The organism is Anaerococcus senegalensis JC48, assembly GCF_000321005.1.
Classification (GTDB): domain Bacteria; phylum Bacillota; class Clostridia; order Tissierellales; family Peptoniphilaceae; genus Anaerococcus; species Anaerococcus senegalensis.
In genome coordinates, this window is sequence record NZ_HE578907.1 from 1 (window position 1) to 57,388 (window position 57,388).

Annotated in this window: 58 protein-coding genes, 16 tRNA genes, 1 rRNA gene and 2 other annotated features (1 of these 77 cut by a window edge); of the genes, 63 read left to right on the plus strand and 12 right to left on the minus strand. The window is 27.9% G+C overall.

The genetic code is table 11. From position 1 onward, the window contains the following. Window positions 1-26: 26 nt before the first annotated feature. The 14 genes from rrf to ASHG_RS00110 all read left to right on the plus strand — a co-directional run bounded on the left by rrf (window position 27) and on the right by ASHG_RS00110 (window position 1,744). A 5S ribosomal RNA gene (gene rrf, locus ASHG_RS00045) occupies window positions 27-143 on the plus strand. Between the two features lie 77 nt (window positions 144-220). Continuing rightward, a tRNA-Asn gene (locus ASHG_RS00050) sits at window positions 221-295 on the plus strand. 59 nt (window positions 296-354) lie between these two features. After that, window positions 355-431, plus strand: a tRNA-Met gene (locus ASHG_RS00055). A gap of 3 nt (window positions 432-434) precedes the next feature. After that, a tRNA-Met gene (locus tag ASHG_RS00060) sits at window positions 435-511 on the plus strand. Between the two features lie 50 nt (window positions 512-561). After that, a tRNA-Glu gene (locus tag ASHG_RS00065) sits at window positions 562-636 on the plus strand. Between the two features lie 17 nt (window positions 637-653). Beyond that, window positions 654-728: transfer RNA gene (locus tag ASHG_RS00070), tRNA-Glu, on the plus strand. Between the two features lie 4 nt (window positions 729-732). Next, a tRNA-Val gene (locus ASHG_RS00075) sits at window positions 733-808 on the plus strand. An 11-nt stretch (window positions 809-819) separates the two neighbouring features. After that, window positions 820-896 (plus strand) — tRNA-Asp (locus ASHG_RS00080). Window positions 897-945: 49 nt separating this feature from the next. Then, window positions 946-1,021, plus strand: a tRNA-Thr gene (locus ASHG_RS00085). 97 nt (window positions 1,022-1,118) lie between these two features. Continuing rightward, a tRNA-Gly gene (locus ASHG_RS00090) sits at window positions 1,119-1,193 on the plus strand. 12 nt (window positions 1,194-1,205) lie between these two features. Beyond that, window positions 1,206-1,279 (plus strand) — tRNA-Gly (locus ASHG_RS00095). Window positions 1,280-1,472: 193 nt separating this feature from the next. After that, window positions 1,473-1,549: transfer RNA gene (locus ASHG_RS00100), tRNA-Arg, on the plus strand. Window positions 1,550-1,574: 25 nt separating this feature from the next. Beyond that, a tRNA-Arg gene (locus ASHG_RS00105) sits at window positions 1,575-1,651 on the plus strand. A gap of 16 nt (window positions 1,652-1,667) precedes the next feature. Continuing rightward, window positions 1,668-1,744: transfer RNA gene (locus tag ASHG_RS00110), tRNA-Arg, on the plus strand. A 104-nt stretch (window positions 1,745-1,848) separates the two neighbouring features. Here ASHG_RS00110 and ASHG_RS00115 read toward each other — a convergent pair. After that, complete coding sequence (locus ASHG_RS00115) at window positions 1,849-2,553, minus strand: B3/B4 domain-containing protein (protein WP_040396680.1); 705 nt, start codon at window positions 2,551-2,553, stop codon at window positions 1,849-1,851. A 23-nt stretch (window positions 2,554-2,576) separates the two neighbouring features. Further along, window positions 2,577-3,839: a helix-turn-helix transcriptional regulator gene (locus ASHG_RS00120; protein ID WP_040396681.1), complete on the minus strand. Its 1,263-nt coding sequence runs from the start codon at window positions 3,837-3,839 to the stop codon at window positions 2,577-2,579. A gap of 278 nt (window positions 3,840-4,117) precedes the next feature. On the opposite strand from ASHG_RS00120, the gene ASHG_RS00125 reads away from it, so the two are divergent. The 19 genes from ASHG_RS00125 (at window position 4,118) to topA (ending at window position 19,552) form a co-directional block, all read left to right on the plus strand. After that, entirely contained in the window at window positions 4,118-5,344 is a 1,227-nt protein-coding gene (locus tag ASHG_RS00125; RefSeq protein ID WP_040396683.1) for an arginine deiminase, read from the plus strand. A 58-nt stretch (window positions 5,345-5,402) separates the two neighbouring features. Next, window positions 5,403-6,407: an ornithine carbamoyltransferase gene (gene argF / locus ASHG_RS00130; RefSeq protein ID WP_040396684.1), complete on the plus strand. Its 1,005-nt coding sequence runs from the start codon at window positions 5,403-5,405 to the stop codon at window positions 6,405-6,407. Between the two features lie 30 nt (window positions 6,408-6,437). Next, window positions 6,438-7,373, plus strand: a complete 936-nt coding sequence (gene arcC / locus ASHG_RS00135) for a carbamate kinase (RefSeq protein WP_040396686.1) — start codon at window positions 6,438-6,440, stop codon at window positions 7,371-7,373. Between the two features lie 9 nt (window positions 7,374-7,382). After that, the gene (locus ASHG_RS00140) at window positions 7,383-8,888 is read left to right on the plus strand and encodes a YfcC family protein (protein ID WP_040396688.1); all 1,506 of its coding nucleotides are present in this window, start codon (window positions 7,383-7,385) and stop codon (window positions 8,886-8,888) included. A gap of 197 nt (window positions 8,889-9,085) precedes the next feature. Continuing rightward, a tRNA-Arg gene (locus ASHG_RS00145) sits at window positions 9,086-9,162 on the plus strand. A 7-nt stretch (window positions 9,163-9,169) separates the two neighbouring features. Continuing rightward, window positions 9,170-9,246 (plus strand) — tRNA-Arg (locus ASHG_RS00150). 212 nt (window positions 9,247-9,458) lie between these two features. Beyond that, the gene (locus tag ASHG_RS00155) at window positions 9,459-10,685 is read left to right on the plus strand and encodes a S1C family serine protease (RefSeq protein WP_040396689.1); all 1,227 of its coding nucleotides are present in this window, start codon (window positions 9,459-9,461) and stop codon (window positions 10,683-10,685) included. A 158-nt stretch (window positions 10,686-10,843) separates the two neighbouring features. Continuing rightward, a complete protein-coding gene (ylxM, locus tag ASHG_RS00160) occupies window positions 10,844-11,167 on the plus strand; it encodes a YlxM family DNA-binding protein (RefSeq protein WP_040396691.1) in 324 nt (107 codons plus the stop codon). An 11-nt stretch (window positions 11,168-11,178) separates the two neighbouring features. Beyond that, a complete protein-coding gene (ffh, locus tag ASHG_RS00165; RefSeq protein WP_040396693.1) occupies window positions 11,179-12,516 on the plus strand; it encodes a signal recognition particle protein in 1,338 nt (445 codons plus the stop codon). Window positions 12,517-12,534: 18 nt separating this feature from the next. Beyond that, window positions 12,535-12,780, plus strand: a complete 246-nt coding sequence (gene rpsP / locus ASHG_RS00170) for a 30S ribosomal protein S16 (protein WP_019117400.1) — start codon at window positions 12,535-12,537, stop codon at window positions 12,778-12,780. Window positions 12,781-12,784: 4 nt separating this feature from the next. Continuing rightward, window positions 12,785-13,009: a KH domain-containing protein gene (locus tag ASHG_RS00175; RefSeq protein ID WP_004812081.1), complete on the plus strand. Its 225-nt coding sequence runs from the start codon at window positions 12,785-12,787 to the stop codon at window positions 13,007-13,009. Beyond that, window positions 13,006-13,491, plus strand: a complete 486-nt coding sequence (gene rimM, locus ASHG_RS00180; protein WP_040396694.1) for a ribosome maturation factor RimM — start codon at window positions 13,006-13,008, stop codon at window positions 13,489-13,491. The genes ASHG_RS00175 and rimM overlap by 4 nt, the downstream gene beginning before the upstream one ends. Further along, a complete protein-coding gene (gene trmD, locus ASHG_RS00185; protein WP_040396695.1) occupies window positions 13,484-14,203 on the plus strand; it encodes a tRNA (guanosine(37)-N1)-methyltransferase TrmD in 720 nt (239 codons plus the stop codon). The genes rimM and trmD overlap by 8 nt, the downstream gene beginning before the upstream one ends. Next, window positions 14,175-14,522: a 50S ribosomal protein L19 gene (rplS, locus tag ASHG_RS00190; RefSeq protein WP_040396696.1), complete on the plus strand. Its 348-nt coding sequence runs from the start codon at window positions 14,175-14,177 to the stop codon at window positions 14,520-14,522. Before trmD ends, rplS begins: the two co-directional genes overlap by 29 nt. A gap of 83 nt (window positions 14,523-14,605) precedes the next feature. Further along, the gene (ylqF, locus tag ASHG_RS00195) at window positions 14,606-15,442 is read left to right on the plus strand and encodes a ribosome biogenesis GTPase YlqF (RefSeq protein WP_040396697.1); all 837 of its coding nucleotides are present in this window, start codon (window positions 14,606-14,608) and stop codon (window positions 15,440-15,442) included. Continuing rightward, window positions 15,429-16,061, plus strand: coding sequence for a ribonuclease HII (locus ASHG_RS00200; RefSeq protein ID WP_051145854.1), 633 nt, complete (start codon window positions 15,429-15,431; stop codon window positions 16,059-16,061). Before ylqF ends, ASHG_RS00200 begins: the two co-directional genes overlap by 14 nt. After that, window positions 16,058-16,414 (plus strand): YraN family protein, encoded by a 357-nt coding sequence (locus ASHG_RS00205; RefSeq protein ID WP_040396698.1) that lies wholly within the window; start codon window positions 16,058-16,060, stop codon window positions 16,412-16,414. Before ASHG_RS00200 ends, ASHG_RS00205 begins: the two co-directional genes overlap by 4 nt. Further along, window positions 16,415-17,494, plus strand: a complete 1,080-nt coding sequence (dprA, locus tag ASHG_RS00210) for a DNA-processing protein DprA (protein ID WP_040396700.1) — start codon at window positions 16,415-16,417, stop codon at window positions 17,492-17,494. Next, a complete protein-coding gene (gene topA, locus ASHG_RS00215; RefSeq protein ID WP_040396702.1) occupies window positions 17,495-19,552 on the plus strand; it encodes a type I DNA topoisomerase in 2,058 nt (685 codons plus the stop codon). Window positions 19,553-19,602: 50 nt separating this feature from the next. On the opposite strand, the gene mscL is transcribed toward topA, so the two are convergent. Beyond that, window positions 19,603-20,010 carry a large conductance mechanosensitive channel protein MscL gene (gene mscL / locus ASHG_RS00220; RefSeq protein WP_040396704.1) on the minus strand — a complete coding sequence of 136 codons (408 nt, stop codon included), beginning with the start codon at window positions 20,008-20,010 and terminating at the stop codon, window positions 19,603-19,605. A gap of 105 nt (window positions 20,011-20,115) precedes the next feature. Here mscL and ASHG_RS00225 point away from each other — a divergent pair, with 105 nt between their 5' ends. From ASHG_RS00225 to ASHG_RS00245, 5 genes are all read left to right on the plus strand, one after another. Next, on the plus strand, window positions 20,116-20,697 hold the full coding sequence (locus ASHG_RS00225) for an NUDIX hydrolase (protein WP_040396705.1): 582 nt from the start codon (window positions 20,116-20,118) through the stop codon (window positions 20,695-20,697). 76 nt (window positions 20,698-20,773) lie between these two features. After that, a complete protein-coding gene (locus ASHG_RS00230) occupies window positions 20,774-21,607 on the plus strand; it encodes an aminoglycoside 6-adenylyltransferase (protein WP_040396707.1) in 834 nt (277 codons plus the stop codon). Window positions 21,608-21,644: 37 nt separating this feature from the next. After that, window positions 21,645-22,841, plus strand: a complete 1,197-nt coding sequence (locus ASHG_RS00235; protein WP_244264209.1) for a D-alanyl-D-alanine carboxypeptidase family protein — start codon at window positions 21,645-21,647, stop codon at window positions 22,839-22,841. Window positions 22,842-22,910: 69 nt separating this feature from the next. After that, window positions 22,911-22,987 (plus strand) — tRNA-Arg (locus ASHG_RS00240). Window positions 22,988-23,061: 74 nt separating this feature from the next. Further along, a complete protein-coding gene (locus ASHG_RS00245) occupies window positions 23,062-23,544 on the plus strand; it encodes a nucleoside deaminase (RefSeq protein ID WP_040396710.1) in 483 nt (160 codons plus the stop codon). 20 nt (window positions 23,545-23,564) lie between these two features. On the opposite strand, the gene ASHG_RS00250 is transcribed toward ASHG_RS00245, so the two are convergent. From ASHG_RS00250 to ASHG_RS00260, 4 genes are all read right to left on the minus strand, one after another. Continuing rightward, window positions 23,565-23,963, minus strand: coding sequence for a VOC family protein (locus ASHG_RS00250; RefSeq protein WP_040396712.1), 399 nt, complete (start codon window positions 23,961-23,963; stop codon window positions 23,565-23,567). Between the two features lie 261 nt (window positions 23,964-24,224). Beyond that, window positions 24,225-24,356 (minus strand): hypothetical protein, encoded by a 132-nt coding sequence (locus ASHG_RS09450; RefSeq protein ID WP_262359281.1) that lies wholly within the window; start codon window positions 24,354-24,356, stop codon window positions 24,225-24,227. A gap of 171 nt (window positions 24,357-24,527) precedes the next feature. Then, window positions 24,528-25,031, minus strand: coding sequence for a hypothetical protein (locus ASHG_RS00255; RefSeq protein ID WP_040396714.1), 504 nt, complete (start codon window positions 25,029-25,031; stop codon window positions 24,528-24,530). Between the two features lie 60 nt (window positions 25,032-25,091). Next, on the minus strand, window positions 25,092-25,739 hold the full coding sequence (locus ASHG_RS00260; RefSeq protein ID WP_040396716.1) for a helix-turn-helix domain-containing protein: 648 nt from the start codon (window positions 25,737-25,739) through the stop codon (window positions 25,092-25,094). Between the two features lie 240 nt (window positions 25,740-25,979). On the opposite strand from ASHG_RS00260, the gene ASHG_RS00265 reads away from it, so the two are divergent. From ASHG_RS00265 to ASHG_RS00300, 8 genes are all read left to right on the plus strand, one after another. Next, window positions 25,980-26,924 (plus strand): NAD(P)-dependent oxidoreductase, encoded by a 945-nt coding sequence (locus tag ASHG_RS00265; protein WP_040396718.1) that lies wholly within the window; start codon window positions 25,980-25,982, stop codon window positions 26,922-26,924. 1 nt (window position 26,925) lies between these two features. Beyond that, window positions 26,926-27,552: a uridine kinase gene (gene udk, locus ASHG_RS00270; RefSeq protein WP_040396719.1), complete on the plus strand. Its 627-nt coding sequence runs from the start codon at window positions 26,926-26,928 to the stop codon at window positions 27,550-27,552. Continuing rightward, window positions 27,542-29,347 (plus strand): 1,4-alpha-glucan branching protein GlgB, encoded by a 1,806-nt coding sequence (glgB, locus tag ASHG_RS00275; RefSeq protein ID WP_040396721.1) that lies wholly within the window; start codon window positions 27,542-27,544, stop codon window positions 29,345-29,347. Before udk ends, glgB begins: the two co-directional genes overlap by 11 nt. Then, window positions 29,340-29,810, plus strand: a complete 471-nt coding sequence (locus ASHG_RS00280) for a hypothetical protein (protein ID WP_040396723.1) — start codon at window positions 29,340-29,342, stop codon at window positions 29,808-29,810. The genes glgB and ASHG_RS00280 overlap by 8 nt, the downstream gene beginning before the upstream one ends. A gap of 3 nt (window positions 29,811-29,813) precedes the next feature. Continuing rightward, window positions 29,814-30,935: an FAD:protein FMN transferase gene (locus ASHG_RS00285; protein WP_084689265.1), complete on the plus strand. Its 1,122-nt coding sequence runs from the start codon at window positions 29,814-29,816 to the stop codon at window positions 30,933-30,935. An 85-nt stretch (window positions 30,936-31,020) separates the two neighbouring features. After that, entirely contained in the window at window positions 31,021-32,499 is a 1,479-nt protein-coding gene (locus ASHG_RS00290) for a DUF1846 domain-containing protein (protein ID WP_040396725.1), read from the plus strand. Between the two features lie 143 nt (window positions 32,500-32,642). After that, the gene (locus tag ASHG_RS00295; protein WP_040396727.1) at window positions 32,643-33,419 is read left to right on the plus strand and encodes an enoyl-CoA hydratase-related protein; all 777 of its coding nucleotides are present in this window, start codon (window positions 32,643-32,645) and stop codon (window positions 33,417-33,419) included. A 51-nt stretch (window positions 33,420-33,470) separates the two neighbouring features. Then, on the plus strand, window positions 33,471-34,058 hold the full coding sequence (locus tag ASHG_RS00300; RefSeq protein ID WP_040396728.1) for a hypothetical protein: 588 nt from the start codon (window positions 33,471-33,473) through the stop codon (window positions 34,056-34,058). Window positions 34,059-34,082: 24 nt separating this feature from the next. On the opposite strand, the gene ASHG_RS00305 is transcribed toward ASHG_RS00300, so the two are convergent. Then, window positions 34,083-36,197, minus strand: coding sequence for a metallophosphoesterase family protein (locus ASHG_RS00305; RefSeq protein ID WP_040396729.1), 2,115 nt, complete (start codon window positions 36,195-36,197; stop codon window positions 34,083-34,085). 184 nt (window positions 36,198-36,381) lie between these two features. After that, window positions 36,382-36,604, plus strand: a binding site (T-box leader). A gap of 51 nt (window positions 36,605-36,655) precedes the next feature. On the opposite strand from ASHG_RS00305, the gene ASHG_RS00310 reads away from it, so the two are divergent. From ASHG_RS00310 to serS, 13 genes are all read left to right on the plus strand, one after another. Then, a complete protein-coding gene (locus tag ASHG_RS00310) occupies window positions 36,656-37,753 on the plus strand; it encodes an ABC transporter substrate-binding protein (RefSeq protein WP_040396730.1) in 1,098 nt (365 codons plus the stop codon). 28 nt (window positions 37,754-37,781) lie between these two features. Continuing rightward, the gene (locus ASHG_RS00315) at window positions 37,782-38,747 is read left to right on the plus strand and encodes an ABC transporter permease (protein WP_040396732.1); all 966 of its coding nucleotides are present in this window, start codon (window positions 37,782-37,784) and stop codon (window positions 38,745-38,747) included. Window position 38,748: 1 nt separating this feature from the next. Next, window positions 38,749-39,495: an ABC transporter ATP-binding protein gene (locus ASHG_RS00320; protein WP_040396733.1), complete on the plus strand. Its 747-nt coding sequence runs from the start codon at window positions 38,749-38,751 to the stop codon at window positions 39,493-39,495. A 90-nt stretch (window positions 39,496-39,585) separates the two neighbouring features. Further along, on the plus strand, window positions 39,586-40,476 hold the full coding sequence (locus ASHG_RS00325; RefSeq protein WP_040396734.1) for a DUF2232 domain-containing protein: 891 nt from the start codon (window positions 39,586-39,588) through the stop codon (window positions 40,474-40,476). Then, a complete protein-coding gene (locus ASHG_RS00330) occupies window positions 40,473-42,479 on the plus strand; it encodes a DHH family phosphoesterase (RefSeq protein WP_040396736.1) in 2,007 nt (668 codons plus the stop codon). The genes ASHG_RS00325 and ASHG_RS00330 overlap by 4 nt, the downstream gene beginning before the upstream one ends. After that, window positions 42,460-42,900 carry a 50S ribosomal protein L9 gene (gene rplI, locus ASHG_RS00335; RefSeq protein ID WP_040396737.1) on the plus strand — a complete coding sequence of 147 codons (441 nt, stop codon included), beginning with the start codon at window positions 42,460-42,462 and terminating at the stop codon, window positions 42,898-42,900. The genes ASHG_RS00330 and rplI overlap by 20 nt, the downstream gene beginning before the upstream one ends. After that, the gene (gene dnaB, locus ASHG_RS00340; protein WP_040396739.1) at window positions 42,900-44,225 is read left to right on the plus strand and encodes a replicative DNA helicase; all 1,326 of its coding nucleotides are present in this window, start codon (window positions 42,900-42,902) and stop codon (window positions 44,223-44,225) included. The genes rplI and dnaB overlap by 1 nt, the downstream gene beginning before the upstream one ends. Window position 44,226: 1 nt before the next feature. After that, window positions 44,227-44,790 (plus strand): GNAT family N-acetyltransferase, encoded by a 564-nt coding sequence (locus ASHG_RS00345; RefSeq protein ID WP_040396741.1) that lies wholly within the window; start codon window positions 44,227-44,229, stop codon window positions 44,788-44,790. Next, a complete protein-coding gene (locus ASHG_RS00350; RefSeq protein WP_040396743.1) occupies window positions 44,780-45,538 on the plus strand; it encodes a DnaD domain-containing protein in 759 nt (252 codons plus the stop codon). The genes ASHG_RS00345 and ASHG_RS00350 overlap by 11 nt, the downstream gene beginning before the upstream one ends. Beyond that, window positions 45,538-45,738, plus strand: coding sequence for a hypothetical protein (locus ASHG_RS09230; protein ID WP_244264210.1), 201 nt, complete (start codon window positions 45,538-45,540; stop codon window positions 45,736-45,738). Before ASHG_RS00350 ends, ASHG_RS09230 begins: the two co-directional genes overlap by 1 nt. A gap of 26 nt (window positions 45,739-45,764) precedes the next feature. Then, window positions 45,765-46,496 (plus strand): ATP-binding protein, encoded by a 732-nt coding sequence (locus tag ASHG_RS00355; protein WP_244264264.1) that lies wholly within the window; start codon window positions 45,765-45,767, stop codon window positions 46,494-46,496. 9 nt (window positions 46,497-46,505) lie between these two features. Next, window positions 46,506-47,168, plus strand: coding sequence for an NAD(P)H-hydrate epimerase (locus ASHG_RS00360; protein ID WP_040396744.1), 663 nt, complete (start codon window positions 46,506-46,508; stop codon window positions 47,166-47,168). Window positions 47,169-47,203: 35 nt separating this feature from the next. Beyond that, window positions 47,204-47,369 (plus strand) — a binding site (T-box leader). Between the two features lie 39 nt (window positions 47,370-47,408). After that, window positions 47,409-48,698, plus strand: a complete 1,290-nt coding sequence (serS, locus tag ASHG_RS00365; protein WP_040396745.1) for a serine--tRNA ligase — start codon at window positions 47,409-47,411, stop codon at window positions 48,696-48,698. A 403-nt stretch (window positions 48,699-49,101) separates the two neighbouring features. Here serS and ASHG_RS00370 read toward each other — a convergent pair whose 3' ends face one another. From ASHG_RS00370 to ASHG_RS00385, 4 genes are read right to left on the minus strand one after another with little or no spacing between them, the layout of a single operon-like run. After that, window positions 49,102-49,638 carry a 5-formyltetrahydrofolate cyclo-ligase gene (locus tag ASHG_RS00370; RefSeq protein ID WP_051145855.1) on the minus strand — a complete coding sequence of 179 codons (537 nt, stop codon included), beginning with the start codon at window positions 49,636-49,638 and terminating at the stop codon, window positions 49,102-49,104. Beyond that, on the minus strand, window positions 49,638-50,330 hold the full coding sequence (locus ASHG_RS00375; RefSeq protein ID WP_040396748.1) for a radical SAM protein: 693 nt from the start codon (window positions 50,328-50,330) through the stop codon (window positions 49,638-49,640). The genes ASHG_RS00370 and ASHG_RS00375 overlap by 1 nt, the downstream gene beginning before the upstream one ends. Next, complete coding sequence (locus tag ASHG_RS00380; protein ID WP_040396750.1) at window positions 50,330-51,208, minus strand: YihY/virulence factor BrkB family protein; 879 nt, start codon at window positions 51,206-51,208, stop codon at window positions 50,330-50,332. Before ASHG_RS00380 ends, ASHG_RS00375 begins: the two co-directional genes overlap by 1 nt. Beyond that, a complete protein-coding gene (locus tag ASHG_RS00385) occupies window positions 51,205-53,115 on the minus strand; it encodes an alpha/beta hydrolase family protein (protein ID WP_040396752.1) in 1,911 nt (636 codons plus the stop codon). The genes ASHG_RS00380 and ASHG_RS00385 overlap by 4 nt, the downstream gene beginning before the upstream one ends. Before the next feature lie 114 nt (window positions 53,116-53,229). On the opposite strand from ASHG_RS00385, the gene hpf reads away from it, so the two are divergent. The 4 genes from hpf to ASHG_RS00405 all read left to right on the plus strand — a co-directional run. After that, window positions 53,230-53,766: a ribosome hibernation-promoting factor, HPF/YfiA family gene (gene hpf, locus ASHG_RS00390; protein ID WP_040396754.1), complete on the plus strand. Its 537-nt coding sequence runs from the start codon at window positions 53,230-53,232 to the stop codon at window positions 53,764-53,766. A 140-nt stretch (window positions 53,767-53,906) separates the two neighbouring features. Beyond that, the gene (aroB, locus tag ASHG_RS00395) at window positions 53,907-54,938 is read left to right on the plus strand and encodes a 3-dehydroquinate synthase (protein ID WP_040396755.1); all 1,032 of its coding nucleotides are present in this window, start codon (window positions 53,907-53,909) and stop codon (window positions 54,936-54,938) included. Then, entirely contained in the window at window positions 54,925-56,154 is a 1,230-nt protein-coding gene (gene aroA / locus ASHG_RS00400; protein ID WP_040396756.1) for a 3-phosphoshikimate 1-carboxyvinyltransferase, read from the plus strand. The genes aroB and aroA overlap by 14 nt, the downstream gene beginning before the upstream one ends. After that, window positions 56,155-57,388, plus strand: the 5' portion of a protein-coding gene (locus ASHG_RS00405) for a shikimate kinase (RefSeq protein ID WP_040396757.1). 254 nt of this gene lie beyond the right edge of the window; only the first 1,234 of its 1,488 coding nucleotides appear in the window; its start codon is at window positions 56,155-56,157; its stop codon lies beyond the right edge, outside the window.

Consider the following 57,388-nt stretch of genomic DNA (forward strand, 5'->3'; position numbering starts at 1 on the left):
ATTAGGTTAAAACAGTATATTAAATATGTGGTGACGATGGCAGAAGGGATACACCTGTTCCCATACCGAACACAGAAGTTAAGCCTTCTAACGCCGATGGTACTCGGAGGGAGACCTCCCGGGAGACTAGGTAGTTGCCAAACTTATATAATATCTTCTATTTTTATTAGATAGAAGGTATTTGTATAAGATTTTTTTTATTATTTTATTGTTTTGGAGTGCTTAGGTAGCTCAATGGTGGAGCACCCGGCTGTTAACCGGTAGGTTGTGGGTTCGAGTCCCACCCTGAGCGCCAATTATTATTCTATTAATTGGAATAATTTTAACAAGATGCTCATACTAAGAATACTATATCGCGGGATGGAGCAGCTTGGTGGCTCGTCGGGCTCATAACCCGGAGGTCGTAGGTTCAAATCCTACTCCCGCAACCATGTGGCGAAGTAGCTCAGTTGGCTAGAGCATTCGGTTCATACCCGGAGTGTCAAGAGTTCAAGTCTCTTCTTCGCTACCATTTTTTATTTTTTATAAGCTCTTAGCTTATTGTATTTGCCTGGAGCTTTTGGCTCCATGGTCAAGTGGTTAAGACACCAGCCTCTCACGCTGGTATCCCGGGTTCAAATCCCGGTGGAGTCACCACGTTTTATTATTTTTATGGCCCTATGGTCAAGCGGTTAAGACATCGCCCTTTCACGGCGGTATCCCGGGTTCAAATCCCGGTAGGGTCACCATTTTGGAAGTATAGCTCAGTTGGGAGAGCATCTGCCTTACAAGCAGGGGGTCACAGGTTCGAGCCCTGTTACTTCCACCAATTATCTTTGTGGCTTAGTAGTTCAGTTGGTTAGAATGCTGCCCTGTCACGGCAGAGGTCGTGGGTTCGAATCCCATCTAAGTCGCCATTGCCTTTAAGGCTATTATAGGATTTGGATTTCAGATGAGATCCAATTTGCTGATGTAGCTCAATTGGTAGAGCAATTGATTTGTAATCAATAGGTTGTAGGTTCAAGTCCTATCATCAGCTCCATATTAAAGCTTTGCTTTGATATTATAATTTTTCATATTTACTTAAATAAACGGGAAGATGTTTTAAACTTTCATAAATTTTCTTCCCACAAATATATGCGGAAGTGGCTCAGTGGTAGAGTATCGCCTTGCCAAGGCGAGGGTCGCGGGTTCGAATCCCGTCTTCCGCTCCAATAATGTTTTTTGCGGGTGTAGCTCAGTGGTAGAGCCCCAGCCTTCCAAGCTGGTTGCGAGGGTCCGATTCCCTTCACCCGCTCCAAATTTAAAAACTTATGAGCTGATTAAAGTTCGTAAGTTTTTTTATGTGAATATTTAATTTATTTATATTAGAGATTAATTAAATAAATTTTTATACAATTTCTTTTTATTTTTTTTATTTTATGGTACAATATATACCATAGTAGAAATTGATATTTAATAAACTACTATTAAAAATTGTTTTATATTAATGTGCGCCTGTAGCTCAGCTGGATAGAGCAACGGACTTCTAATCCGTGTGTCAGAGGTTCGACTCCTCTCAGGCGCGCCAAAATATCTTTATAAATTTTTAATGTGCGCCTGTAGCTCAGCTGGATAGAGCAACGGACTTCTAATCCGTGTGTCGGAGGTTCGACTCCTCCCAGGCGCGCCATATTTTTAAATTTTGAGCGGTATTAGCTCAGTTGGATAGAGCGACTGGCTACGGACCAGTAGGCCTGGGGTTCGAATCCTCAATGCCGCGCCATTTTGATCTTTAGTTTTCTAAAGATCTTTTTTTGTATATTTTTTTGTATTTTGAATATAAAAAAAGCACAAATTTTATTGTTTGTGCTTTGATATTATTTTATTTTATTTTATTTCTACACTTGGATTGTCTTTTGTTATGAAGTGAATTTCAACATTTCCTTCTAAATGATTTTCTAGATTTTCTGCTAGATAGTTAATTGCATTTCTTAAGTCTTCTTTTCTTTCTGTATCTAGATTTTCCATAAAGAGTATGGCATTTTTTGTTTGATCTGTAATCATTGTTCTTTGACCATCTCTCCAATTAAAACATCTACAAACTGCACCTTTATCATCTCTATAACATAATTCACCTTCTAGTGTTGGTGAGTTTTTGTCATCACCTATAGCTTGGAAAGGATCGTCTCCTTCAGTTATTTCAAGTTTTAAGTCTCCTACAAATTTATCAATATCTTCAGCTCCACATGGAAGAGCATAGTTTAAAGAAGTAGCATTGTAAATATCAACTAGTGGATTTATACTTCCTACATCTTTATCTTTTGAAACTCTTTTTAGTAGTGCTTCTATTGAGCAACGAGCTCCTTTTTTTGTTTTAAATTTACGAAATGCATCTCTCCAAACTTTTATAACTGGATTTTCGCTAAAAACTGGTTTTGTAAGATAGTCTAATGCTTTTTCGTTTGCATCATCAAGTTTATCTCTTATTTCTCTGTTTGATTTTTCTTCCATTTTTATATCTTTAAATAAGATAAGTCCAATTTCAGCTTCAGGAAATAATTCCCAAAATGATTCACTTGCTATAAACTCCATATTAACTCCTTTTCATAATTTACTTATATTATATTTCCTTCAGAATCTTGGTAATTTATACTTGACCTAAATTTATTAGGTGATATACCAGTAAGCCTACCAAATGATCTTTGGAAGGTTCTAGTAGAATTGTACCCGACTTTCATTGCTACATCTATGATTTTTAGATCAGTTGTCTTTAATAATTCACATGCTTTAGAAATTCTAAGCTCATCTAAGTATTCATAGAAGTTTTTTTCAAATTGAAAATATATAAGCCTATTGACTTCAGATGTTGAGATTCCAAAAGTTTTAGCAACTTTTCCAATAGTTAAGTTTGCATCATTAAAGTTATTTATTTCGTAGTTTACAACATCAACTAACAATTTTTGCTCTGATTGTTTTAGACTCATTTGTTTTATATTGTAGTATTTCTTAAATTCACCAGGTTTTATTCCTTCTGTGCTTTCAAAAATTTTTGTAAAATGAGAGGAGTCTGTATAACCAACACTTTTAGCTATTTCAGTCAAACTTTTGTCTGAAAACATGAGTAGGTCAATTGCTTTTGAAAATCTAATCCTATTTAAAAGTTCAGTAAAAGTAAAACCAGTATTTTCATCTATATATTTTGTTAAAGTCGATTTGCTGATGAAAAAAGTTGATGATAGTCTGTCTAAGGTAAGTTTTTCGCTCATATGAGAATAAATATACCTAAGAATTTGATTGATTTTTACTTGCTGATCAAAACTTATATCTGTTTTAATTTTACATTTATTTTCGAATCTTAAAAATTTAATTAAAATTCTAATAATAGATGATATAAGAAATTCATCTGAATATTCTTTTTTTGTAATCTCTTCTTGGTAGGAATCATTACCTACTTCGTCTTTAATTTCAATAAAAGAACTTTCCATATTATAATATGATTCATTATCAAGAATTTTTATAGGATTTTTGGATAAAAATTCTATTGAATTTATTTGATTTTTCCTAAAATTACAAATATTTCTTAAATCATCATTAATTATTTGAAAATTATATACAATTTTATAAAATTCTAAATCTTCAGTAACATCAGTTATTGTTGTAATATCCCATGGTAATATTGAAATCATAGTGTTTTTTTCAATAAGATATTCAACTCCATTGATCATAAATTTACCCTTACCTCTTTTAATTAAAAGAAGTCTTGCCGTACTGTGTATAAGGGTAGTAGTAGATTTATCTTGAAATTCAACTTCAAAACTACAAATCTTTGACAAGTCTGAAATTGTAGAAATTTTGGTTTGTATATTACTTATAACCATAAACAACCTCTTTATATAAATATTCTATACTTATATTATATAGTATTTTGGTCGAGATTACTAATTTTAAGCCGTTTATTAATAAATTTTCATAATTTAGTGTATGAAAATCTTTTCATTTAAATAGAGAATACAATAAAGTATGTAAAATTTGTCGCGAAATTTATATTTAAAAGTGTATACTATTAATGTAAACGATATTAGTGCTAATTAATAGTTAGAAAATAACATAATAAACTTATATTAAGCACTGTGTTTTATATATTTTAGGAGGAAGCATGACAAGTATACAAGTAACAAGTGAGATTAAACCACTTAAAAAAGTTTTGGTACACAGACCAGGTGAAGAATTATTAAATTTAACACCATCTACTCTAGAAGAATTATTGTTCGATGATATACCAGATTTAAAATCTGCTCAAGAAGAACATGACAGATTCACAGATATCATGAGAGACAATGGTGTAGAAGTTGTTTATCTTGAAGATTTAATGGCTGAAACATTAGATGCTAATGATGGATTAAGAGAAACTTTCTTAGAAGAATATTTAAGTGAAACAGGTTGTGAAGATAAGGATATTCTAGCTAAAGCTAAAGAATATTTAGAAAAAATTGAAGATACAAAAGAATTTGTTGAAAAAACAATGGCTGGTTTAACATTAAAAGAACTAGGTCTATTTACAGAAGAAGATCTTCATGAAATGGTGGTAGGACAATCATACCTAGCAATTAATCCAATGCCAAATCTTTACTTTACAAGAGATCCATTCTCATCAGTAGGAAATGGTGCAGTAATTAATAAAATGTATTCTGTAACAAGAAACAGAGAAACAATCTACTGTGACTATATCTTTAGATTCCATCCAGAATATAAAGAAGTTCCAGATCTTTATGGTAGAAAAAATGAATTCCATATTGAAGGTGGAGATACATTCAATGGTAATGAAAATACATTATTAATTGGTATTTCTCAAAGAACTCAATACGATGCTATCAAAGTATTAGCTAAAAATTTATTCTTTGGTGATGTTGAAAACAAAATTGAAAAAATCTATGCATTAAAAATTGATGAAAATAGAGCTTTCATGCACTTAGATACAGTATTTACACAAATTGATTATGATGCTTTCACATACCATCCTGCAATTATCAAAGAAATGGAAGTTAAAATCATAACAAAAGATGAAGAAAATAATGATTTACACATTGAAACAGCATCAGGAAAATTAGATGAAATCTTAGCAGAAGCTTTAGGAATTGAAAAAGTTCGTCTAATTCCATGTGGTGGTGGAGATCCAATAGCTGCAGAAAGAGAGCAATGGAATGATGGATCAAACACATTAACACTTGCTCCAGGAAAAGTTTTAGTTTATAAGAGAAACACTGTAACTAATGAAGTACTAAGAAAAGAAGGAATTGAAGTGCTTGAATTGGAAGCATCAAACTTAACAGTAGGTCGTGGTGGTCCAAGATGTATGTCAATGCCTTTAGAAAGAGAATTATAAGAAGTAAGTTAGTCACTAAAAATTAATATTGAAAAACAAAAATTAAGGAGATAACAATATGCCAGTAAATTTACAAGGACAAAGTATATTAGGATTAAAATTCCTATCAGAAGATCAAATTAAATACCTAATAGATCTAGGTGAACAATTCAAAAAATTAAAAATGACAAGAACACCTCATAAATATCTAGAAGGAAAAAATATAGTATTATTATTTGAAAAAACTTCAACAAGAACTCGTTGTTCATTTGAAGTAGCTGGAATGGACTTAGGAATGGGAGTAACATACCTAGATCCAGGTTCAAGTCAAATGGGACACAAAGAATCAATCGAAGATACAGCAAAAGTATTGGGAAGATTCTATGATGGAATTGAATACAGAGGATTTGACCAAGAATTAGTTGAAAAATTAGCTGAACATTCAGGAGTACCTGTATGGAATGGTCTAACAGATGAATTCCACCCAACACAAATGATAGCTGATATGCTAACAATCAAAGAAAACTTTGGTTACCTAAAAGGACTTAACTTTGTATTCATGGGTGATTGCAGAAACAACGTAAGTAACTCATTAATGGTAGCTTGCGCTAAACTTGGAATCAACTACACAGGTTGTGGTCCAAAAGAATTATGGGCAGATGATAAATTAGTTGAAGAAGCTAAAGAATTTGCAAAAGTTCACGGATCAAAAGTAGAATTTACAGAAGATGTAGAAGAAGCAGCAAAAGGCGCTCATGCAGTTTATACTGATATTTGGGTATCAATGGGAGAACCAAAAGAAGTTTGGGAAAAGAGAATTGAAATTCTTCACCCATACCAAGTAAACCAAAAAGTTATGGACTTAGCAGATGACGATGCTATATTCTTACATTGTCTACCATCATTCCACGATCTTGAAACAACAACAGGAAAAGACGTGAAAGAAAAATTCGGAGACAAATACGATCTTGACGGAATGGAAGTTAAAGACGATGTATTCTTAGGAAAACAAAGTAAAGTATTTGATCAAGCAGAAAACAGAATGCATACAATCAAGGCTATTATGTATGCAACATTAAAATAGTAAAAAATAAAATAGTAAATAGGATAACAAATGACAAAAAAAAGATTAGTTATCGCTCTCGGGGGTAATGCTTTAGGCAATACCCCTGCTGAGCAATTAGAATTAGTAAAAAAAACAGCAAAAACAATAGTTGATTTATCAGAAAACTACGACATAGCAGTAGGACATGGAAATGGTCCACAAGTAGGAATGATAAATAATGCAATGGAATTTTCAGCAAACAAGGGTGGAGATACTCCTGAAATGCCATTTCCAGAATGTGGAGCTATGAGCCAAGGTTATATTGGATATCATTTATCACAATCTATAAGAAATGAATTAAAAAATAGAAATAAAGATTCAGAAATTGCTTGTGTTGTTACTCAAGTAATGGTTGATGAAAATGATGAGGCTTTCAATAAACCAACAAAACCAATTGGAAGTTTCTTAACAAAAGAAGAAGCAGAAGCGAAACAAAAAGAAAATGGTTATGAATATGTTGAAGATGCAGGAAGAGGATATAGAAGAGTTGTAGCTAGTCCAATTCCTAAAGAAATAATTGAAATCAATATTGTAGAAAATTTGGTTAATAACGGTAACATAGTAATAACAGTCGGTGGAGGTGGTGTGCCAGTAATCGAAACAGAAGAAGGATTAGAAGGTGTGCCAGCTGTAATAGATAAAGATAGATCTTCTGCATTACTAGCACAAGAGCTAAATGCTGATATGTTAGTAATCTTAACAGCAGTAGATAGAGTTATGATAAATTACAACAAACCAAATCAAGAAGAAATAGAAGAAATGACTGTTGAAGAAGCTAAAAAGTATATTGAAGAAGGACATTTTGCACCTGGTTCAATGTTACCAAAAGTAGAAGCTTGTTTAGAATTTGTTGAAAAATCAGACAAAGGTCGTGCACTTATAACATCTTTAGAAAAAGCAGCTGAAGCCTTAGAAGGAAAGACAGGAACTATAATTAAAAAATAGGAGAATACTATGAAAAAAGAGAAGAAAAAATCACTAAGTGCATTTTCTATCTTGATGATTGTCCTAGCTGCAGTATGTTTGATTACATTTATAACAAGTGGTAAACCAATAGATTCAGACATAATAAAATCTTTAGATCCAACTAAATACGAAGATCTTATTAACACTGTAAAAGCAGGGGAAACAGTTACTGTTGAAAGTGCAAAATTAAGCGATTTTGTAATGGCAATACCAAATGGATTTATGGATGCTGCCGATCTTATTGTATTTATTTTATGTATTGGTGGTTTTATTGGTATCGTAATGAGCACTGGTGCAATGGAAGCTGGAATTCGTTCATTAGTTAGAAAAAATAAAGGAAAAGAAGGAAGACTAATTGCAGTATTAATGTTCTTATTCTCAGTAGGTGGTTCTACTTATGGAATGGCAGAAGAAACAATTGGTTTTTATCCATTAATTACAGCAGCAATGGTAGCAGCAGGACTTGATACTATGGTTGCGGTAGGTACAGTTTTACTTGGAGCTGGAGCCGGAGTACTCGGTTCAACAATAAACCCATTTGCTACATCAGCAGCTATGGGAGCTTTGGAATCAGTAGGTATAAAATCTAATGCCACAATTGTAATGGTTATTGGTGTTATACTTTGGTTATCAACAGATATTATAGTTATTAAATTTGTATTAAATTATGCTAAAAAATTATTATCAAATAAAGAGGCGTCAGTATTAACAGCAGATGAAAAACATGATATGCAAGAATATTTTGCTAAAGATACTGAAGGAGACCTTGAATTTACAGGAACTCATAAAGCAGTACTAACAATTTTTGCTATTACATTTGTAATAATGATTGCATCATTAATTTCATATGTAGACATAAACTTCAAAGGTGATGAAGAAGCATATCTAAAAGTATTTGGATGGTCAGATTTCTTGACAGGATCACCATTAGGATATTGGTACTTTAAAGATCTTGCGGCTTTATTTACACTTTCAAGTATAGTAATAGCAATTGTTGCTAAAATTAGTGAAAAAGAATTTGTAGATGGATTTATAGCAGGAGCAGCTGATCTATTATCTGTAGGACTAATAATCGCAGTAGCAAGAGGAATTACAGTAGTAATGAGCTCAACTCACTTAGATTTCTACATTCTACAAAACTCAGCTAAATTATTAAAAGGAGTATCACCATTTGTATTTGCACCACTTGCTTACTTGATTTACATGGTATTATCATTCTTGGTACCATCAACATCAGGACTTGCAGCATTATCAATTCCAATCATGGGATCATTGGCAAATCAATTAGGTTATGACCCTAATATTATGATTATGATTTTCTGTGCAGCTTGTGGACTTGTAAACTTTGTTACTCCAACATCAGGAGTAGTAATGGGTGGTCTTGCAGCAGCAAAAGTAGAATATTCAACATATTTGAAATGGGTAAGAAAGCCATTTATTATTGTATTTATTGCAAATATAATTATTTTATCAATTGCAATGTCAGTAATGTAAAAATAAAACTCAGATTTTTATCTGAGTTTTTTTAATGCCAATTATTATTTAATACATCTTTAAATATAAAAATTTTGATACTTAGATTGATAAAAAAAGACTTAAAAAAATTTTGTATTTAAAAAAAATTATGTTATAATTATATTAGTTAAAGAGATAAAACATTTCTTTATTATGTTAAATATTTATTTTTATGTGCGCCTGTAGCTCAGCTGGATAGAGCAACGGACTTCTAATCCGTGTGTCAGAGGTTCGACTCCTCTCAGGCGCGCCATTATTTTGCGGTATTAGCTCAGTTGGATAGAGCGACTGGCTACGGACCAGTAGGCCTGGGGTTCGAATCCTCAATGCCGCGCCAAACTAAGCTTGAATCTTCAAGCTTTTTTTATTTACAAAATTTTGTTCAATAATTAAAATGTTTTGATATATTTATATAAAATAAGAGAGTTAGATAAGTTAGAAAATAATTATAAAAATTATTACAAGTATCATGTAATTTGAAATTTGTTTATAACATATTATTTACATTTTTTTGTAGAATAATAATATAAAGATATAAAGGAGGCATATATGTCTAGAAGAAACAAAGGATCTGGAGGATTTTCTAATTTTCTTTCAGGATTAATTGGTGCTGTTCTAGGTGGATTTTTAGTTTTTTCATTACTAGGTAGTTCTATTAATAATGGAAATAGTAAAAATTCTTCAAATAATAATTCGAAAGAAAAAAATAAAAGCGTAATAAACATTGATACAAGTGATGATATTACAATGGAAAGGGCTGTTGTTAAAAAAAGTATAGATTCTGTAGTAGGAATTACGACAAAAACAAAAGCAACTCAAAATACTATATTTGGTCCTCAAACAGGCTACGTTGAGGGGGTAGGGTCAGGTTCGATTGTAACTAAGGATGGTTATATTTTGACTAATTCCCATGTAGTAAGTAATGGTGATGCTAGTGAAATTAATGTATTATTTTCAAATAATAAATCGCTAAAAGCAGAGCTTGTTTGGAATGATACAACCTTAGATCTTGCTGTAATAAAAGTAAATGCTAATAATTTAAACCCAATTGATTTGGGCGATAGTGATGAGATAAATGTTGGCGATAGAGCTGTAGCTATTGGAAATCCTTTAGGACTTGAATTACAATCAACAGTAACTAGCGGTATTATTTCCGGTTTAAATAGGACTGTTTCATTTGAAAATGGCGCACAAATGGATGGTCTAATGCAAACTGATGCAGCTATCAATGCGGGAAATTCCGGGGGAGCCTTGTTAAATTCTAAAGGTGAATTAATTGGAATAAATACTGCAAAAGCAGGAAATTCTGATGGAATTGGATTTGCAATTCCCGTAAATTTAGCCAAAAAAGTTGTAGATCAAATTTCAAAAAATGGAAAATTCAACTCAGTTTATTTAGGAATTACTGGAATAAATTTAGATTTATTATTACAATCTAATAATATTGATCCAAAAAATGTAGGAAGCGAAGATGGAGTTTACGTTCAATCAGTAGTTGACGATGCTAAAAACTACTTTAGAAAAGGAGATATAATTGTAGGAATTGACGGTCAAAAAGTAAAAGATATGTCAAGTCTAAAAAAACTCTTATTAAATTACAGCGTTGGTGATAAGGCTAAGGTTGAAATTGTTAGAAGTGGTGAGAAAAAATCAGTAGATTTTGAATTTACTATGGATTCTTCAAATATAGAAGAATTTAAAGAAGCAAGCCCAAAAAATGAAATAAAAGAAAATGATGAAAATGGTCAACAACTACCAGATTGGCTAAGACCATAAATAAAAAAAGAATTCCATTTTGGAGTTCTTTTTTTGTATCTGAAATAAGGGATAAAAGTTGAAATTTAAATAAAAAAATTGTCAAGAAAATTTCTTGACACTAGGGATTTTTTCTAGTATACTTTATAGGTCAAGAAAATTACTTGACGGGTGAGAATATGGAAAAATTAGTACAGGTTGCAAGATTGTTTGACACTTATGGATCTCTTTTGAATGAAAAGCAAAGAGATGTCATAAATTGTTATTACAATGAAGATTTATCATTAAATGAAATAGCCCAGAATAATAATAAGTCAAAGCAGGCCATATCAGATATGATTCAAAGGTCGGTTGATAAGTTATTTGAGTTTGAAAATGAGCTCTCTTTATTAAAGAAAAAAGATGATTTAAAAGATAATTTGTCTTTGTTAAGAGAGTTGATCGAAAGTTCAAATGAAAATGAAGCTATTAAAAAAATAGATCAAATGATAAATAAGATTTAGGATGTGAAAATATGATTTTTTCAAATCTTTCTGAAAAGTTACAAGATACTTTAGGTAAACTTACAGGAAAAGGAAAATTAAGCGAAAAAGACATCGATAATGCAGCCAGAGAAATAAAGCTTTCCTTGCTTGAAGCTGATGTTAACTACAAGGTAGTTAAAAATTTCATCAAAAAAATCAAGGAAAGATCAATGGGTCAAGATGTCATGGAATCTCTTACCCCAGGTCAAACTGTTATTAAGATTGTAAATGAAGAACTTACAAATCTTATGGGTAAGGAAAATTCTAAACTTGAACTAAAAGGATCTACCCCTCATGTTGTTTTGATGGTAGGTTTGCAAGGTTCTGGTAAGACTACTCACTCTGGTAAGCTTGTTCGTAAATTAAAAAAAGAAGGAAGAAATCCTCTTTTAGTAGCTCTTGATGTTTATAGACCTGCTGCAATCGAACAATTGAAAGTTGTAGGAGGTCAGGCTGAAGTTGAAGTTTTTGAAAAAGGAAAACAAGATCCAGTAAAAACGGCAAATGAGGCTAAGGAATATGCTAGAAGAAATAACAACGATGTTGTTATAATGGATACTGCTGGACGTCTTCAAATTGATGAGGACTTGATGGATGAGCTAAAAAACATTAAAAAAGCTGTTAAACCTGATGAAATTTTATTGGTAGTTGATGCTATGGTTGGTCAAGAATCTGTAAACGTAGCAAAAACTTTTGATGACTACCTTGATATAACAGGTGTAATTTTAACAAAGCTTGACGGTGATGCAAGAGGTGGAGCAGCCCTTTCAATTAGACAAGTTGTAGGAAAGCCAATTAAATTTATTGGAACTGGAGAAAAACTTGATGATCTTGAAGCCTTTCATCCAGATAGGATGGCATCAAGAATTTTGGGAATGGGAGATGTCTTATCTCTTATTGAAAAGGCAGAAAAACAAGTTTCTTTAAAAGATGCAAAAGAACTTGAAGAAAAGATGCGAAATCAAACCTATACCTTAGATGATTTTATTGAACAAATAAATCAAATAAGAAATATGGGACCGCTTGAAGATTTACTTGCTATGATTCCTGGAGTAAACAACAAGATGTTAAAAAATGTAAATGTTGATGAAAAGGGATTTGTAAGGATTGAAGCTTTAATATCTTCTATGACCAAGGAAGAAAGAGAAAAACCTGAGATAATTGGCAAAAGTCGTAAAGAAAGAATTGCCAAGGGATCTGGGGTTGATATGAACGAATTAAATAAATTATTAAAGCAATTCAAAGAACTAAAGAAAATGATGAAACAATTTACTAATATGAAAAAAGGTAGAAAAGGTAAAAGAAAATTCAATATGCCTTTCTTCTAAAAAAATACGGAGGTTATGATGGCAGTAAAAATTAGATTAAAAAGAATGGGACAAAAGAAAAGACCATTTTACAGAGTAGTTGTAGCAGATTCTAGAAGTCCAAGAGATGGAAAATTCATCGAAGAAATTGGAACATACAATCCAGTATCTGAACCAAAAGAATTCAAAATTGACAACGAAAAAGCTAAACAATGGATAAAAAATGGTGCAAAACCAACATCAATAGTTGAAAAATTATTTAACGACAACAACGTTTTAGCATAAGAAAATGAAAGAATTAGTCAAACTAATAGTTACAGAACTTGTAGAAAACAAGGATGCTGTAGGAATAATATTAGAAGAAGACAACGGAGAAGTTGACATTAAAATTAACGTTGCAGAAGCTGATAAGGGAAGAGTAATTGGAAAAGGTGGAAATATAATTAATTCTATAAGGACTATTGCTCGTGCTTGTGCAGTAAAAGAAGATGTTAAGGTTAATATAAGAATATGAAAATAACTGTAGCAGAAATACTTACAACACATGGGATAAAAGGAAACCTTAAAATAAAATCTTATTCTGATAATGATAAAAGATTTGAAAAGGAATCTAAACTTTTTCTTGATGGAAATTTGGTTACAATTGAATCATCTTTTAAGCATAAGGGTAATATTATCATAAAACTCAAGAACTATGATGATATTAATGATGTAGAAAAGTTTATTGGACACGAACTTACTATAGAGGACAAGGACTTAGAGAAATTAGATAATGGAGAATATTATTTATTTGATTTAGTTGGACTAAAAGTTTATGAAAAAAATCAAGAACTTGGTTTTATAAAAGATGTGATATCAGGAGTTTATCCAAACGACATCTATGTAATAGAAAAAGATGGCAAGGAAGTTTATCTTCCAGCCTTAAATGCTACAATTAAAAATGTTGACTTAGAAAATAAAAAAATAGAAGTGGAAAACTTCAAAGATTATGAATAAAATAACTATACTTACACTTTTTCCAGAATCTTTCGAATTTCTAAAAAACTATGGAGTTATAGGAAAGGCAATAGAAAAAGGACTAATTGAAATTAATCTTGTTGATATAAGAGATTATAGCAAGGACAAACACAACAAGGTTGATGATACAGTCTTTGGTGGAGCAGCAGGAATGCTAATGAAGCCTCAGCCAATTTATGATGCCCTAATAGCAAATAAAACTTCAAAATCAAAAGTAGTCTACATGTCTGCAGCAGGAGAAATCCTAAACCAAAAATTAGCAATCAAATTTGCAGATTTTGAAGACTTGGTAATACTTTGTGGTCATTACGAAGGAATTGATGCAAGAATTACCAATCACTATGTTGATTATGAAGTTTCAATTGGAGATTATGTTTTAACAGGTGGTGAAATCCCTGCCATGGTGTTAATAGATTCTCTATCAAGATTTATTGGTGGAGTTGTTGGAAAAAAAGAATCATTAGTTACAGATTCACACTACAATGGTCTACTACAATATGATGAGTACACAAAACCAAGAAATTTCAATGGATATATGGTTCCAAAAGAACTTTATAGTGGAAATCATAAATTAGTAGACGAATGGAAAAAGAAATCATCTCTTGAAAAAACTAAAAAAGTAAGAAGAGATTTATACGATAGATATATCAAGGAGGATCACGATGGAATTAATCAAAAAAATAGAAAATGAACAACTACGTGAAGATAATCCAGACTTTAGAGTTGGAGATACTGTAAGAGTAAGCTACAGAATCAAAGAAGGAGACAAAACAAGACTCCAAGACTTTGAAGGTGTAGTAATCAAAATAAAAGAAGGAAATCTTGGAAAAACTTTCACACTTAGAAGACTTTCTTATGGTGTAGGAGTTGAAAGAACATTCCTTTATCACTCACCAAGACTTGAAGCATTTAAAATTGTAAGACGTGGTAAGGTAAGACGTGCAAAACTAAATTACCTAAGAGGACGTCAAGGTAAGGCTGCAAAAGTTAAAGAAAAAACAAATTATTAATAAGAAGACCCCAAAGGGTCTTTTTTATTTTATAAATTCACAAATATTTGTGATAAAATATAAGATAAAGATTAGGAGGATATATGAATATAAATTGGTATCCGGGTCATATGAAAAAGACCAAAGAAGAAATTATAAATTCTCTAAAGCTTGTTGATATAGTTTTAGAAGTAATAGATGCAAGAATTCCAGATTCATCTAGAAATCCGTTGATTTCAGAAATAACCCAAAAAAAAGATAGGATTATAATAATGAATAAAACTGACCTATCAGATCCTAATGAGAATGAAAAATGGATCAAAAAATTTGCAGATAATGGAATTAAAGCTATAAAGATGAATTCTAAGGAAAAAATTAATACAAGGCAAATTTATAATACAGCTAGAGGAATTTTAGAAGAAAAATTCAAAAAAAATGAAGAAAAAAATATAGAAAATGAAAATATCAGGATGATGGTTGTTGGTGTTCCAAATTCTGGGAAATCTACCTTTATTAATAATATTGCCAAAAGAAAGGGAGCAAGGGTTGGAAATAGACCTGGAGTTACCCAACAAAAACAATGGATAAAAACAAATGAAAAAATTTTACTTTTGGATACTCCAGGTGTTTTGTGGCCAAAACTTGAAGGAAATTCAGGACTGCACTTATCTTTTACCAACGCAATTAAAGATGAAATTTTAAATGTTGAAGAATTATGCCTAAAATTTTTAGAATTTATGAAGGAATTTTATCCGGATAATTTAAAAGAAAGATATAAGATCGATCCTACTAGCTCAGCTATAGAAATTTATGATCAGATTGGCTTAAAAAGAGGAGCCATAATTAGAAAAGGCGAAGTTGATTATACAAGGTGTGCAAATTTAATTTTCAATGATTTTAGAAGTGGAAAACTTGGAAGGATAACAATTGAAAAAGCCTAGATATTCTGAATTTAATGATGAAATTAAAAAACAAATACACGAAAAATATGATTTGATTGCAGGAATTGATGAAGTTGGAAGGGGACCCTTGGCAGGTCCTGTTGTAGCCTGTGCAGTAATTATGAAAAAAGATTCTCATATAGAAGGGATTACTGATTCTAAAAAATTATCCAAAAAAAAGATGAAAGAACTTTATCAAAAAATTATAGCTGATTCAATTTCTTATTCTTTTGGATATGCAAATAATATTCTTATTGATAAAATTAATATAAAACAAGCTACAAGATATGCTATGAAAAATGCTCTCAATAATCTTTCAGTAAAACCTCAAATTGTATTGATTGATGCTGAAAGAATTGATACTGATATCAAGCAATTAAATATTGTAAAGGGTGACTTGTATGAATATTCCATCTCTTGTGCATCAATTCTTGCAAAGGTTCGTAGAGATAAAATAATGGAAAATTTCTCAAAAATTTACCCTTATTATTCTTTTGAAACTAATGCAGGATATGGAACAAAGAAGCACTACGATGGACTAGAAAAATATGGTGAGTGCCCAATTCATAGAAAAACTTTTCTAAGAAAATTTCATCAAAGGCAGCTATCTTTTATATGAAAAGTAAAAAAAGATCTATAGGAGATTTTGGGGAAGATATAGCTGCAAGATATTTAGAGAAAAAAGGCTATCAAATTTTAGAAAGAAACTTCCTAAAATCTTTTGGTGAAATTGATATCATTGCAATAAAAGATGATATTTTGACCTTTGTTGAAGTAAAAACTAGAAAGAATGATAATTTTAAGCCTGCAAGTTTGGATGTTGATTATTATAAACAAGAAAGAATCAAAAAAACAGCCCAAGCTTATTTAATTGAAAAAGACTTGGGTGATTTTTTAATTTCTTTTGATGTATGTGAAGTATATCTTGAAGAAAAGATGATTCATTACATAAAAAATGCATTTGGTGATTAGATGAAAAAGAAAGAATTACTATTATATTTTAATTTTATAAATTTATCCAACAAGATAATTTTGGATTTTTGTGAAAATCTTGATATGGATGATTTTTTTGACCTTGATAGGAAAATCTTTGATAAATTGACTAAGAAAAATAGAGAAAAGATTTTTTCTAAGAAAAATTTAGAAGATTTTAAAACTTATAAGGAAAAAGTTATCAAAGGAAATTACAAAATTTGTACTATTTATGATGAAAATTATCCGATAAATTTATCCTTTATAGACGATAAGCCAACTCTTTTTTATTACAAGGGAAAAATTGAAAAAGAAGACAAAAATGCCCTTGCCTTTATAGGCGCTAGAAAATGTACAGACTATGGTAAATGGGCATGCAAAAAAATCGTTGAAGGATTTAAAGATACAAATATAAGGACAGTTTCAGGACTTGCCTATGGAATTGATGCAATAAGCCATAAGGTAAGCCTTGAAAATAATATAAAAACAATTGGGGTAATTGGCTCAGGTCTTAATATAGTTTATCCCAAGGCAAATAAATATTTGTATGAAAAAATTGAAGAAAATGGCTTAATTATTTCAGAATTTCCCTTAGAAACTCCACCAAATTCCTATAATTTTCCAAGAAGAAATAGGATTATATCAGGACTTAGCAAGGGAGTTTGTGTGATTGAAGCAAAAGAAAAATCTGGAACTATGATTACAACAAATTTTGCCCTTGATCAAGGAAGGGAAGTGTTTTGTCTTCCTGGAAATATAAATTCAATTTATTCAAAAGGTTGCAATAAATTAATTCAAGAAGGATCAAAGCTTGTTATGGATGCATCTGATATAATAGATGAAATTGAAGATTTTAAAAATATAAATAAGGAAAAAAGAAAAATAAATCTTGATGGACTTGATAAAGATGCTGCAAATGTAGTAAAGTATATAATCGACAAGCCATCTTCAAGTGCAGATGAGATTTCGCAAAATTTATCCATGTCGATTGAGGATGTAAATTATATTTTGATATTTTTAGAATTAAATGATTATATAGAAAATATGGGAAATAATGAGTATGTATGTAAAGGGGATTAAATGGCAAAAAATTTAGTTATAGTAGAATCTCCAACCAAGGCTAAGTCAATTACTAAGATGCTAGGTTCTAATTATAAGGTAAGAGCAACTTACGGTCATCTTAGAGATTTGCCAAAGTCAAAACTTGGAGTAGATATAGAAGATAATTTTGAACCAAAATATATAAAGGTTCGTGGAAAGGCAAAAACAATTAATGCCTTAAAAAAAGAAGCAGGAAGCGTAGAAAAAGTTTATCTTGCAACAGACCCTGATAGGGAAGGTGAAGCAATAAGCTGGCATTTACAATATCTTTTGGACCTTGATGATAATGAATTAAATAGGGTTGAATTTCATGAAATTACCAAAAATAATGTAAAAAATGCTATAAAAAATCCTAGAAAAATCGACCAAAATTTGGTAGATAGTCAACAAGCAAGAAGAATAATGGATAGGATAGTAGGTTATGAAATTTCTCCAATTTTGTGGAAAAGAGTAAAATCGGGGCTTTCTGCAGGAAGGGTTCAATCAGTTGCCCTAAAATTAATTGTTGATAAACAAAAAGAAATAGATTCTTTTGTACCTGAAGAATATTGGACAATTACTGCTAAACACAAGGAAAGTAAAATAGAATTTGATTCTGAATTTTATGGAACAAAATCTAAAAAAATGAAAATTTCCAATGAAAATGGAGCAGAAAAAATCCTAAATAGGATTGATAAAGACAAGTTTGAAGTTATTGACATTCAAAAAACAAAAAAGAAAAGAAAGGCCCAAAAGCCATACACAACTTCAACCCTCCAACAAGATGCATCAAATAAGTTAGGATTTTCCACCAAATACACAATGTCTCTTGCCCAACAATTGTTTGAAGGAATTGATTTAGGTCAAAAGGGAAGAGTTGGACTTATAACTTATATGAGAACTGATGCTACAAGACTTTCTAATGAAATTATTGGAGAAAGTTTATCCTATATTAAGGAAAAATTTGGTCAAAAATACGCTTCAAAGGGAAATTCTTATTCGAAAAAGGCAAAAACTAGTCAAGATGCCCATGAAGCAATCAGACCAACTTCTATTTACAACGATCCAATAAGTGTAAAAGAATATTTAACAGATCAGCAATATAAACTTTATAAATTAATTTGGACAAGGGTTGTAGCGAGTCAAATGACTGACTACGAATATTTATCAACATCTATTTCTTTTGATTCAAATGGAGTAATATTCAAAACAAATGGAAAGATTACCTTATTTGATGGATTTATGAAAGTTTCAAATGCAAAAGAAAATGAAAATATTCTACCAGATTTGAAAAATGGAGATATTATAAAAGCTATTGATGTTAAAAAAGACCAACATTTTACCAAACCACCAGCAAATTATACTGAAGCAAGTTTGGTGAAAACTTTGGAAGAATATGGAATAGGAAGACCATCAACTTATTCATCAACAATAGCTTCAATTATTTCTAGAAATTATGTAAAATTTGAACAAAGAAAAATCCTTCCAACAAAACTTGGTATAAGGGTAAATGACTTTTTACAAGAAAGTTTTGATGACATAATAAATGTAGAATTTACAGCAAAGATGGAAGATGAACTTGATAAAATTGCTCAAGATGAAGTTTATTGGAAAGATGTATTAAAATCGTTCTATGAGGGATTTGAAAAAGATATAAAAAAAGTTTCAAAAGATAGGACAGATTATAAGGTAAAAGATAAAATTTTGGATGAAAAATGTCCGAAGTGCGGTCACCCTCTAGCAGAAAAACATGGAAGAAACGGAAAATTTATAGGATGTACAAATTTTCCAGACTGTGATTTTACCAAATCAATAATAAAAACAACTGGAGTTAAATGTCCAGAATGTGAAGATGGGGAAATTATAGAAAAAGTTTCAAAAAGAGGCAAAAGATTTTACGGTTGTTCAAATTTTCCAAAATGTGATTATGCAACTTGGGATCCACCAACAGGAGAAAAATGTCCAAAATGTGGAGACCTTTTAGTCCACAAAAAAAATAGGTCAACAGATGAAATAAAATGTAATTCTTGTGATTATGTAAAAGAAAAAAGAAGATAGAATTTTGTATTAAAAAAGCAGGCCAATGTGCCTGCTTTATTTTTAAAAAATCATTTAATTTCTTCAGAAAATCCTTCAAGTTTTGATGTACAATGAGGACATCTTGTTGCTTCAATGTCTATTTCGCTTTTACAATGAGGACAAATTTTTGTTGTTTTTTCTACAACTTCTTCTTTTTTTGCCTTATTTAATGCTTTAACAATTAAAAATAGAAATAATGAAATTATTAAAAATGTGATAATTGCATTAATAACACTACCTATTTGTAATTTTGCTCCAAAAAAATTAACTGTTAAATCTTCATAATCAACTCCAGCTGTAAGTCCTGAAATAATTGGCATCAAAATTCCATCTACAATCGCTGTCACAATTGCAGTAAAAGCAGATCCCATGATAAGACCTATTGCTAAGTCAACAACATTTCCCTTTGAAATAAATTCTTTAAATTCTTTCCACATAATATCTCCTTATTTTTTATTCCTTTATATTATACTCATATACTTATAAATGTATAGGACAAAAAATATTTTAAAAATAGTATAGTAATTATAAGGAGAAAAATTATGAAAAATTTACAAGTTGATGAAAAATTTTATAAAAAATTATCCAAATATGCAGTTTTTATACCGATAATAAATATTGATGGAAAAGATCATATTTTATTTGAGGTTAGAAGTGATATTGTTTCACAAAAAGGTGAAGTTTCTTTTCCAGGTGGTGGAGTAAATGAGGGTGAAAGTTTTGAGATGGCTGCAATAAGAGAGTGCAGAGAAGAATTAAATCTAGGTGAAAAAGATATTTCTTTAAAAGGATATTCTTCAATGATTTTATCTTCATCTGAAAGAATTATTAAGGCTTATTTTGGCAGAATAAATAAAAAATTTGAACATATTTCTTACAATGTAGAAGTTTCTTCCATTTTTACTGTATCTTTAGATTATTTAAAAAATAATCCTCCAAAAAAATATAGGGCAAAATTATTGATGGATCTTCCCGATGATTTTCCTTTTGAAAAAATTCCTAATGGCAGAAATTATAATTTTTGGCAAAGATATCATACTTTTTATTTTTATGATACTAAACCTGTAATTTGGGGAATGACCGCAGAGATTTTAAAAGATTTTATTAAATCTTATGATGTATAAATATCTTATAATGATTTTTTATTTGTGGTAAAATTAAAGTACGAGATTATTTTATAGATAAAAGAAAGATGTGGTTATGAAAAATTATATTATAGAAAAATTAAGAGATTATTCAAAATCTAATGAAAAAGTTAAGGCGATTTTTTTCGTAAAGGAAGACAATAATAATGAATATTTTGCAAATATATATACAGTTTATAGCGATATTATTATTTCAAAAATAAAAGATGAATTGGAAAATATTTTTGATGATTATGCTATAGTAAATAAGAGAAAAGATTTTTTTAAACATGATAAAAAAAATCAACAATTTACTAAGTTTGAAATTTATACAAATGATTCTACCAAAATTTCTTTAAATATTATTTCTAATGATTTGGCAGGAGATTTTATAAAACTTTGTCCTGGAAATATTGAATTTATATGTGATGAAATTAACTTAAAAGAAGAGATTAGCGAAAATAATGTTGTGTACAAGCTTCCTAGAGAATTTGAGTTTGATGAATCTAGTAAGAATTTCTTCTCTTTAGCCTTGGATGTATCTTTTTATTTAATGTCAAGGGATATAATAAGTGCAGGTTTTAAAATGCAAGCTATGAGAGATGAACTTTTTAAAATTCTAAACTGGTATGTAATTGATAAATTTAATAAGACCAAAGATGCTGGAGAATTTGGTGAAAATTTAATTCATACTTTGGAAGCTGAAATTAAAGATGATTTGATTTTAACTTTTGGTTCAAGAGATGTTGTTGATGTGTATGATTCTATATTTAAAGCTTGTCATTTGTATAGAAAAATAGGTATGGATTTTGCAGAAAAATTAGATTATTCTTATCCAAAAAGAGATGACGTTTATACATTAAAACTTTTGAGAAAAAATTATAAAAAAATGGAATCATTGGAAGTGTAGGAGGATAGATGAAAAAAAGTATAAATTTTGTGCATTTTTGCTGGCATTTTTATTATTATTTTCTCCATTAGAAGTTTTTGCTGATGAATCAATAGCAAAAAAAGGAGATAATGTAATTGGTGTTGATGCAAATGTAAAATCTTACTTAATAGGAAATCAAGAAAGTGGAGATATTTTTTATCAAAAAAATGCTGACAAAACTTATCCAATTGCTTCTATGAGTAAACTAATGACATTTTTGCTTACAAGAGAAGCTATAGATAGTGGAAAAATTTCCTACGAAACAAAAGTAAAAGGAACAAAAGAAGCTGAAGACTTAACAGGACCTGAATATTCTTCTTTGGGAATTAAAAAAGATGAAGAATATACCATAAAAGAATTAATTACTGGATTAATTGTTGTAAGTGGAAATGATTGTGCTAATCTTTTAGCTAGTAAAATTTCTGGAAGTGAAGATGAATTTGCAAAAGAAATGAACAAAAAGGCTCAAGAATTAAATTTAATAAGCCAAAAATATTACAATGCTTCTGGGGTAAATACAGAAGATGATTATCAAAACTCATCATCAGCCAAAGACTTATTTGAATTAACGAGATATATTTTAAAAAAATATCCAGATATTTTGGAATATTCAAATATGGGTGGAATTGATGATAGTAAAAAAAATATTCACAAGAAATCTACAATTCCATTAAAAAATGAAATAAAAGGGGTTGATGGATTAAAGACAGGAACAACAAATGAGGCTGGATCTTGCTTGACTACAACAATAGATATGGGAAAATTTGATCCTAAAAATGAATATAGGGCAATTGGAATAGTTATGGGAGCAGATGATCATCCTACAAGAGATGCTGCTATGACAGATTTAATTTATTATGTTTCAAGATATTTTAATTATAAAAAAATAGCAGATAAGAAAATTCCAAGCGATTCTGTGAAAGTTAATTCAGTAAAAGAAGGGTATGTAGAGCTTTATCCTGATCAAAATGTTGGATTTATTATAAAAGATAAGTCAATGCCAAATGTAAAAATACAAATTAAAAAGGATATAAAAGGACCTATAAAAAAAGGTGATAAACTTGGAAAAGAATATATAACATACAAAGATAAATCTTATGAAATTAATTTGGTTAGTAAAAAAGATCAAGAAAAATCATCTAATTTTACTAGAATAAAAAGAACTATTTCTGACGCTTGTAATTTTTTAGTTGAATGTATTATTGCTAGATAAAAATAGAAAGAATAGAAAGAATAGAAAATATTTACATTATCTATTCTTTCTGCTATAATAAAAAAGTAAGTCCTGGTAGCTCAGCTGGATAGAGCACCGCCCTCCTAAGGCGGGTGTCGGAGGTTCGAATCCTCTTCAGGACGCCAAATTTTTAGGCTATTGCAAAATTATTTAGCAATAGTCTTTTTGTTTGTAATTTTTTTAAAATGAGAGGATTTTTATGGATGATTATTTTTATATGAATGAGGCAATTAATGAAGCAAAACTTGCAAGGCTTGAAGATGAAGTTCCGATTGGTTGTGTGATTGTAAAAAATGAAAAAATAATTGCCAGAAGTCACAATTATACCTACAAAGGAAAATCTGCATTAAAGCATGCAGAAATTCTAGCCATAGAAAAAGCAAGCAAATTTGTTGGAGATTTTAGACTTGAAAATTGCACAATGTATGTAACAATGGAGCCTTGTTCTATGTGTGCTGGTGCAATAATAAATTCAAGAATTGATAGACTTGTGATAGCTCTTGCTGATGTAAAAAGAGGGGCTTGTGGATCAAATACAAATATAACTGGAGATAGAAGTCAACTTCATTTTTTGGATGCAGAATTTGGATTAATGAAAGATGAAAGTTTGGAAATATTACAAAGTTTTTTTAAAAAATTAAGAGAAAAAAGAAAAAAAGAAAAAAAAGATTCTTGCAGCTAATATCGCAAGAATCTTTTTAGTTAAGATGTGGCAATAATTTGCCAAAATACATTATATTTATCAATCAATGTAGTAAATAATTTCTTATTAATTCTTTGAGGTTGCATCAATATTTTTGATTCTTTTTTTAATTTAGAATAAGCTTTATATAAATTTTCGCTATTTGTTTCAATTACAACCCTTCCATTATTTCCACTAAGCCAATGTTTATCATCTGTAGTATCAAATAAATATACATTATTTCCATAAATTTCTAGTTTTGAATTATAAATTCTATCTCTAACTTCTAGTGGGAAATTATATTGTTCAAAATCTGAATATCTAATTAATTTTTTAGGAGGATCGATGTCAAATATATCGCAATAATAATTAATAGCTTCTAAGCATTTCCCATTTTTAAATGATATACCAACTGCCATATTAAAATCCTTTCTTTATTTAAATTTAACATAACGGTATAATAATATCAAGTAAATTACTATTCTTGTTTTCAAGTATTTTTATGATATTATTAGTTTTTACGTCAAAAATCCGTCACAAATCTTATAAACGGTTTATTGCTTTTTTGATAAGTTTCTTGTTTTTGTTGAGTGAATAAATGATTCTAATATTGTTTTTACTTTATTACCTGCAAAATATGATATCTACAATTATTGCTAATAGACTTACCTTTTGTATGACTATTGAGCGGTATCTATTTTTTCAAATGTTTTTGATTCTACTTGTTTCCAAGTGTTGTTTTCTTTTTGTCTAATTATAGCTTGCCATTTTCCACTATCTTTTCTTTTTATAATAGTGAATGTTGTTTGCATTGTTTTTCTCCTTATATATTTACCTAAAGTATGCTATAATTAAATAACAGAATGATTTCTGTATATTAAATAGCAGGATAGTTTCTGTATACTAATAAAGACTCTAGCTTTTTATGGTGATTAGCGTGGGAGTCTTTTTTTTTGTGTGTATTTTTTTTACAGCGTGTTTTATTATTTTTTAACAGTATATGAAAGTTGTCTATAGAATGTTTGTTCTCCGCCTTTTTCTTGTATAACTTCTACAATATGTTTGCCTTCAGTGAGATTCTCTTCTTCTAAATTTAATGATTCTTGTGATTGTACATCTTTTGATAATTGTAAGGTTTTGTTTTTATCACCGTCAACATATACTATTGTAGGTTCATTTCCATCAACATCTACACTTTCAGCATTCAAACCAATGGAAGTCATAACAGTTTCTTCATCAACTATTAGTGTTACATCTTTACCTTCACCACCTGGCGTAGATAGAGTAATGTTACCTTCTCCTTTTTCTTCTCCACCAATTATTTTTGGTTCATCTTTTTTAACATTAGATTTATTATCATCTTTTACTTTTTCAGTACTTTCTACAGAAGCCTTATTACTTTCAGTAGATTTAGTATCGTCTGTCTTGTTTCCACATCCTGTTAACATTACAAAAGATAATGCTAGTATTAGTGCTTTTTTGTTCATTTTTTCTTCCTTTCTTTTTTATGTATTTATATAAAATCCCATTGGAGATTATATATCAAATTATTTACTACTCGTATAATACATACCAACCATTTCACCAAGTATTCTAACTTCTTGACCGTCATTTTCTCTTATTATGATAGGAGAGTAGGATTTGTTTTCTGGTTGTAGAATTATTTCATGTTCATTTTTGAAAAATCTTTTTAGTGTTGTTGTGTTATCTATTATAACAGCTGCAATTTTTCCATTTTCTACTAATGATGTGTTTTTAAAGAATACTATGTCTCCGTCATATATTCCAGCATCTACCATAGAATCTCCCTTTGCTGTTAAAGAAAAGTCAGGTCTTCCTAAATCCGCATCTATTTGTAATAGATTATCATAATTTTGATTACAAAAGATTGGTTTACCACAGGCTATTTCTCCAAGTACGGGAACTGTTACGAACTTTTTTATTATTTTTAATCCTGGTATGTTGGAGAGGTCATTTTTGTCTTCTATATCTAATAAGTCATTCAAGTCTAAATTAAATTCTCTCGCATATGCTGACAAATAAGTATTCAAAGGTTCACTCTTATGATTTTCCCATCTTGAAATCATAGACTTTGATATATTTAAATCGTACTTGTAATTTAACATGTTTTTAAGCTCTTCCATGGACATATTATTTTCAGTCCTTATAGCTTTTAATTTATCTCCTAATTTCACAAACTTTCTATCTTACTAAATTTATTATAACATATAGAATGATTAAGTTTTTTTAAATCAAAATTTATAGCTATATAATAGTCTGAAAAAATTTATAGTTAATGTCTTCGTTTTATTAAATATAACAGAATAATATTATTTGATTTTTTATTTCATTTCATATTGTGATGAATAAATGAATTTATAGTATAATAATACCAAGATGAAAAATTATTAAAAAGATAAAAATTGGAGGTTTTGATGAAAATTTCTTTAATAGATCCATTAATGGTTGATAATAAAATTATAGAAAAACATAAGGAAAAAATTGAAGTCTTAGGCCACGAATTTCAATATTTTAACCAAAGTGCAAAAGATGATGATGAAATAATTGAAAGATTAAATGATAGTGATGTAGCTATAATAACAAATAATAAATTTTCAAAAAAAGTAATAGATAATACAAATTTAAAATTAATTGATGTAGCCTTTACAGGATATAATCATGTTGATATGGCTGCTTGTAAGGAAAATGATATTATAGTTGAAAATGCAAGTGGATATTCTGATGATTCTGTTGCTGAGCTTGTAATAGGTCTTACAATTTCTCTTATGAGAAAATTTGATAAAAACAACAAAAATATATTTGAAGATGAATCTTTTAATCTTCTAGGTCAAATCATTAAAGGAAAAACTGTAGGAATTATTGGAACTGGAAAAATTGGAACAAGAGTTATTGAGTTATTTAAAGCTTTTGGTGCAAATATTTTGGCCTTTAACAAAAGTGAAAAAAATCAGGTTAAAAATCTTGGAGCAAAATATGTAAGTCTTGAAGAACTTTTGAAAAACTCAGATATTGTATCTATCCATCTTCCTCAAAATGATGAAACTATAGGTTTTATTGGAAAAGATGAATTTGATCTTATGAAAGATAAAGCTATTTTAATAAATTGTGCTAGGGGTCCAATTGTTGACAACAATTATTTGTCAAAATTATTAAATGAAGATAAATTAAGAGCTGGAATTGATGTTTTTGATATGGAACCACCATTAGATAAAGATTATCCACTAAGAAATGCAAAAAATGTTCTTCTAACTAATCACGTAGGATATTTGACAGAAGAAGCAATGAAAATTAGGTGTGAAATTGTTTTTGATAATTTATATAAATTTCTTGATGGTGAAATTGTAAATAGAGTTAACTAATATGGATACTAAAATTATAGCGATAGCAGGTGGATCTGCTAGTGGAAAATCTTCGATTGTAGATTATATTAAAAATTATTTTGCAGAAGATTTATATGTAATAGGTCATGATAATTATTATAAGGCTCATGATGATCTTTCCTTTGAAGATAGAGAAAAACTTAATTATGATAAACCATCATCTTTTGATAATGATATGTTTATAAAAGATTTATTGGATTTAAAAGTTGGCAAGGATATAGATATGCCAACTTATGATTATAAAATTCACACAAGAAGTAAAAAAACAATTCGTGTAAGTCCCAAAAAAATAATTTTGATTGAAGGGATTTTGGTTTTATATGATAAAAGGATTAGAGATATTCTAGATACTTGTGTTTTTATTGATGCTGATAGCGATGTTAGACTTCAAAGAAGAATTTTAAGAGATACTAAAGAAAGATCAAGAAGCTTGGAATCAGTTTTGACTCAATATATAAAGCAAGTTAAACCTATGCATGAAAAATATGTCGAACCAACAAAAAAATATGCTGACATTATAATTCCAAGAGGTGCAAAAAATACCAGAGGAATTGAAATTTTGATAAAGCATATTGAGGATTTGATTGAGGATAAAAATGGATGTTAAATTACTTGAAGTAGATTTTAAAAAAATCGAAGATTACTTATCAGGAAATTCCAAAATAGGCCATGAGATTTTTGGAGCTATAAAAAAAGATGAGGGTTATATTTTTAGAATATATGCCCCTGATGCAAATATGGTTTATTTAAAAGGTGATTTTTCAAATTGGCAAGAAGTTTCTATGTTTAAAAATCATAAATACGGATATTTTTATAAATTTATTAGAGCAAAAGAGGGAGATTATTATAAGTATGTAATTGAAAATAATGGATATAAGTTTGAAAAATTCGATCCATTTGGACATTATTTTGATGAGTCTCCAGAATTTGCTACAAAAATAATTGATAGCTCATATAATTTTTCTGATAAAAATTGGCTTAAAAAAAGAGAAAAAAATTTGGATAAGCCTTTAAACATTTATGAAATTCATCCAGGAAGTTGGCTTAGATATAATTCTATGCCAAATTTTTTGGATATAGTTGATAAATTAATTTCTTATGTAAAAGATATGGGCTATACTCATATTGAATTAATGCCTATTACAGAACATCCATATTACCCATCATGGGGATATCAAGTTTCTGGTTTTTTTGCCCCATCTTCTAGATATGGAACAATTAAAGATTTGCAAAAATTTGTAGATCTTTGCCATCAAAATAATATTGGAGTAATTTTTGATTTTGTTGTTGTACATTTTGCAGAAGATTACTATGCTTTAAAATATTTTGATGGGTCTAGTCTTTATGAATCTGACTATAAAGATTTACAATATTCTGAGTGGGGTAGTTTGAATTTTGATTATTCAAAAGGTCATGTTAGAAGTTTTATGAAATCTGCCATTAATTTTTGGATTGAAAAATGTCATTTTGATGGCATAAGAATTGATGCAGTTTCTAATATGATCTATTACGATGGTAATAAAGACAGGGGAGTAAATCATAGTAATGTGAATTTTTTAAAAGATTTAAACCAAAATCTTTCAAAGGATTATCCAAGTTTTATGAAAATCGCTGAAGATTCATCATCATTTGAATTTGTAACAGAAAAAGATGAAAAAGAAAGTCTCGGTTTTGATTATAAATGGGACATGGGCTGGATGAATGATACTTGCAAATATTTTGAAATAGATTCAATTAATAGACATATGTATCAGGGAAAAATTAATTTTTCTATGTTTTATTTTTATAATGAAAACTTTCTTTTGCCTCTAAGTCATGATGAGGTAGTTTATTTAAAAAAACCAATGATTAATAAGATGAATGGTTTTTATGAAGATAGATTCAAACAATTAAAACTTTTAAATACTTATCAAATGACTCATCCAGGTAAAAAGTTAAATTTTATGGGAAATGAATTTGCAACTTTTGATGAATGGAATGAAAATGTATCTTTAAATTGGGATATTTTAAAATTTCCTATCCATTCAGCCTTCAAAAATTATGTTAAAGATTTAAACCACCTTTATAAGGATAATCCTAGCTTTTATAAAAATGATTATAAGAAAGAAGGATTTTTGTGGAAAGTTGTAGATGATAATGAAAATTCAGTATTTGCTTATGAAAGACTTGCGAATGAGAAGAGATTTTTGATAGTATTAAATATGACAAATACTTATAAAAAATCGTATCCTATTTCCTATGATGAAAATTTAATTTTTGTTGAAAAAATCAATAATATGTGGGAAAAATATGGTGGAGATAAATATAAAAGAGAAAATATAAAAATAAATAGGGGGGAAAATCTTAAATTAGAGCTTTGGGAATATGAGGCTGTGATTTTTGAGATAAAAGAAAATGAGTAGAAATAAAGAAGCTATCAATCTTTCTTGGTTGGTAGAAAAATGGACGATTTGGGATAATTCATATTTAAAAAATATTTGGTTAAATCTTGATACCTTAGATTTAATAAGAATAAATGATGATATGGATAATAATGATGATATTGAAGAGTCTTACATTGATATAGAAAATAATATGGACGAGTTTGTATGTATGCCAGGGCGTGAGGCTGTAAATAAAAAACTTGCTAGAGAAGTTTTTATGGAATATTTGGATAGCGCTGATAGAGATAGACTTTCAGAAAATTATAATGAATATTCTGCAGATGAACAATTTTTAGATTTAATTTATGAATTAGGACTTGAAAATAAACTTCAAGAATTTAGGGAAAAAGTTGCAGGATCAATTTTATTAAATTGGGCCCAAGAAGAAGACATAAAAGTTTCAAAGGATATGGAAGTTATAGATTTATATAATAGGGATTAAGTTTTGAATAAAAAAATAAAATTAACAATAGTAGGGCTAGGCTTGTGTTTAGCTCTATCATCATGTAATAAAAAAGTTGAAAAAGTAAAACCAGAAGCAAAGAGTAAGCTAGAAAGTAGTATTAGCACAGAAAATTCAAATCAAGAAGTTAAAAAATATGAAACTACAATCTATGATTATTTTGATACAATAACTACCTTTTCTGCTTATTGCAAAAATGAAGAAGAATTTAATAAATACAAAGATTTGGTAGAAAAAAGAATGGCAGAATACCACAAGCTTTTTAATAATTATGATAAATTTGATGGGGTTAACAATGTTACTACCCTAAATGAAAATGCAGGAAAAGAAAAGGTAAAGCTAGATAAAAAAATTATTGATTTATTAAATGAAGGAAAAAAATGGTACAAAGAAACTGATGGTGATATAAATATATGTTACGGTAGGGTTTTAAAAATTTGGCTTGACCAAAGAGAAGCTGCCTTAAATGATAAGAAAAATGCAAAACTTCCAAATGAAGAAGAATTAAATGAAGCAGGAAAATATAAAAATATTGATGCTTTAGAAATTGATGAAAAAAATCAAACAGCCTTTATCAATGATAAAAATGTTCAAGTGGATATAGGTGGAATTGGAAAAGGATATGCAACTGAGCTAATAAAAAATGAATTAATAGAAAAAGGTCTAAAAACTGGAATTTTATCTGTTGGTGGCGACGTTGCAATAATTGGAGAAAATCCTACAAAAGAAGATGGTGAATTTAAAATAGCAGTTCAAGATCCTTCACTTTCTGAAGATCATCCATATTCAAGCGTAGTTGCAATAAAAAATACTTCTCTTGTAACAAGTGGAGATTATCAAAGATATTTTGAAATTGATGGTAAAAAATATCATCATATAATAGATCCTGATACAAATTATCCATCAACAAATTTCAAATCCGTATCTGTAATGACAGATGATATAGCAAAAGCAGATGCCCTTTCAACAGCTCTTTTTATAAAAGATTTGGATGAAGGAAAAAAATTAGCTGAAAAATATAAGGCAGAAGCTTTATGGATTGATCAAGATGGAAAAATGTATAAAACTAAAAATTGGGACAAATACGAAACAGAAAAAAATTAGGTGCGATCTTCGCATCTTTTTTAATAAAAATATTCAAAAATTTTTTCATCTGGTATATAATATAATCTATGATTAGGAGGTAAGAATGGTAGAAAAAGCTTTTAATAATGATAAATATATAAAAATTCAATCTGAAAAAATTGAAGAAAGAATAAAAGAATTTGATAAGTTGTACCTAGAATTTGGTGGAAAATTATTTGATGATTCACATGCGTCAAGAGTTTTGCCAGGATTTTTGCCTGATTCAAAGTTACAAATGTTAAAAAAGTTAAAAGATATAACAGAAATTGTTATAGTAATTAATGCGAATGATATAGAATCAAATAAAATAAGGTCAGATCTTGATATTGGATATGATAGTGAAGTTTTAAGATTAAAAACTTCTTTTGAAGATTTGGGATTTTTTGTAAATTCAATAGTAATAACACAATTTGACAATCAACCATCAGCAATAAAATATGGAAAATATTTAGATAGTTTAAATATTAAAAATTATAAAACTTATGATATTGAAGGATATCCAAATAATATTCCAAATATAATAAGTAAAAATGGTTTTGGAAAAAATGATTATATTGAAACACAAAGAGATTTAGTTGTAATTACTGGCCCTGGTCCTGGAAGTGGGAAACTTGCAACCTGTCTTTCACAAATGTATCTAGAAAATGAAAGGGGAATAAATGCAGGATATGCTAAATTTGAAACTTTTCCTGTTTGGAATCTTCCTTTAAAACATCCTGTAAATATTGCCTATGAAGCAGCAACTGCAGACTTAAATGATGTAAATATGATCGATCCTTATCATCTTGAAGCTTATGGAAAAACAACAGTAAATTATAATAGAGATGTTGAAGCATTTCCAATTTTAAAACAAATGTTTGAAAAAATTTCAGGATCTTGCCCTTATAAATCACCAACAGATATGGGTGTAAATATGGTTGGATTTTGCATAGATAATGAAGAAGAAACAATAAAAGCTTGTAAAAATGAAATTATCAGAAGATACTATAATTCTTTAGTTGATTTTAAACTTGCAAAATCAGATTATAAGGCTGTAGAAAAAATTGAACTTTTAATGAGTAGTTTAAATATTGAAGCAAGTGATAGAAAAGTATCCATGATTGCAAGAGAAAAACAAAAAGAAAAAAATGCGGAAATTTTCGCAATAGAACTATCTGATGGAAAAATTGTAACAGGAAAAAAATCAAAATTGATGTCATCCCCAGCAGCTTGCATTTTAAATGCTTTAAAAGAAATATCTGGAATTAATGATGATATACCATTAATATCTCCTCATATATTAGAACCAGTTCTAAAATTAAAAGAAGAAATCTTAAAAGAAAGAGACGAATCTTTGTCAGTAAATGATGTCTTAATTGCCCTTTCAATTTCAGCAACAACAAATCCAGTTACTCATCATGCCCTTAAAAATTTAAATAAATTAAAAGGACTTGATGCTCACTCAACTATAATTCTTGATGAAAGTGACAAAAAAACATTATTAAAAATGCATTTTAACTTTACCCAAGATCCAATACTTGACCAAGCATACTTAAATATTTAAAAAATTCCCTTAGGGGAATTTTTTTATTAAAAATTTTAAAAAGAAATAATTCTATTTACTATATTTGCTTGACAAAAATTAATCAATGTTATAAGATGAAAAATATAGAAAGCGTTTTTAAAAAATATCTTAAAGGAGAAAATATGAATAACGTAAAAGTAGATGTAAAAAATGAAATTGCTTATGTAACTATTGATAGACCAAAGGCTTTAAATGCTTTAAATTCAGAAACTTTAAAAGAATTAAATGAAACTTTTTCAGATATTAGACAAAGAAAAGATGTTAAAGTTTTAATTTTAACTGGTGGCGGAGAAAAATCTTTTGTAGCTGGTGCTGATATATCTGAAATGGTAAATGCTACACCACAAGAAGGAAGAGAAATGAGTATGCTAGCTTATGAAACATTTAATATGCTTGAAGAAATGCCACAAGTTACAATCGCAGCTGTAAATGGATTTGCCCTTGGTGGTGGATGTGAAATTTCTATGGCTTGTGACATAAGAGTTGCATCTAAAAATGCACTATTTGGTCAACCAGAAGTTGGTCTTGGAATAATTCCAGGATTTGGTGGTACACAAAGACTTCCTAGACTTGTTGGAAAAGGAATTGCAAAAGAATTAATTTTCACAACAGATTCTATAAAAGCTGACGAAGCTTACAGAATAGGTCTTGTAAATCACGTTGTAGAAAAAGAAGAGTTGATGGATTATTGTACAAAAATGGCAGAAAAAATTATGTCAAAAGCATCTTATGCAGTAACTCTTGCAAAACAAGTAATTAATTTAGGTCTTGAATCTGATCTTCATACTGGTATTCAATTAGAAGCTAACACTTTTGCATCAACTTTTGAAACTCATGATAAAAAAGAAGGAATGACAGCATTCTTAGAAAAAAGAAAAGCAGATTTATCTGATTTTTAATTTTAGATTTATTAGCCCAGTTTTTCTGGGCTTTTTTTTAAAGGAAAAATTATGAAAAATAAATTAATATATTTACTTTTTTTATCTATATTTCTTACAGCTTGTTCTAAAAAATCAACAACAAGGTTAATAGAAACTAGTGATAATCTAGAAAATTCTAATATTAATTCAAATATTATAAATGAAAAAATATCTGAAGAAGTATCATTTGATTTGGAAGATATAGAAGAAAATAAATTATCTAAAGAAGATATAGAACAAACACAAGAAAATGATGAGAATATTTTAACATCTTATGGATTTTATTATTCAAGTTTAGTTGATAAATCAAAAGCAAATCCTAAGACTGGTTTTATTAATTCTGTAAAATTTGAAGATGGATATTTAATATTTTCTGGAGTTTTAAATTATAATGAAGAAATGACAGGAAGCATTGGAGAAGAAGTTTTTGATGAAGGAATTTATAAATTTAAGCTTGATCCAGATGTAAAAATGATGGCAAAAAGTGGAATGGCTAAACCTATGATGATGAATGAAGATGAATTTATAAAATATTTAAATAAATGCATGGGAAATGGGCTAGGATTTGTAGTAGATGTAGATAATTCTATGGCCTATGAAATTACTATAACAAGTTAAAAAGGACATTTTAAAATGTCCTTTTTATTCATCTTCATATTCCACATAAGAAAAATAATGGTCTCTTTCATTTAAATCTTCATTTTCGTAAGTTTCTACTACTTCATTATTGATTGATTTTACTAAGTCTACAATATAAGATCTTAAATTTGCTCTTCCTAGCATTTTTTTCCCTATATTTTGCTTTAAATTTGTAACTTTTTTATAATTTATGATATATTTTGCCAAGTCAACTCCATTAACTCTTCTTTTTTTTAAAATAAATTTTGAAATAAAAGTTATTAAATCATATAAATTATTTGATTTTCTTTTTAAATATCTAATTAAACTTCTAAAAAATAAACCTTTTATTGAAATCAACTTATCAAAAAATTTATCTTTTGACCCATCAATTTCAAACCTTATATTCATAGTCAAAAATTCAAAAATTTCATTTATTTCATTTTGACAGTAATCTATAAATTCTTCTGTAATAGAATAATTAGGGTTATTCAGTTTTGCTAAAAATTCAACCACAAAATTTGGTGTTGTTTTTTCATCTAGAGCCTTATATTGGTAAATATAATTTGAAAAATCATATAAATTGTGCTTATCATTTGAAATAGGCATAGATAAGGCTTTTTTTACAAGTTTATCATAATAATAAATCATATTATCAGTTGTCATAATTTTTTCTTCAAATTGATTTATTAAAATTTCAAGACATTCTTCTAAATGTTTTGATTTTATTAAACCATGAGACTTGTAAGAATCTATTTTTATAAAAATTTCTCCACCAGCATCAATTAGGTCTATATAGCCAAATTTTTCTATATACATTGGAAATTTAAAAGAATAACGTTTTAAAATTTGATTTATATATCCTTTTTTAGAAAGATTTAGATTTAGATTTGTATTTAATCTTTCTATAATAAATTTCTTTATATCCATTTGAGAAATAACAGGGTTTTTAGCCATAGAATGCACATAATTAAATAGAACATCTTTTAAAGATAATTGATTTTTTAAGGCATATGATATAGAATTACTAACTTTAATTTTTTCTCCTTTTAAATTATAAAACCCAAAAGATTTTATAAGTTGAGTTTTCATATCTATAGAAAAACCAGAAAAATCTTTTAAATCATCAAAAATATTAATATGTCTTATAGGAAGAGGATAGGTCACTGTAGAACCTGTTTGTATATTAAATATTTCATTATTTAATGGTGATTTGTATTTTGCTGTTCCATTTTCATGTAAATGTCCTGTGAATAAAAATTTAACTCCACAATCAGCCAAAATTTCTATAGGAAGTTTATTATTTATTCTAGGATCTGAATCTTTATATTTTTTATTCCAATTTTTAATTATAAATGGGCCTAGAACAAGTCTTTGATCTCTAAAATTTGGAATAAAAGCATGATGTGAAATAACAAAAACCATATCTGCTCTTTTTTTTGCTTGATCAATCTCATCTATTGCCCATTTTAAAACATTTTTATCACAAGCTCCAACAACATTATTTTTTGCGTCTTTATGATTTTGTTCATAATCGCAAGAATAAATAGAAGTATCAATAAAAATTAAGCTAAGAGAATTTTTCTTTTCTAAATTTGGATTAATTCTAGCCACATAAGATCCATATCCTTGGGCATAGTAAGAATTTTCAAAATCTCTTTCATATTTTTTATTAATTTCTCCAAGATATGATTTATAAATTTGACTATCCTTATAAAATTCTAAAACAGAATCCTTGTATAAAAAATCATAAATTTCAAAAAAATCTTTTGGATTTATATTTTGAGTATTTTTTAAATTCTTATAATCAAAGGCACTACTATTATTAATATCGTGATTTCCTGGAATTAAAAATACTTTCCTAGACTTATCTTCGTCAGTCCATTCTTTTAAAATATTCGAAACTTCAATATGAGATTTTTTCTCTCCATCTTTTGTCAAATCTCCAGGAATTATTATATACTTACTTCCATTTTCACTAGAAAGTTTCAAAGCAGATCTTAAAAGTCCCTCGCCTTCAACTAAAAATTTTCTATCATATTTAATTGCCATATTAAATTCTTTATTATCAGCCATCAAATCTCTTGATAAAATATGTGTATCAGATAAAATGCTAAGTTTAATATTCTTATTTTCCATAAAATCCCTCTCTTTACCTTAATTTAAATATACCCTATTGTAAATAAAAAAATTAAGCTTAATTGAATTTTAAAATAAAAAGATTAGAATAATATTAAGATATATAATTATTAACAGATAATTTAAAAAATTCAAAAATTATCTTGACTAATTTAGTAAGGATTGTATAATTAATTTTGTAATAGAAAAGACATGGAAAAGAAGAGTAGATTTATCATACTTTACAGAGAGGTTATTTTGCTGAGATTAACCAAGTTAAAATAAATTGAAATGCATCTTGGAGTTCTACACCGATATTAGGCTGTAGCGGCATCTACCGTTATCAAGATAAGGGTTTATAGACCCTGAGAGATTTTTGTTATTGTAATGAAAATAAAAAGGTGGAATCACGGTAGCTCGTCCTTTGTTTGGACGGGCTTTTTCTATTGTTTTTTTATAAAAATTTTTTTGGAGGTACTATGAAAATCAAATCAAAAATTGTAGGTGTTTTGTTGATTGGATCTCTTGTTTTTACAGGTTGCAAGAGCCAATTAAATAATGGTGAAAATAATCCAAGTGAAAGTATGTCAAATGTAAGTGAAAGTAAAAATATTAAGACTGAAGATGTACAAAAAATTGCAAAAGAAAATGCAAAAAAAGATATAAAAGAAGAACCAAGATATAAGGATAAAATAAAATTGGGTTATTCTGGAGATCTTTGCTTGGGTGCACCAAATATTGCGAATATAAATGGATATTTTAAAGATAGTGATGTAGAAGTTGAATTTGTAAATACAAAAAATCCTAAAGATGCTTTGGGAAGTGGAAAACTTGATGGCTTAGTTGGAGAATTTGCAGGAATGATTGTTCCAGCTACAAAAGGACTTGATATAGTATTTTCATCAGCTTCCCATACTGGATGTAAATCTCTTTATGTTTTAAATGACAGTAAAATTACAAAAACAAAAGAGCTTGAAGGAAAAAATCTTGCTATAACAAATGGAATTGGTAATTCAAATCATAATACAGCTTTAAGATTTTTTAACCATGATGGTGTAAATCCAGATAAGGTAACTTATAAACAAGTTGATAATGCAGCAGTTATTCAAGCTATGAAAGATGGAGAAATTGATTCTGCTGTTTTGGATGATCAATTTGCAAAACAATTTGTAGATAAGGGAGAAATTAGAGCAATTAGATCTATGACTCACGATGAAGATTTTGGAAAAGAAGTTTGCTGTGTATTAGCTTTTAATGGAAAATTTGCAAAAGAAAATCCACTAATAGCTGATAAGGTTGCAACTGCAATTCAAGAAGCAAATAATTATATGCAAAATAATCCAAAAGAAGCTACTCAAAAATTATTTGATAATAATCTAGCTAGTGGAGATTTTGATGCAGGACTTGAACTTGTAGAATCATATGATTATTCTGTAAAAAATGATCTTGCAGAAGATACTTTAAAATCTATTTTTACAGATTATAAAGAAATTGGATTAATAAAAGATCAAAGAAGTGTAGATCAATTAATGAAATCATATTGGTTACCTATGGGTAGTTTTTATGATGAAAAATAAAAAATAATTTATAGAAAAGGAAAGTATTATGGACAATGAAAGGACTAATGGTGAAAAAAAATCTATATTTAGAAAAATTTTACCAATAATTTTTGCGATTTTTGCAATTTTGGAATATTTATATTTTCCAAATCACCAAAAAAATATGAAAGCAACTCCTGTTTATTTATATTTTTTGATATTTTTACTAGGTCTTTATTTGATATTTTTTATAATATCATTTAAAAATGAAAAAATAGGCGAAAAACTAAGATATAAATCCCCCTTATATTCATTTGTATTTGCTATTTTAATAATTTATGACCTATTAACATTAAAATTTGCAGTTTTACCACTACCATATTTTGCATGGCTTGATATGATTATGAATTCTATGATTTCTGATAAGGGATTTTTGTTAGAATCAACTCTTGCAAGCTTAAAGTTATTATTTACAGGATATTTTATTGGAGCTATTCTTGGAATAATTACAGGAATTTTGGCTGGTTATTCTAAAAAAGTTGATTATTGGGTAGATCCATTTTTAAAATTATTAGGACCAATTCCAACAACAACTTGGATTCCAGTAGTTATGGTTTTAGCAACAAGTCTTTTTGGAGGAGCTGTTTTTATTATAGGACTTGGAGTTTGGTTTCAAACAACTCTTGCTACAATGACAGGAATTAAAAATGTAGATAAATCTTATTATGAGGCAGCAAAAACTTTGGGAGCAAGTGAAAATGAATTGGTAAGAAAAATTGCTATACCATCAGCAAGTCCTAATATTTTCCAAGGTTTAATTTCAGGTATGAGTTCAGCTTGTACATCACTAATTGTTGCAGAAATGCTAGGGGTTGAATCAGGACTAGGTTGGTATATTACATGGAAATCTTCTTGGGCTGATTATTCTTCAATGTATGGGGCAATAATAATTTTAGCTTTGACTTTTATTATAGTAAATATAATCTTAAAAAAGATTTCATCAAAAGCATTAAGATGGCAAAAGGAAGTGTAAAATGAGCAAATTAGAATTAAAAAATGTTTCAAAAGTATTTGAAAAAAATGAAGAAGATGAAAAAACTCATGCCTTAAAAAATATAAATTTATCAATTGATAATAATGAATTTGTGTCAATAGTTGGGCCATCAGGTTGTGGAAAATCAACTATGCTAAGACTGATTTCGGGCTTAATTAGACCAAGCCAAGGAAAAATTTTATTAGATAATGAAGAAATTAAAAAACCTTCTTCAACAAAAGGAATGGTTTTTCAAAAGCCAACACTATTTCCATGGTTAACAGTTGGTGAGAATGTTGGATTTTCTGGATCATTAAAAAACGAAGAAAAAATCGATGAAAAAGAAATTGACTTAATGCTTAAAAAAGTTGGTCTAAGTGAATTTAAAAATTCATTTCCAAAACAATTATCAGGTGGAATGGCCCAAAGAGTTTCTTTGATTAGAACAATGATTGCAAGGCCAGAAGTATTCTTGTTAGATGAGCCTTTGGGGAGTTTGGACGCTTTTACAAGAATGAATATGCAAGATGAAATTTTAAATTTATGGCAAGAAATTAAAAATTTAATGATAATGGTAACTCACGACGTAGAAGAAGCTGTATATATGTCATCAAAAGTTATAATCATGGAACCAAGACCTGGAAGAGTAAAAGAAATTGTCGATATCGATTTAGATTATCCTAGAGATAGGACAAGCGATAAATTTATAAATTACAGAAATAAAATTTTAAAAACTTTAAATTATTAAACATAAGCTAACCTAAATATATTTAGGTTAGCTTTTTTTTCTAAAAATTGTATAATCTATGTGATAATCTTTCTAAAAGAAAGGATTTTTATGAATGAATATTTAAATAAAAATAAAAAAATTGCTGCAATAATTTTTGGACTAATAAATGTTTCTTTAGCCTATTTATCATCTTATTATTTGATATTTGCATTTTTTATTCCAATTTTTACGGCTATAAAATTGTGGAAACTAGATGATAAAAATAAAATTATATTTTTATTTACATCAGGTTTATTTTCTTCCATAATGAATATTGAACTTACAATTTATATATTATTTCCAATGATTATTTATGGAAATTTTTTATATTACTTGATAAAAAGAAATAAAACAGATAAATTTAGTTTAAAAGTATTAACTATAATTATGTCAGTTTTATCTTTAGCAATAATTGGGTATCTTTACCATAAGTATGATATTAAGATTGTTGAACTTACAAAAGAATTTGAAAAAATAATTTCTAAGCAAAATATTAAAATTGAAAATAAAATGATAGAAAATAGTATAAAAACTATTCCATCATTTGTAATTATTTTTTCACTAATTTATAGTTTAATATCTTTGAAGTTAGTTAGAAACTATTTGAATTTTAAATATAAAAATATTAGAGATTTGAAAAAGATAAATTCATTTAGAATAGTTCCAAAAGATTTAATCATTATATTTATATCTTTAATTGTAGCTATAATTATTTGTAAATTATTAAAACTTTCAAATGAATTTATTATTTTAAATGCAATAGTTACACTTAAATCATTATTTGTCTTAAATGGAACATTTTTATTAGATTATTATATATCATTTAAAAAAAGTAAAGTCTCAAAAGTTATAAATTGGTTTTTCATATTTTTACTATTTACTTATATATCTGAGGCTATCGCCTTAGTTGGAATATTAGATATATTTATAAACTTAAGAAAAAAAGTGAGGGTAGCATGAAAGAAAAATTAAAATATTTTACAAAAGAAAATTATTTGTTTATTCTGGCCCTACCTCTTGTTATATCTATAATTTTGTTTTTTTATGAAAAAATATTTGCAACTATAGGAATTATTCTTGTCGTTGTATTATATTTTTATATTAGAAAAATTGATGAGCACAATGAGGATTTCTTCCAATCTTATATTGATGAAATGGATTATTCATTTGATGAAATCACTAAAAATATTGTTTTTCAAATTCCATTTCCCATAGTTATTTTGGAAGAGGGCAAGATAATAAAATGGCATAATTCAAATTTTAAAGAATTATTTGAAGCAAAGAATTTAATTGGAAAAAGCATAAATAGTTTTGTAAGTGATTTTAATGAAATAGATTTTTCAAAAGAATCAGATAAGGCAATAACAGTAAATATTTATGATAAAACTTTCGAATTTTATTATTCAACAATAAAAAGAGAAAAATATGGTAAAGAATTAACATTTGTTTATGGAATAGATAATACAAGTGATGAAAATATTAAAAAAATATTTAAAGAGCGTAGACTTGTAGTTCTTTCTATGTATATTGATAATTATGATGATTTAAGGCAATCAACAAAAGCAAGTGATAGGTCATCACTTACAGGTGAAATTGATAGAATTATAATGAATTATTTTGAAAAATATGGTGCCATGGTTAGAAAATACGAAAATGATAGATACATGGTTATGATTCATTATGATGATTATGTAAAAATTTATGAAAGTAAATTTAAAATTTTGGATTTAGTAAGAGAAGTTAAAAAAGGAAATTCTATAGAACCAACTTTGTCAGTTGGTGTAGGACTTTCTGGATCAAAACCAATAGATATTTATGAAGAATCTAGAGTTTCAATCGATATAGCCTTATCTCGTGGAGGAGACCAGGTTGTAATAAAAGAAGGAGATAATTACGAATATTATGGAGGAAAATCAAAAGCTACAGAAAAAATTTCCAAAGTAAGAAGTCGTGTAATTTCTCAAGCCTTAAAAAGAATGGTAGAAAATTCTTCAAAAGTTTTTGTAATGGGACATAATAATCCAGATATGGATTCATTTGGTTCGGCTCTTGGAATTTACGAGGGAATAAAAAGTATTGGAAAAGATTGTTATTTCATTTTAAATGGCGTAAACAAACCTATCGAAAATATTTACAATAGAACTATAGAAGATCTAGAAGGATTTAGAGAAAATATTGTAACAGAAATTAGAGCTTTAGAATTAATGGACCAAGGATCTTTGGTAATTGTTACAGATAACCACAGAAAAAATTCTACTGAAGCTCCATCAATTTTAGACAAAACTGATCAAATTGTAATAATTGACCATCATAGAAGAGGAAATGATTATATTAGAAATGCAACAATTTCTTATATAGAACCTTATGCATCAAGTGCAAGCGAACTTGTTACAGAAATTTTAAATTATTTTGATGAATCTTTTAAAGCAAGAGTACCAGTTGCAGAAGCTCTACTTGCAGGACTTACTGTTGACACGAAAAATTTTGTTTATCAAACTGGAGTTAGAACATTTGAAGCTGCATCAATTTTAAAAAGATGGGGAGCAGATTCCATTATTATAAAAAGAATGTTTAAAGATGATTTTCAAATAGTAAAATATAAATCAGAAGTGATAGCAGATTCAACTGTTGTTAATGATTTTATAGCTATAGGTCATTTTAATAGAGAAATGGACGGATCAACATTAATTGCAAGTCAAGCAGCAGATGATTTATTAAATATAAAAGGTGTTAGAGCAAGTTTTGTTTTAACAAAATCAAACGACAGAATTCACATATCAGGAAGAAGCTTGGGAGATATCTCTGTACAATTAATTCTTGAAAGAATTGGTGGAGGAGGACATTTGACCTCAGCTGCAACCCAACTTGATATGAGTATAGATGAAGCAGAAGTAATGCTTAAAAAAGCAATAAAAGAATACCTTGAGGAGGAAGTTGAAGATTATGAAGATAATACTAACTGATGATGTTAAAAAAATTGGAAAGAAAGGCGAAGTAGTAAATGTAAAACAAGGTTATTTTAGAAATTATATATTACCAAATAATCTTGGAGTAGAGGCAAATAAAGAAAATTTAAAAAAACTTGATGAACATTTAAAACAACTTAAAGAAGAAGAAGATAAAAATATAAAAGAAGCTAAAGAAAATAAAGAAAAAATTGAAAAAACTGACATAACAATAAAAGTTAAAGCAGGAGAAAATGGTAAATTATTTGGCTCAATTACAAATATGGATATCAAAAAAGCACTTGATAAAAAGAATATTGAAGTTGATAAGAAAAAAATCGAAAAAGCGGATATTGATTCTCTAGGAAAATATGAAGTAACAATAAAACTTTACCAACAAATTTCTGCAAAATTAAAAGTGAATGTTGAGGCAGAATAATGGAAGAAACTCTTAGGCAAATGCCTAGTGATATTTCTTCAGAAATGGCCATAATTGGTTGTATACTTAAAAAAAGTGAAAGCATAGACCAGGCTATACAATTAGTAAAGCCATATGAGTTTTATGATTCAAGATGTCAAAGAATTTATAAGACTTTAGTAAATATGTATCAAAAAGATATAAAAATAGATGAAGTAAGTCTTATATCAAAATTAAAATCAGAAAATATCTTGAAAGAAGTTGGAGGAGAGGAGTTTATAGTAGAAATAACACTCTCCTCGTTTTATACTCCAAATATGGATCAGTACTGTGAAAATGTCAAAGAAAAAGCTTTATTAAGAGCCTTAATCACAGCATGTGATGATATAGTAGGAAAATCTTACGAGCAAAAAAAGGATGCTAAAGAAGTTATAGAAATGGCAGAATCAAGAATTTTTGAAATAAGTCAAAAAAATCTTGATAATGGTCTGGTAAGAGTTTCTGAAACAATGGATGAAACCATAAAACAATTAGAACTTTTAAGTTTAAATGATGGAAAAATTACTGGAGTTACTACAGGAATTTCAAGTGTTGATGATAAATTATCAGGACTACAAAGCTCTCAATTAATTTTACTCGCAGCAAGACCTGCTATGGGAAAAACTGCTCTTGGTCTTACTATGGCATGGAATGCAGCTAATGCTGGAAAATCTGTTGCATTTTTTTCCCTAGAAATGTCAACTTATCAATTGAATCAAAGATTAATTTCTATGGTTTCAATGATTGATCTTGAAAAAATAATTACAGGAAATTTGGAAGCTGATGAATGGATTGAAATTATAAATGCAATCACAAAAATTAAAGAAAAAGAAATTTATGTAGATGAAACTGCAGGAATAACTTTGTCAGAGCTTAGAAGTAAGTGTAAAAGATTAAAGGCTGAAGAAGGTCTTGATTTAATTGTTATTGATTATTTGCAACTTATGACTGGAGAGGGAAGATTTGATAATAGGCAACAAGAAATTGCTCAAATTTCTAGAGGATTAAAATCTTTATCAAAAGAAATAAACTGTCCAGTTTTATCTCTTGCCCAATTATCTCGTGAGGCTGACAAAAGATCAGATCACAAACCAATTTTATCAGACCTTCGTGAATCTGGAGCAATCGAACAAGATGCAGATGTGGTTATGCTTTTATATAGAGAAGATTATTATGATGAAGATGATAATCCAAATGTAGCTAAGGTAATTTTGGCAAAACATAGAAATGGTCCTACAGGTCTTATGGAATTATTTTTCCATAAACAATGCACCACTTTTAGGGAGCTAAGTCACGAAGAAGAATAAAATGAAAATTATTGGAAAAGATGATCAAATATATTTAAAAAAAATAGACTTAGACGATGCTTATGATTTGAGAAAATGGGATATGCATGAAGATGAAAGGCTCAAAGGCTATAATTATGGAAATTTTTCTCAAATTGATTGCGAAGTTTGGTTTATGAATGTAAATATCTATAGAAAAAGATACTTTGCAGTTAAAAAAATCGACGATGATTCTTTTATTGCTTTTATTGGTCTAAAAAATTATAATCCTATTTTAAGAAAGAGTGAATTGGGTATAGTTTTTGATCCCAAATATACTTCAAAAGGATATGGATATAAGGCCATGAAAATTTTACTAGATTATTATTTTAATGATTTGAAATTTTATGAGCTATATCTTGATGTAAATGATTTTAATAAGAGAGCTTTTAATCTGTATGATAAATTAGGATTTAAAGCTATAGGAAAAACTATAGAAGTTTTTGAAAATCAAGAAATATGTCCAGATGGTGAAAATTTTATACTTAGAAATGGCAAGGTTTATAGCGTAATAACAAAGATGAGAATAAGAAAAGATGGAAGGTAATAATTTGAAATTTAAAATTCAAAATTTAAGTCTTGATATGGGAGAAACATCATTTGAAAATATGTTTTTAAATACATATGTACCCATGGCAGACGGTGATAGCCTAAAAGTTTTTTTGCTTATATATAAGGACTTAAAATCTTTAGGACAAGTTGATTTAGAAAAAATAAAAAAACAGCTTGCCTTTGATGATCAAAAAATGGAGGAAATTATTTCGTATTGGACAAATATGGGAGTATTTAGAAAAAAAGATATTGGAAATGGCGAAGTTTATCTAGAAATAATTTCCCTAAGACAGGCTTATTTTGGAAATTCTAGTAATAATAAGTCTGAATCTATGCTAGATATTTCTAAAAGAAAGTCTGTTATGTTTGACCAAGTTGAAAGAATCATTCAAAGACAACTTACCCCTCAAGATATTAGAAGGATTCATGAAACTTTGGATGAATATAAGCAAGATCCAGAACTTGTTACAGAAGCCTTTAGGCAGGCTAAAGAAGTAAATAATGTTGATGTAAAATATGTAATGGGATTTTTGAAAACTTGGAGAGACCAAAGTGTTTTTTCTTTAAATGATTTAAAAATTAAAGAAGAAAGAGCAAAATTATCGAGGGAAAAATCTCCCAGAAAATATAAAAGCGCAAAAAAAGTTTATAGGTCAAAAAATAAAGATTTTGATGCAAAAGCTTTCGCCCAAAAAGCTAGAGAGGAAAGATTTAGAAGAATTCTTGAAGGAGAGGATAAATAATGAGTCCCAATGACAATATTTCAAGAATAATTGAAAAAAGAAGAATAAAAAATAAAGAAGATCAGGAAAAAAGAAAAATAGAAATATATGAAAAATTTCCAAGGATGAAGGTGATTGATAATACAATATCATCTTTGGGTAGAAGGGCTGCAATTGATGCCCAAAGTGGTAAAAATGTAGATGATTATAAAAAAAATTAAAAGAGCTTGATAGGGAAAAAGAAGAAATTCTAGTAAAAAATTCCTACCCAAAAGATTATCTTAAAATCCATTATCACTGTGATATTTGTAAGGATACTGGTTTTGTAAATACTGAAACTTGTAGGTGCAGGAAAAAATTAATCATTGAAAGAAAATATTCTCAATCAAATATAAGTAGTCTTTTAAAAAGGGAAAATTTTAGGACCTTTAATACAAATTTGTATTCAAAAAATCTTTATAAGGACTATCCTTTAAGTCCCTATGAAAATATAATTAGAGTTGGAAAAGATGCTAAAAATTATGTAAATAATTTTGGAAAAGTTTACAAAAATCTATATATTTTCGGGGAAGTTGGCAGAGGAAAAACTTTTTTAATAAACTCTATTGCAAAAGAAATTTTGGATAGAAATTATTCAGTTATTTACCTTACTGCAACAAAATTATTTTCTTTTATGAATGATTATTTGTATGCTTTTTCTGAAAAAAAACAAGAATTGCAAGAATCCTATGATTTAATTTTTGACTCAGATCTTTTAATAATTGATGATTTGGGAAGCGAAAATGATAGAAATTCTAACGAAGCAAATCTTTTTGAAATTGTAAATGATAGGATAATAAATAAAAAACCTATAATTTTTTCATCGAATTATGATGTTAATGATCTTATGGATGTTTATGGTCCAAGAATTTTTTCAAGAATTATTGGATCTAGTCAGGTAATGGAAATTTTTGGAGAAGATTTAAGACTTTTATTTTAGGAGTTAATTATGCTTTTAGTAGATCGTGAAACCATGCAAAAAATTGATAATTTTGCAATTAATGAGCTTAAAATTCCATCCCTTTGTTTGGTTGAAAGGGCAGCGATTTCTGTGATGGATAATATTAATCTTGATATAAGACAGACTTTTGCAATTGTTGTTTCTTGTGGAAATAATGGGGCTGATGGACTTGCTCTTGCAAGGAATTTACTTAGCCTTGGAAAAAAATGCTATATTTATATTGTTGGAAATAAGAATAAGGCGAGTGAAGATTTTATTATAAATTATAATGCTTGTAAAAATCTTACAAAAGAAATTTATTCAATTGAAACAATTGAGGATATGGATTTTTTAAGAGAAAATCTTGATAAAGTTAATACAATTATTGATGGAATTTTTGGTACTGGATTAAATAGGCCTGTTTCAGGAATTTATGCAAATATTATTGATTTAATAAATGAGAAAAATATCTATACAATTTCAATTGATCTTCCTTCAGGTTTTGATGCAAATGGTCAAAATAATTATGGGACTTATATAGATAGTGATTTAATTGTTTGTATGCAAATTTTAAAAAAAGGTCTTTTTGAAGATAATTATTTTAGGGATAAAACTGTCATCTGCGATATAGGGCTGCCTAAAATAGCGATTGAAAAATTTATAGAAATTTGAAAAAAAATAAAATGAAAGTATATTATAACTAATTGAATAGAGCTATGATGAGAAGTAGTAGTTAAAAATAACCTTTAGAGAGAAGATGGTTGGTGAAAATCTTTGGTGAAAGTTAATGAATCCGTCTTTGAGCTTATAAATTTAAAGTGAATGAATTTATTTCATTAAATTGGGTGGTACCGCGATAATCTCGTCCCTTTTTGGGAGGAGATTTTTTTATTTTTAAATTTAGGAGGAAATATGTTAGATATAAAATTTGTTAGAGAAAACCCAGATCTTGTTAAGGAAAATATTAAGAAAAAATTCCAAGACGAAAAATTAGTTTTGGTTGATGAAGTTATTGAACTTGACCAAAAATTAAGGGATGTAAAAACTGAAGGAGATAATTTAAGAGCAAAAAGAAATAAAACTTCAAAACAAATCGGTGCTCTTATGGGTCAAGGAAAAAAAGAAGAAGCTGAAGAAGTTAAAAAAGAAGTTGGCGATATTAATGATAGACTTGTTCAAATTGAAGAAGATACTAGAAAATTCCAAGACCAATTAAAAGAAAAAATGCAAGTGATTCCACAAATGATTGATGATTCAGTTCCAATAGGTAAAGATGACAGCGAAAATGTGGAAATTGAAAGATTTGGTGAAAATGTAACTCCAGATTATGAAGTTCCTTACCATGTTGATATTATGGAAAGTTTTAATGGAATTGATTTAGATTCTGCAAGAGATACATCAGGGGCTGGTTTTTATTATTTAAAAGGAGATATAGCTAGACTTCATTCAGCAATTCTTTCTTATGCTAGAGATTTTATGATTGATAAGGGATACGAATATCACATTCCTCCATTTATGATTAGATCTGATGTTGTTACTGGAGTAATGAGTTTTGCTGAAATGGAAGATATGATGTATAAAATCGAAGGCGAAGACTTATATTTAATCGGAACAAGTGAACACTCAATGATTGGTAAATTTATAAATTCAATCAATGATGAAAAAGATATGCCATTAAAAATGACTTCATATTCACCATGTTTTAGAAAAGAAGTTGGAGCTCATGGAATAGAAGAACGTGGAGTTTATAGAATTCACCAATTTGAAAAACAAGAAATGGTTATAATTTGTAAACCAGAAGATTCAAAGAAATTTTATGATGAATTATGGCAAAATACAGTAGAATTTTTCAGATCTCTAGAAATTCCTGTAAGAACACTAGAATGTTGTTCAGGAGATTTAGCAGATTTAAAAGTTAAATCATGCGATGTTGAAGCATGGAGCCCAAGACAAGGAAAATATTTTGAAGTAGGTTCTTGTTCAAATCTTGGAGATGCTCAAGCAAGAAGACTTAAAATTAGATTAAGGGGAGAAAAAGGAAATTATTTTGCTCACACATTAAATAATACGGTAGTTGCTCCTCCAAGAATGTTAATTGCATTTCTAGAAAACTTATTGCAAGAAGATGGATCAGTAAAAATTCCAAAACCATTACAAATGTATATGGGTGGAATGGAAAAATTACTTCCAAAAAATAAATAGAACTTACAGATACTCATTAATAAATACTCAAAAAATCCTAGCTATTTAGCTAGGATTTTGAAGGTAAATAAATCTTCAAGCGCAAATATCGAACTTCAAAAATTGGTGATTTCTAGATTTAAAAACTCAAAATCACAAACTTGCTAAGGCGAGGACAGATAAATAGTTTAAAATTGTGCCAGTGGCACGATTTTAATATTTATCCCTCGGAATAAAACGAAGAATTAAAATTTAATTGAATTTAATTTATTTAAAAAATAATCACAGCTTTAAATTTTAGAGTACGGTTTTATATGAATTTTTAAATTTGAAATCGTATCAGTTTATTCCTTATGATATTTCTTGCATGAGATTTGAATTCTTTTTTTAAAAAGCAAATCCTAGCTTTATGACTAGGATTTTTTTAATATATTTTTTTATCTGTAATTATTAAATCTAATTTTTGATCAAAATCATCGAAATTTAATTTATAAGATTTATTTATTTGATAAAACAAACCTACATAAAAAGACTTATGATTTTTTATATAATAATCATAAAATCCTCCTCCATAGCCAAGCCTATATTTATTCTTATCAAATGAAAGTCCTGGAACTATGGTAAGATCAATATTTTCTTTAGTATTTTTAAGTTTTGATGTTTTTATTTTATATTCTCCATAGACAAGATCGTCAAATGATTTAAGCAAAACAGGAATCATTTTATGTTTTCCTGTAATTTTTGGGATATAAACTTCTTTTTTATCTAAAAAAGCCTCTTTAATTATTTTTTTCGTATCAATTTCATCATCTGTTGAATAATAAATAAAAATAGATTTGGAATTTTTATAAAAATCACTTTCTAGAAAATTTTCTTTTATTTTTTTATCCCAAATTTTTTTATCATCTGGGCTAATTTTTGTTCTATTATTTATAAAATATCTTCTGAGTTCTTTTTTCATCAACCAACTCCAAAATCTGTAATATTATAAAGGTAGTCGATTTTTTTACTTTCTAATAATTTTTGGTGATATTTTTTTAAAAACCAATCTACAAGTTCGTCATCTCTTTTTACATCTGTTGAATTATTATTGAATACATTTACAGTGGCATGGGGGAAATTATTTAAAATAATTTCCATATCCCTATCAATCATTTCTTTTGTCTGTCCCTTTATGCCAACCATAAGGCAGGGAGAATCAAAATATTGTAAAACTTCTTTATAATTTTTAAAATCTGCTCCCTTTAAGAGATAATTTTCACGAAAGTCATTGTCGAAAGTTTCAACCCCAGTTTTAATTATTACTTTTTGATTTTTAAAATATTTTCTAATTTCATTGACTTTTTTTCTATAAATCCAATGGCATTCAAAAAATAGGGTGTGGATATTTTTTGAGTTGGCAAGGTCTTTTATCATTTTTTTGGTATTTTCTGTTAGTTCAAAAAATGAAGCTGAATCAATAACTTCAAGAACTCCATATTTTCCTGTAACTTTTTCCAAAACTTTTTTATTTATTTGGTTAATTTTTTCTTCATCTATCTCATTATCTTCTATATAATCGCAAAATCTACATTTTCCCCATTTGCAAGGTCTTGCTTTTAAAAGAACAATTTCTCTTTTATATTTTTCATCTATTGTAGAATATCTTTCCATTAATTTATCCTCCTATAATTTTTTGTTTTCATATAAGCTGCTATAATTTCTGCTCCTAATATTATTGTAAGGGAAAATAAGAGCATCCAAACTAAAAGAGCGATTATTCCTGCCAAGGCTCCATAAATTACTGACATATTGCTCATATTATTGAGGAAAAATGAATATCCAAAACTTGTAATAAATATCATGATGCTTGTAGAAATTGAACCTACAAAGGCATCCTTAAATTTAATTTTTACCGAATCGTTATAAGGGGCAGCTTTATATAAAAGTGTAAGGCCCAAAATTAATATTATTGGTGGAATTATTCCTGATATTAAATTTATTAGCCAGTTAAATTCATTAAGTGAAAAAGAAGAATTTACAATTTTTAAAATATCTTCTATCAATTTTAATATTCCGTTTGAATAAATTCTTATTAAGAATATAAAAATCAAAATAAATATTAAAACAAAAGTGTAAAGGAATCCAAATATTTTATTTTTTATCATTGAATGATCATCTTCTAGACCATAGGCAATATTTATAGCAAGAATTATTTTTGAAACTCCTTTTGATGCTGACCAAAGAGCAAAAATTAAGGTGATAGTTGAAATTGTTGAAACAGAACCTGAATCAATTATAGATTTTACTATCATCAAAATTATTCCCCTAATTGAATCTGGAAGTAATTTTATAAAATCTATTACTACATCCTCATTTCCCTTCATATATTTTGTAACAAGATTTAATAAAACCAATAACATTGGTATTGCTGCTGACAAAAAATAATAAGAAAGAGAAGAGGCGAGAGTCATAAGGTCATGATCTCTAATTCTTTCTATCAAATTTAAAATAAACTTTTTAATATTAGAAGATTTCAGCCTTATTTTCATTTTAAATACCTATCAAACCATTCTTTTATAGCTTCAAGTCTTTTAATTCTTGCTTTTGGTCTTCCAGATCTTGAAAGTTCATGATTTTCTCCGTGGAAAATATACATTTTTGAATCAACTCCGTTTTCTTTTATTCTTGTATACATTTGAAGGCCTTGTTCTAATGGGCACCTATAATCTTCATCTGAATGAATAAACATTATTGGAGTTTTTACATTTTTTGCATATTTAATAGGAGATTGATCCCACATTTTTTCCAAATTATCCCAAGGATTTGATCCAGTTTGATCTGGCCCAAAATAATATCCAATATCTGAAACTCCATAAAATGAAGTCCAATTTGAAATTGATCTTTGAGAATTTGCTGCCTTAAATCTATCAGTATGTGAAACAATCCAATTGGTCATAAATCCACCGTAAGATCCACCATAAACTCCCAAATTATTACTATCAATTTGTGGGAATTTTTTTATAGCAAAATCTGTAAAATTCATCAAATCTTCATAGTCGATAGACCCATATTTTCCTCTAATATCTGAATATTTTACTCCATTTCCACTTGAACCATGAGGATTAGTGTAAATTATTATATATCCGTCATTTGCAAAAACTTGGTGTTCATGATGGAAAATATTTGAAAACTCTGTTTTTGGTCCACCGTGAATTGATAAAAGTGTAGGATATTTTTTATTTTTGTCAAAATCTACAGGCAAAAGAGCATATCCTCTAATTCTATCACCATTAGATTCGTAGAAAAATTCTTCAATTTTACCAATTGATGTATTTATTTTATTATCAAATAAAATTGATTTATTATTTTTATCTTTAAGGTGAGAAAGTCTATTTTCTGTCATTGATAAATAATAAATATTTTCATCAGCAATTACAAAATCTTCAACACATCCAGAAATTTCAAGATTTAAATTACCATTTAAATCCATTGAATAAAGCTTAGACTCTTCTTTTTCTGTAACTAAGAAATATAATTTGTTATTTTTAAATTCAAAAATTTTATTAGATTCCCATCTTGCATCTGTACCTAGAGAGTTACCAAAAGACTTATCAAAATCATCTGGAGAAATTTTTTCATATTTTCCTAATAAGTCACTTTTATAAATAAAGGCGTCTTCATTTATGCCACCTTTTTCCATATCAGTTGCAACAAAGATTAACTCATCCTCATTATCAAAAAATAAATCATAAAAAGAAAAAGTATCTTCTATTAAAATATTCTCATTATTATTTTCTAGATCTAAAATAATTAGATCATCTTTTAATCTTGAAACATTGTTATCATTTTTTCCAATAACAAGGGCTAATTTATTTAAGTTTTTATTAATCGCAAAGGCGTTTAAAGTTTCATTTTTAAATTCTCTAATTTTTTCTAATTTATTTTCATTTTTATTGAAAAAATACAAAGATTCGATTTCATCTTTTATGAAGCCTGAACCATTAAAGTAGAAAGGTAATTTTGTAACTTCTTTATAAAAAGAATTTTCTTTTTGATTTTTTCTTTGATCTTTTGATAATTTATCGCAAGCTTTAATTAAAAAATTTCCATTTTCTAGGTTTTTAATGAAAGATACATTTTTGTTTATTTTAAAATCAAACTTTGCTATTTCTATTGACCTATCTTTTTTATAAAAATAATCAAAATCTTCATCAGATTTTTCCTTAAATATAATATTATTATCATTATCGAAAATAAATAGATTTATATCTTTATTATCTGAAATTTTAAATTTTTTATTATTTTCTAAATCAAAAGCATATAAAAAAGAATCATATTTATTTTTATTAAAATTTGCATTAGTTTTTAAAAATGCAAGATATTTTTCATCATTTGATATTTTAAGATTTGAATAAAAATCATATTTTAAAATATCATTTATTTTTGTTTTATCCATATTTCCTCCTCATTTTATCTTATTATACATTAATTTTTAATAAACAAAAAACCAAACGTTTACATAAACTTTTAGGGGGTATATATATAATATCAAAACGATGGAGGTTCAATTATGAAACTAAATATTAAAGGTAAAAACATCAATGTTTATGAAAGCTTAAAAGAAGAAGCAAAGGAAAAATTTGATAGGCTTGACAAATATTTTAACAAGGAAGAAGAAATGGACCTCAAATTTTCTACCGAAGGTAATTTAAAGAAAGTTGAATCAACTATTTTTCTAAAAGGTGGTACAATTCTTAGAGCTGAAGAAGTAAATGAAAACTTTTCAACTGGAATTGATAAGGTTATTGACGCTTTGGTACGTCAAATCAGAAAACATAAAACAAAACTTCAAAGAAATAGAAGAAATGGTGAGTCAATAAAATTTGAATCCTTTGATAACATTGAAATTGAAGAAGAGAAAGAAGATAATCCAACTATAAAAAAAGAAAAAGAAATAGTTCTAAGACCAATGAGCGATGAGGAAGCTTGTATGCAAATGGAACTTTTAAACCATGATTTCTTTATATATTTAGATGATCAAGAAATGAAAACAAGATTAGTTTATAAAAGAAAAGATGGTCATTATGGATTAATTATTCCTGAATAATGAATTTTACTGCTGCATTTTTTGCAGCAGTTTTTTTATTTGTAAATAATTTACATATATAATTATCTACTAGATAAACTTTTATAGAGTATAGTGATAATATAAATAAAAAATAAATTAAAAACAAAGAAAGAAGTCAAATGAAATTAACAGTTGATTTAGAAAATCCTTATGACATTGTTATAGGTTCAAAAATTATAGAAAAATTGCACGAATATTTAAAAGAAAATTATAAAAATTCTAGAATTTTAATAATAAGTGATGATTTAGTTTATAAAATTCATGGAAAAAAAATTGAAAAAGAACTCGGTGGATTTTATTTTAAAGAATACATTTTAAAAAATGGAGAAAAATCAAAATCTACAGAAAATTTAATTAAAATTTTAGAGTTTGCAGCAAAAAATGAATATAGAAGATCTGATTTAATAATTGCTTTTGGAGGAGGAGTTGTAGGAGATATTTCAGCTCTTTTTTCTTCTCTTTATCTTAGAGGAGTTGATTTTATCATGGTTCCAACTACATTTTTATCTTCAATCGATTCATCTGTTGGTGGAAAAACCGCAGTGAATTTAAAAGCAGGGAAAAATTTGTGTGGAACATTTTATCAACCAAAAAAAGTTTTTATAGATACAGATTTTTTAAAAACTTTATCAGATTATTATTTTAAGGATGGTTTGGGAGAAGCTATCAAATATGGAATGATTAGAGATAAGTCTATTTTCGATGAAATTTCTAATAATAATGTAAATAAATCTTATCCAAATCTTCCATCAATTATAAAAAAATGCTTACAAATAAAGAAAGAAGTTGTTAAGAAAGACGAGAAAGATTTGGGTATTAGACAAATTTTAAATTATGGCCATACTTTTGCCCATGCTATTGAAATTAATTCTAATTTTAAAATTAGTCATGGTCATGCAGTAGCTCTTGGTATGAAAATAATGGTCAAATATTTTTATAAAGATTTTTTAGGTGAGTTTGTAAAAGTTTTAGAAAAATACGGTCTTGATTATGATATAGATTTTAATACAGATGAAATTATAAAAATTTGTAAACTAGATAAAAAATCTAGAGCTGATAAAATAAATATCATCGTTGTAAAAGAGATTGGAACTTGTGAGATTTTAAAAATAGATTTTAATTATTTGAGGAAAATATATGAAAACAGATGATATTTTAATTCATCCTTCAAAATTAGAAGGAGAAATTGATGCTATTTCATCCAAATCTTTTGCCCATAGAGTTTTAATTATGGCAGGACTTGCAAAAAATCCTACTAATATTTATATTAATGAATTTTCAAAAGATATAAATGTGACAATAGATAGTCTTGAAAATTTGGGAGTAAAAATTAAAAAAGATAAAAATCTTGTAAAAATAATCCCTCCAAATGAAAAAATTGAAAAAGCAACTATTGATATGTATGAATCAGGATCTTCTTTGAGATTTTTCACAGGAGTTTGCTCTCATTTTTCAAAAAATACAAAAATATTAGGTGAAAAAAGACTTGCTAAAAGACCAAACCTTGAACTAATTAATAATCTAAGACAAAACGGCTTAGAAATTTCTTCTAATAAAATTCCCTACACTATTAAGGGAAAATTAAAATCAGGGAAATTTGAATTTTTGGAAAATAAATCAAGCCAATATATAACAGCTATAATGCTTGCAGCAAGCAAACTAGATGGAAAAATTTATATTAAATTAAAACAAAAACCAGAATCAATTGGTTATATTGATATAACAAGAAAAGTCTTAAAAGATTTTAATGTTGATATTAAGAAAGAGAATAACTCATATATAATTGAAAATCCACAAATTATTTCACCAAAAAATTATTATGTAGAAGGAGATTGGTCAAATGCTGCATTTTTTTATGGGGCAAATTTACTTGGTTCAAAAATAAAAATTAAAAACTTGAATGAAAAATCTCTACAAAAAGATAGAGAAATTGTAGAAATTTGTCAAAAAATAAAAAAATGTAAAAAAGAAAATAAAGAAATAAAAATAGACATTTCACAAATACCAGACCTTTGTCCAATAGTTGCAATCTTACTCACATCTTTAGACAAAACTTCCTACATTATTAATGGAGAAAGATTAAGACTTAAAGAAAGTGACAGGTTAGAATCAACTTCAAAGATGTTAAATGATTTGGGAGCAAATTGCCAAATCCTTGGAGACGGTCTTAAAATCTCTGGAAAAATAAGTGGGGGCAAGGTTGATTCTTTTAATGATCACAGGATAGTAATGGCTGCAAGTATAGGATCTTTACTTGCAAAAGATGACATAATAATAAAAAATTATAAGGCAGTAAATAAGTCCTACCCATCATTTTTCAAAACTTTTGAAAAACTTGGTGGTAGAATTAAATATCTAGGAGCTTAAATGGACGATATTAAAGATATTAGAGAAAATATAAACAAAGTCGATGATGAAATTATAAAATTACTAGAAGAAAGGTTTGACCTTTCAAAAAAAGTAAGGGCCTACAAGATATCTCACAATAAAAAAGTTTATGATCCAATTAGGGAAAAAGAAATTCTAAAAAAAATTCAAGAAAAAAATCCTGAATATGGAAAATATTTCGTAAAAATTTATCAAGAAATTATGGATCAGTCTAAAAATCTACAAAAAAATGATGAAAAATATGGACTTTTAGGAAAAAAATTAGGCCATTCTTATTCAAAAATAATCCATGAAAAACTTGGATACTATAGCTACCAATATTTTGAAAAAAACGAAGAAGATTTGGATGAATTTTTTGAAAAAAAAGATTTTAAGGGGATTAATGTAACAATTCCATATAAAGAGAAAGTAATAAAATACCTAGATTATGTGTCTGATAAGGCAAAAAAAATTGGAGCAGTAAATACAATCGTAAATAAAAATGGAAAACTTTACGGCTACAATACAGATTATTTTGGCTTTTTTTATGATCTTAAAAAAAATCAAATAGAAGTAAAAAATAAAAAATGTTTAGTTCTTGGTAAGGGTGCATCCTCAAAAACTGTAAAAGAAGTTTTAAAAGATTTGGACGCAAAAGAAATTGTATTTTTATCAAGAAGATTTAAACCTTATTTTAAAGATGAAAAAAATTATAGGGATTTTGAAATAATTATAAATACTACTCCTGTTGGAATGTATCCTAATAATGGAGATTTTTTAGATCATATTAATCTCGATAATTTTGAAAAATTAGAGGGAGTCCTTGATTTAATTTATAATCCAAATATGACAAAAATTTTAATTGATGCAAAATTAAAAAATATAAAATTTGCCAGTGGAATTGATATGCTTATTGCTCAGGCTATAAAAGCAAGCGAATTATTTTTAGATAAAAATTTTGATCCATCTTTAATCAGTGGTGTTAGAAATTCTTTATTAAAGAATCAAATAAATATTGCCCTTATTGGAATGCCAGGATCTGGTAAAACAAGCCTTGGACAAATTTTGTCTAAAAATATGAATAGAAAATTTTTTGATATAGATGAAGAATTCGTAAAAAAATATGGGAATATAGAAGATTTCTTCAATAAATATGGAGAAGGTGAATTTAGAAAAAAGGAAATCCAAATTATAAAAGAAATATCAAAATCAAATTCTCTTATCATAAGTTGTG

Excerpts from the sequence above, each read along its gene's own strand:
- ASHG_RS00115 (WP_040396680.1), bottom strand. The coding sequence starts at position 2,553 with ATGGAGTTTATAGCAAGTGAATCATTTTGGGAATTATTTCCTGAAGCT.
- ASHG_RS00120 (WP_040396681.1), bottom strand. The coding sequence starts at position 3,839 with ATGGTTATAAGTAATATACAAACCAAAATTTCTACAATTTCAGACTTG.
- ASHG_RS00125 (WP_040396683.1), top strand. The coding sequence starts at position 4,118 with ATGACAAGTATACAAGTAACAAGTGAGATTAAACCACTTAAAAAAGTT.
- argF (WP_040396684.1), top strand. The coding sequence starts at position 5,403 with ATGCCAGTAAATTTACAAGGACAAAGTATATTAGGATTAAAATTCCTA.
- arcC (WP_040396686.1), top strand. The coding sequence starts at position 6,438 with ATGACAAAAAAAAGATTAGTTATCGCTCTCGGGGGTAATGCTTTAGGC.
- ASHG_RS00140 (WP_040396688.1), top strand. The coding sequence starts at position 7,383 with ATGAAAAAAGAGAAGAAAAAATCACTAAGTGCATTTTCTATCTTGATG.
- ASHG_RS00155 (WP_040396689.1), top strand. The coding sequence starts at position 9,459 with ATGTCTAGAAGAAACAAAGGATCTGGAGGATTTTCTAATTTTCTTTCA.
- ylxM (WP_040396691.1), top strand. The coding sequence starts at position 10,844 with ATGGAAAAATTAGTACAGGTTGCAAGATTGTTTGACACTTATGGATCT.
- ffh (WP_040396693.1), top strand. The coding sequence starts at position 11,179 with ATGATTTTTTCAAATCTTTCTGAAAAGTTACAAGATACTTTAGGTAAA.
- rpsP (WP_019117400.1), top strand. The coding sequence starts at position 12,535 with ATGGCAGTAAAAATTAGATTAAAAAGAATGGGACAAAAGAAAAGACCA.
- ASHG_RS00175 (WP_004812081.1), top strand. The coding sequence starts at position 12,785 with ATGAAAGAATTAGTCAAACTAATAGTTACAGAACTTGTAGAAAACAAG.
- rimM (WP_040396694.1), top strand. The coding sequence starts at position 13,006 with ATGAAAATAACTGTAGCAGAAATACTTACAACACATGGGATAAAAGGA.
- trmD (WP_040396695.1), top strand. The coding sequence starts at position 13,484 with ATGAATAAAATAACTATACTTACACTTTTTCCAGAATCTTTCGAATTT.
- rplS (WP_040396696.1), top strand. The coding sequence starts at position 14,175 with ATGGAATTAATCAAAAAAATAGAAAATGAACAACTACGTGAAGATAAT.
- ylqF (WP_040396697.1), top strand. The coding sequence starts at position 14,606 with ATGAATATAAATTGGTATCCGGGTCATATGAAAAAGACCAAAGAAGAA.
- ASHG_RS00205 (WP_040396698.1), top strand. The coding sequence starts at position 16,058 with ATGAAAAGTAAAAAAAGATCTATAGGAGATTTTGGGGAAGATATAGCT.
- dprA (WP_040396700.1), top strand. The coding sequence starts at position 16,415 with ATGAAAAAGAAAGAATTACTATTATATTTTAATTTTATAAATTTATCC.
- topA (WP_040396702.1), top strand. The coding sequence starts at position 17,495 with ATGGCAAAAAATTTAGTTATAGTAGAATCTCCAACCAAGGCTAAGTCA.
- mscL (WP_040396704.1), bottom strand. The coding sequence starts at position 20,010 with ATGTGGAAAGAATTTAAAGAATTTATTTCAAAGGGAAATGTTGTTGAC.
- ASHG_RS00225 (WP_040396705.1), top strand. The coding sequence starts at position 20,116 with ATGAAAAATTTACAAGTTGATGAAAAATTTTATAAAAAATTATCCAAA.
- ASHG_RS00230 (WP_040396707.1), top strand. The coding sequence starts at position 20,774 with ATGAAAAATTATATTATAGAAAAATTAAGAGATTATTCAAAATCTAAT.
- ASHG_RS00245 (WP_040396710.1), top strand. The coding sequence starts at position 23,062 with ATGGATGATTATTTTTATATGAATGAGGCAATTAATGAAGCAAAACTT.
- ASHG_RS00250 (WP_040396712.1), bottom strand. The coding sequence starts at position 23,963 with ATGGCAGTTGGTATATCATTTAAAAATGGGAAATGCTTAGAAGCTATT.
- ASHG_RS09450 (WP_262359281.1), bottom strand. The coding sequence starts at position 24,356 with ATGCAAACAACATTCACTATTATAAAAAGAAAAGATAGTGGAAAATGG.
- ASHG_RS00255 (WP_040396714.1), bottom strand. The coding sequence starts at position 25,031 with ATGAACAAAAAAGCACTAATACTAGCATTATCTTTTGTAATGTTAACA.
- ASHG_RS00265 (WP_040396718.1), top strand. The coding sequence starts at position 25,980 with ATGAAAATTTCTTTAATAGATCCATTAATGGTTGATAATAAAATTATA.
- udk (WP_040396719.1), top strand. The coding sequence starts at position 26,926 with ATGGATACTAAAATTATAGCGATAGCAGGTGGATCTGCTAGTGGAAAA.
- glgB (WP_040396721.1), top strand. The coding sequence starts at position 27,542 with ATGGATGTTAAATTACTTGAAGTAGATTTTAAAAAAATCGAAGATTAC.
- ASHG_RS00280 (WP_040396723.1), top strand. The coding sequence starts at position 29,340 with ATGAGTAGAAATAAAGAAGCTATCAATCTTTCTTGGTTGGTAGAAAAA.
- ASHG_RS00290 (WP_040396725.1), top strand. The coding sequence starts at position 31,021 with ATGGTAGAAAAAGCTTTTAATAATGATAAATATATAAAAATTCAATCT.
- ASHG_RS00295 (WP_040396727.1), top strand. The coding sequence starts at position 32,643 with ATGAATAACGTAAAAGTAGATGTAAAAAATGAAATTGCTTATGTAACT.
- ASHG_RS00300 (WP_040396728.1), top strand. The coding sequence starts at position 33,471 with ATGAAAAATAAATTAATATATTTACTTTTTTTATCTATATTTCTTACA.
- ASHG_RS00305 (WP_040396729.1), bottom strand. The coding sequence starts at position 36,197 with ATGGAAAATAAGAATATTAAACTTAGCATTTTATCTGATACACATATT.
- ASHG_RS00310 (WP_040396730.1), top strand. The coding sequence starts at position 36,656 with ATGAAAATCAAATCAAAAATTGTAGGTGTTTTGTTGATTGGATCTCTT.
- ASHG_RS00315 (WP_040396732.1), top strand. The coding sequence starts at position 37,782 with ATGGACAATGAAAGGACTAATGGTGAAAAAAAATCTATATTTAGAAAA.
- ASHG_RS00320 (WP_040396733.1), top strand. The coding sequence starts at position 38,749 with ATGAGCAAATTAGAATTAAAAAATGTTTCAAAAGTATTTGAAAAAAAT.
- ASHG_RS00325 (WP_040396734.1), top strand. The coding sequence starts at position 39,586 with ATGAATGAATATTTAAATAAAAATAAAAAAATTGCTGCAATAATTTTT.
- ASHG_RS00330 (WP_040396736.1), top strand. The coding sequence starts at position 40,473 with ATGAAAGAAAAATTAAAATATTTTACAAAAGAAAATTATTTGTTTATT.
- rplI (WP_040396737.1), top strand. The coding sequence starts at position 42,460 with ATGAAGATAATACTAACTGATGATGTTAAAAAAATTGGAAAGAAAGGC.
- dnaB (WP_040396739.1), top strand. The coding sequence starts at position 42,900 with ATGGAAGAAACTCTTAGGCAAATGCCTAGTGATATTTCTTCAGAAATG.
- ASHG_RS00345 (WP_040396741.1), top strand. The coding sequence starts at position 44,227 with ATGAAAATTATTGGAAAAGATGATCAAATATATTTAAAAAAAATAGAC.
- ASHG_RS00350 (WP_040396743.1), top strand. The coding sequence starts at position 44,780 with ATGGAAGGTAATAATTTGAAATTTAAAATTCAAAATTTAAGTCTTGAT.
- ASHG_RS09230 (WP_244264210.1), top strand. The coding sequence starts at position 45,538 with ATGAGTCCCAATGACAATATTTCAAGAATAATTGAAAAAAGAAGAATA.
- ASHG_RS00360 (WP_040396744.1), top strand. The coding sequence starts at position 46,506 with ATGCTTTTAGTAGATCGTGAAACCATGCAAAAAATTGATAATTTTGCA.
- serS (WP_040396745.1), top strand. The coding sequence starts at position 47,409 with ATGTTAGATATAAAATTTGTTAGAGAAAACCCAGATCTTGTTAAGGAA.
- ASHG_RS00370 (WP_051145855.1), bottom strand. The coding sequence starts at position 49,638 with ATGAAAAAAGAACTCAGAAGATATTTTATAAATAATAGAACAAAAATT.
- ASHG_RS00375 (WP_040396748.1), bottom strand. The coding sequence starts at position 50,330 with ATGGAAAGATATTCTACAATAGATGAAAAATATAAAAGAGAAATTGTT.
- ASHG_RS00380 (WP_040396750.1), bottom strand. The coding sequence starts at position 51,208 with ATGAAAATAAGGCTGAAATCTTCTAATATTAAAAAGTTTATTTTAAAT.
- ASHG_RS00385 (WP_040396752.1), bottom strand. The coding sequence starts at position 53,115 with ATGGATAAAACAAAAATAAATGATATTTTAAAATATGATTTTTATTCA.
- hpf (WP_040396754.1), top strand. The coding sequence starts at position 53,230 with ATGAAACTAAATATTAAAGGTAAAAACATCAATGTTTATGAAAGCTTA.
- aroB (WP_040396755.1), top strand. The coding sequence starts at position 53,907 with ATGAAATTAACAGTTGATTTAGAAAATCCTTATGACATTGTTATAGGT.
- aroA (WP_040396756.1), top strand. The coding sequence starts at position 54,925 with ATGAAAACAGATGATATTTTAATTCATCCTTCAAAATTAGAAGGAGAA.